Here is a 56,305-nt window from a genome sequence, read left to right as displayed (position 1 = left end):
TCTCGGCCATGTCGTGTTCGCCCCAGGTGATGAAGATCTTCGTGCCGAAGACCTTGTACGTGCCGTCGCCCTGCGGCTCGGCGCGCGTGCGCACCAGCGACAGGTCGCTGCCGGCCTGCGGCTCGGTCAGGTTCATCGTGCCGGTCCAGCGCCCCGAGATCAGGTTCGGGATGTAGGCCTGCTGCATCTCGTGGCTGCCGGCGGTCAGCAGCGCCTCGATGGCGCCATCGCTGAGCAGCGGGCACAGCGCGAAGCTGATGCTGGCGCTGTTGACCATCTCTCCGCAGGCCGCGCCGATCAGCTTGGGCAGGCCCTGGCCGCCGAACTCCACCGGGTGCTGCAGCCCCTGCCAGCCGCCTTCGGCGAACTGCTGGAAGGCCTGCTTGAAGCCGGGCGTGGCGCGCACCTGGCCGTCGGCGAACGACGAGGGGTCGAGGTCACCGACACGGTTCAGCGGCGCGACGACGTTCTCGTTGAAGCGCGCGCACTCCTCCAGCACGGCGGCAGCGGTGTCGAAGCCGGCGTCCTCGAATCCGGGCAGCGCGGCGACGGCGTCGAGGCCGGCGAGTTCCTTCATCACGAACAGCATGTCCTTGACCGGGGCACGGTACGTCATGGTTTTCGTCTCCAGATGGAAAAAAGGCGCCACGGAGGGCGCCTCGGGATCTTGTTGTTCTTCAGAGGGCGGCGACCAGCTCCGGCACCGCGGCGAACAGGTCCGCCTCCAGGCCGTAGTCGGCGACGCTGAAGATCGGGGCCTCGGGATCCTTGTTGATCGCGACGATGACCTTGCTGTCCTTCATGCCCGCCAGGTGCTGGATCGCGCCGCTGATGCCGGCGGCGATGTAGAGCTGCGGCGCGACGATCTTGCCGGTCTGGCCGACCTGCCAGTCGTTGGGCGCGTAGCCCGCGTCGACCGCAGCGCGGCTGGCGCCGAGCGCGGCACCCAGCTTGTCGGCCAGCGGCGTCAGCACCTCGTTGAACTTGTCGCTGGAGCCCAGCGCGCGGCCGCCGGAGACGATGATCTTGGCGGCCGTCAGCTCGGGGCGGTCGCTGGTGGCGATCTCGCTGCCGACGTAGACCGAGAGGCCGGCATCGGCCACGGCCGCGATCGACTCGACCGCGGCACTGCCGCCGGTCGCCGCCGCGGCGTCGAAGCCGGTCGTGCGCACGGTGATGACCTTGATCACGTCGGCGCTCTGCACGGTGGCGATGGCGTTGCCGGCGTAGATCGGGCGCTCGAAGGTGTCGGCGGAGACGATCTTCGTCGCGTCGCTGATCTGGGCGACGTCCAGCAGCGCGGCGACGCGCGGCGCGACGTTCTTGCCGCCGGCGGTGGCCGGGAACAGCACGTGGCTGTAGTCCTTGGCGATGGCGACGACCTGGGCGGCGAGGTTCTCGGCCAGGCCATGGGCCAGCGCCGCGCCGTCGGCGTGCAGCACCTTGGCGACACCGGCGATCTGCGCCGCGGCCTGGGCCGCCGCGCCGGCGTTCTCGCCGGCGACCAGCAGGTGCACGTCGCCGCCGCAGGCCAGCGCCGCGGTGACGGTGTTCAGGGTCGCGCCCTTGACGGTCGCGTTGTCGTGTTCGGCAATGACGAGGACAGCCATCTCAGATCACCTTCGCTTCGTTCTTCAGCTTGGCCACCAGCGTGGCGACGTCGGGCACCTTGACGCCAGCGCCGCGCTTGGGCGGCTCGGCGACCTTCAGCGTCTTCAGCCGCGGCGTCACGTCGACACCCAGGTCGGCCGGCTTGACGGTCTCCAGCGGCTTCTTCTTGGCCTTCATGATGTTCGGCAGCGTGACGTAACGCGGCTCGTTCAGGCGCAGGTCGGCGGTGACGACGGCCGGCAGCTTGAGGTCCACGGTCTCGGCGCCGCCGTCGATCTCGCGCGCCACCTTGGCGCGGCCGTCGGCGATCTCGATCTTGCTGGCGAAGGTCGCCTGCGGCAGGCCGGCCAGCGCGGCCAGCATCTGGCCGGTCTGGTTGGCGTCGTCGTCGATCGCCTGCTTGCCGACGATGACGAGGCCCGGCTGCTCCTTGTCGACCAGCGCCTTCAGCAGCTTGGCGACGGCAAGCGGCTGCAGCTCTTCGGTGGTCTCGACGAGGATCGCGCGGTCGGCGCCGATCGCCATCGCGGTGCGCAGCGTCTCCTGGCACTGCGTGACGCCGCAGGACACGACGACGATCTCGGTCGCGACGCCCTTCTCCTTCAGACGCACGGCCTCCTCGACGGCGATCTCGTCGAAGGGGTTCATGCTCATCTTGACGTTGGCGATGTCGACCCCGGTGCCGTCGCTCTTCACGCGGACCTTGACGTTGTAATCGACCACCCGCTTGACGGGGACCAGCACCTTCATGCCTCAGCTCCTGGGAGTTGACGTTGACGTTACCCGACGATTCTAGTGGGGGGTTCCCGAACGCATCGACCGGAGCCCCCAGAAATCGAACGATCGTTCTATTTTGGGCGAACCCCATCAGGGTGAACACTAGGATTCCCCCTGCCCCGAGGCCCGCGCCAGATTCAGGAACGCGTAAACGCCCGAGGGTAATGGCGGCCGTACCAGCCACGCGCGCCCTCGTGGTCCTGGCGAAGGAAGTGCGCCAGCCCCGGCACCGCCATCAGCAACAGGCCGCTGAAGGCAAAACCCGCCGCCAGCATCAGGTAGACCGTCGGCACCGCGACGACCCCCAGCAGCGCGCCGCCGAGCGCCGGCGCGAGTGCCGCCGCCAGATGGGCGATCGCCAGGTGCGCCGCACTCATGCGGGCGCGGTAGTCGTCGGGCATCGCCAGCATGCGGTGCGTCTGGCCGACCAACTGCGTCACCGACAGCGCCAGGCCGATGACGGCGAACAGCGCGACCAGCAGCGGCGCCCGCTCGCCCCAGCCGACGCCGGCGATCGCCGCAGCGCAGGCGAGCGTCGCGACGGCGAGCGCCCGCAGCCGCCCGACGCGTTCGATCAGCGCCGGCGCCAGCCCGGCGACACCGGCCAGCAACCCCAGCGACAGCGCCCCGCTGCAGGCCCCGAACCACGCCGCCGACAGCCCCAGCCCCTGGATGCGCAGCGGCAGCAGCAGCCCGGTGGCCGGCAGCAGGCACAGCATCATCAAGGCGCCGACCAGCGTCCACCAGCGGTCCAGCCGCACCTGCCACTTGGCACGCAGGCCGTCGGCCATCTCGTCGAACCAGCCGCGGCCGGGCGCAGCGCCGGCCGGCCGCACGGTCGAACCGACATTCCAGGCCGCGAGCGCCGCCACGCCGAACAGCAGCAGGTTCAGCAGCATCGCGGCCGGCAAGCCCGCGGCGGCCAGCACGACGCCGCCCACGCCCGGCCCGAGCAGCCCGCCGAGCGCCTGGGCGCCGCGACGCCAGCGGATCGCCGCCGGCAGTTCGTCCGCCGGCACCAGCTCGGGCAGGATGCTCGCCTCGGCCGGCCACAGCAGCGCCGTCGCCGCCACCGACAGCAGGCTGCAGAGGCAGATCAGCCGCAGGTCGTAGACGCCGGCCCCGCACAGCAGCGTGATGGCCAGAGCATCGAGCACCAGCACCAGCTTGCCCAGGCGGATCAGCCGCCGCTTGGGCCAGCGGTCGCCGGCCGGAGACAGCAGCGGCGTCGCCAGCAGCGCCGCCAGCGCGGTGACCGCGCCGTAGCGCGCCAGCGCGTCAGCACCACCTTCGCGGCTGATCCACCAGGCCAGCGCCAGATGCATGGCCGCGGCGGCCAGCAGCCCGAACAGCTCGCCCAGCATCAGCCGGCGCACCGGCACCGGAATCGAGCGCCAGGCGGCGGGCAGGGTCGGGAGCAGGCGTTCCGTCATGGCACTGCACTCTAGGCAGCGCGGCCGGCGTGCGTAAGCCACAGCAGCCGCCTCCGGCGCCGCATGCAGCGGCCGCTGTATCGACCCAGGCGACGGATCTCTGTATCGATCCAGAAGCGCTGCATCGGCGTATCGTCACGCCATGCCCGAACGCCCCACCCGCTACCGCAGCCTGGCCGAGGACCTGGCGCGTGCGCTGCACGAAGGACGCTACCCGCCGGGCTCGCAACTGCCGTCGGTGCGCCAGCTCTGCGCCGAACACGGCGCCAGCCTGGCGACCGTCACGCACGCGCTGCACGAGCTGGAGGACGCCGGGCTGATCGAGGCGCGCGCGCGGCGCGGCCACTTCGTGCGCGGCGCGGTGCGCGCGCCGGTGCCGGCCGGCGGCGAGGCGCTGGAACTCGAAGGCCGGCGCAAGCGCCTGATCGAGCTGGCGACGACACGGCCCGACAGCCTGTCGCTGAGCCATCTGGCGCTGCCGGCGGCGCTGCTGCCGCTGCCGGCGCTGCAGCGCCATCTGCAGCTGGCGCTGGCGGCCGACCGCACGCTGCTGGCGATCGGCAGCGTCTACGGCAGCGAGGCGCTGCGCCGGGCGCTGGCGCACCGCATGCTGCGCGCCGGCTGCGCGGTCGACGCCGAGGACGTCGTCGTCACGCACGGCGAAGGCGAGGCGCTGGAGCTCTGCCTGCGGCTGCTCACCCGCCCCGGCGACACCGTCGCGGTGCCCGAGCCGGCGTCGCCGCGCACGCTGGAACTCGTCGCCAGCCTGGGCCTGAAGCCGCTGGCGATCCCGGCGCCGCAGGACGGCGGCTTCTCGGTGCCGGCGCTGGCCTTCGCGCTGCAGCACCACGACGTGCGCTGCTGCATCGCCGAGCCCAGCTTCGACAGCGTGCGCGGCAGCCGCATGCCCCACGCGGCGCGCGAGCAGCTCGCCGCGCTGCTGCGCCAGCACCGCCTGCCGCTGATCGAGTGCGAGCTGATGGGCGAGCTGCAGCGCACCGGAGAGCGCCCGCGCCCGGTCAAGGCCTGGGACGACGACGACCGGGTGCTGTACTGCGCCAGCCTGGCCTGCGTCACCGGGCCGGGCATCAGCGTCGGCTGGGTGGCCAGCCGGCGCCACCGGCTGCAGCTGCGCGCCGCGCGCGCGGTGCACGGCGAGCTGCTGTCGCCGCTGACCGACGCCGCGCTGGCCGGCTTCCTGGCCGACCGCGGCTACGAGACCCATTTGCGCCGGCTGCGGCGAATTCTGGCGACGCAGACCGAGGCCTGGGTGGCGGCGGCGCGCCGCTGGCTGCCGCCCGGCACACGCGTCACGCCGGGCGAAGGGGGCTACGTGATCTGGGTCGAACTGCCGGCGGGCGCCGACAGCGCCGCGCTGCTGCCGCGGCTGCGCGAGCGCGGCTACGGCTTCGTGCCGGGGGCGGCATTCGGCAGCGGCGCGGCGCTGGCCGGCGGGCTGCGGCTGAGCACCGCCCATCCGCTGGACGCCGAGCGCGAGGAGGGGCTGCGACAACTCGGCGCGCTGCTCGGCGGCTGAGCGTCGGCTGTCGGACACGTCCGACAGCGCGGCACGCGGGTGCACCGACAGCCGGTCGCGCCCGAGCCCCACGCCGGCGGCACCGGCGCGAGGACACGATGCTGCTCACGAAAGCCGCCGGCTGCGGCCTTCGCCACGAGGAACAAGGAGAACGCATCGCATGAACACCATCCGAAACACGCTCGCCGCCACGATCACGGCCGTCGCCGCCCTCGTCGTCCTGCCGGGCTGCGCCGTCACGCGCGACCAGAGCACCGTCGGCGAATACATCGACGACAGCGCGATCACCACCGCCGTGAAGGCCAGGTTCGTCGAGGACAAGACCGTCGACGCCTCCGCCATCAGCGTCGAGACGCTGCGTGGCGAGGTGATGCTGTCGGGCTTCGCCAAGTCGGGCACGGAAAAGGAGCGTGCCGAGACGCTGGCGCGCAGCGTCAAGGGCGTCAAGCAGGTGAAGAACAAGCTCGAGGTGCGCGGCTGAACTTCGGCCTGCCGCCACGACGGGCGCCTTCGGGCGCCCTTTCTTTTGCCCGCGCCGGCCGCCCGGCGGCGCAGGCGGTACACTGCGCGCCCTTTACCGATCCTTCGACTGGCTCATGCTGCACGGGTCTGCCAGCCCGGGCGTTGCCGGTTCGGAGCTCACCCGCCTCCTCGCCCGTCTTGCCGACGGGCCGCCGGCCGAAGGGCGACCCGCCTTCGCCGAGCGACTGGGCCACTGGCTCGGATGGGCGGGCGCCATCTCGCTCGCTTCGGCGCTCTCCGCCGGACAGGCCGTGCCCGCCGCGGGCCGCACGGCCGGCAGCGAGGACGCGGACTTCCGGCGCGTGTGCGCGGCCCTGGAGGCGGCGATTGCCGCCGGGCCCGCCGAGCCGGCCACGAGCCCGGACGACTTCGGCCCGTTCCATCGCCACTGCCTGGGGCTCCAGCAGGGCATGCACGACGCCGTCGCCGCGCTGCGGCGGCGGCTGCGTGACGCCTTGTCGCGGCGCTCGGCAGCGCTGGCACGCGTCGCGGCGATCGACGCCGCGCTGGAGCCGGCGCTGGCGGCGCAGGAACGCCGCGTGCTGGCGCTGGTGCCGCAGCGGCTGATGGCGCATTTCGAGCGCCTGGGCCGCGAACACGGCGACGACGCGGGCTGGCTGGCCGCCTTCCGCGAGGATCTGGACGAGGTGATGCGGGCCGAACTGGCGCACCGGCTGCTGCCGGCGCAAGGCCTGCTGCAGACGCTGCACGATCACGAGGCGAGATGAACCGACTGCTTCCCCACGCGGCCTTCGCTGCCGGCATGCTGGCCCTGATCTGGGTCGGCGCCGGTTATGGCGCCTCCAACCCGCTGGCGCTGACGCTGGTGGCCCTGATCGCGGTCTTCTTCATCGTCGGCGCACTCGAACTGCGGCGCTTCGCCGCCGAGACCGAGGCGCTGAACGCCCAGCTCGGCGCGACGACGGCCGAGCCGCCGTCGCTGGCCGCCTGGCTGGACGGCGTGCCGGCAGGGCTGCGCGACACCGTGCGCCTGCGTGTCGAAGGCGAACGCGCCGCGCTGCCCGGCCCGGCGCTGGTGCCCTACCTCGCCGGCCTGCTGGTGCTGCTGGGCATGCTCGGCACCTTCCTCGGCATGGTCGTCACGCTGCAGGGCACCGGCCAGGCGCTGGAGCACGCCGCCGACGTCGAGGCGATCCGCGCCTCGCTGGCGGCGCCGGTGCGCGGCCTGGGGCTGGCGTTCGGCAGCTCGGTGGCCGGCGTCGCCGCGTCGGCGATGCTGGGGCTGATGTCGGCGCTGCTGCGACGCGAACGCCGCCGTGCCGGCCGCCGGCTCGACGCCGTGATCGCCGGCCCGCTGCGCGCCTTCTCGCGCACGCAGCAGCGCGAAGCCTCGCTGGCGCTGCTGCAGGCCCAGGCGCAATGGCTGCCGGCGCTTGCCGAGCGGCTTCAGGCGCTGGCGACGACGATCGAGGAACGCGGCCGCACGCTGGACGAGCGCCTGCTCGCCGGCCAGCAGCGTTTCCATGACGACGCCGGCCAGGCCTGGCGCGAGTTGTCGGCCACCGTCGCCACGACGCTGGCCGAGACCGCCGCCGCCAGTGCCCGGCAAGCCGCTGCGGCGGTCGAGCCGGCGGTTCAGTCGACGATGGCGGCGCTGGAGCGCCAGTCGGTGACGCTGAACGAGACGCTGCGAGGCCAGGTGCAGCAGCATCTGGCCGGCGTCGCCGAACGCCTGGACGCCACGGCCGAACGCCTGGCCGAACACGGCCGCGAGGCGCTGGACGCGCAGCAGGCGCGCCAGCAGGCCCAGCTCGACCGCCTGGGCGCGGCGCTGGAACGTTTCGGCGGCGACCTGCAGACACGCTCGGCGACGCTGCTCGACGGCCTGGACGCCCGGCTGCAGGCCGGCACCGAACGCTGGTCCGCCGCCTGGCAGCAGACGCTGGCAACCCAGCACGACGCCCAGGCCGCACTGGCCGCCGCCGGCCGCGAGACCGTCGCCGCGGCCGGCGAGGTGCTGCAGCGCCACGCCGCCACGCTGCAGGCCGAACTGGCCGCGGCCCGCGCTGCCGCCGACGAAACCGCCGCTGCCCGCGAAGCCGAACGCCGCGCAGCGATGGAGACCACGCTGCAGGCGCTGGCCGAGCGACTGGCCGACGAGACACGCCGTGCCGCCGCCGACGCCGCCGGCCACCAGCAGCGTGTCTGCGCCGCGCTGGACGCCGCCGCCGACGCCGTCTCGGCACGCACGCGCGAGCAGGCCGAGGCGACGATCGCCCAGATCGGCCGCCTGGTGCAGGCCGCTGGCGAGGCGCCGCGCGCCGCCGCCGAGGTCATCGCCGAGCTGCGCCAGGCGCTGTCGGACAGCCTGGTGCGCGACAACGCGGCGCTGGAAGAACGCAACCGCCTGCTGGGCACGCTGGGCGAACTGCTCGACACCGTGCAGCGCGCCGGGCACGAGCAGCGCGAGACCATCGCCTCGCTGGTCGAGAGCACCGGCACGCTGCTGGAAGACGCCGGCAAACGCTTCGCCGCCCAGGTCGAGAGCGAAGCCCAGGCGCTGCGCACGACCGCGGCCCAGGTCGAGGCCGGCGCCGGCGAACTCGCCGCGCTGGGCGAAGGTTTCGGCCAGGCGGTCGAGCTCTTCGCGCGCAGCAGCGAGCAGACGACGGCGCAGTTGCAGCGCATAGAGGCCGCGCTCGCCCAGGCCGGCGCGCGCAGCGACGAGCAGCTCGCCTACTACGTCGCCCAGGCGCGCGAGATCGTCGACCTGACGCTGGGCGCCCAGCAGCAGGCGGTGGCCGCGCTGCAGCGCCGCGCCGCCGAGGCCGGGGCATGACCGCCGACGACGAGATCGACGGCGACGCCGAACACGGCGCGCCGGTCTGGGCGGTTTTCGGCGACCTGATGTCGGGGCTGCTCGGCGCCTTCGTGCTGATCCTGGTCTGCGCCATCGGGCTGCAGCTGGACCTGGCCGAACGCCTGCGCGCCGAGGTGCAGCAGCGCCAGGCCGAGGCCCAGCGCCGCGAGGCGCTGGAGCACGCGCTGGCCGTCCCGCTGGCCGCCGGCCGCGTGACGCTGGCCGGCGGGCGCATCGGCATCAGCGGCAACGTGCTGTTCGCCTTCAACTCCGCCGAGCTGCAGCCCGAGGGACGCCAGTTGCTGAAGAGCCTGGCCGGCCCGCTGGCGGCCTATCTGTCGGCGCGCGACGAGGTGCTGATGGTCAGCGGCTTCACCGACGACCGGCAGGTGCGCGACGGCGGCCGGGCGCGTTTTGCTGACAACTGGGAGTTGTCGGCCCAGCGTGCGCTGACGGTGACACGCGCGCTGATCGAGGACGGCGTGCCGTCGTCGGCGGTGTTCGCCGCGGCCTTCGGCGCCGAGCAGCCGGTGGCCTCGAACGCCGACGCCGCCGGGCGCGCCTTGAACCGGCGTGTCGAGATCGCGCCGACGCCGCGGCGGGCGGCCGACACGGCTCGATGAACGCAGCGGCCGACGAAGACGTATTCGCGGCGCTGGCCGCGCGCCGCGCCGTGCCCGGCGCCGAGCCGGTCGCACTGGCCGTCGCCGAAGCGCTGGCGCGCCGTGCCGCGGCGGCCGAAGGCGAGACGCGACGGCTGCTGCTGGCGCAGTTGCAGCGGCGCATCGACGCCATTGCCAACGTGCCGCCTGCCGCGCCCGCCGCCGCATTGCCGCCGCCCTGGGCCGGCCTGTCGTCGCTGGTCGACCGCCTGGGCCGCGCCGAAGCGCCGCCGCCACGCCGCCAGGTGCGCGCGCCGGCGCCGCCGCTGCTGAAGACCGTCGCCGCGCTGCAGCCCACCGTCGGCCGGCTGAAGACCGAGCACCGCTTGCGCCAGGCGCGTGCCCAGGTACCCGAGAACGCCGGGCCGCTGCATTCGTCGCGTGTGGTCCACCGCATGCTGCAGACGCTGCACGCCGACGCGCCGGCCTATCTGCAGGCACTGAGCGCCAGCGTCGAGGCGCTGGCCGAGCTGGAGAGGGCGTTCGAAGCCGGCCTGCGGCCGGCGGGGCGCGAAGCGCGAGGCGAGAGACGCCGTCAGCGCTGATGGTGCCCGGAGCGGGGATCGAACCCGCATGCCCTCTTTCGAGAGGCGGCGGAGTTTAAGTCCGCTGCGTCTGCCAGTTTCGCCATCCGGGCGGCTGACCGGGTTCTCGATGGACAAAGGGCTCCACGAGGGAGCCCTTTGTCACACGGAATTCTGGAGGCGCGATCCGGAGTCGAACCGGACTAGACGGATTTGCAATCCGTTGCATAACCGCTTTGCTATCGCGCCGCAGGACAGAACACCCGGATTCTGCCCAAAAAGAAGGGAAGCCTGGGCTTCCCTTCGGATGTCTTGGAGCGGGAAACGAGGCTCGAACTCGCGACCTCAACCTTGGCAAGGTTGCGCTCTACCAACTGAGCTATTCCCGCTTTGCCCTTGACTTCCTGCATTGGCTGCAACGAATCAAGACCGACAGTATAGACCGATTTTTACGCGGTTGGCAAGACCTTTTCAGTGCGGCAGCGCATCGGAACCGACGACCGGCGCCACCGCCGCTTCCGGTGTGGCGTCCTTGGCCGCAACCTCGTCTTCCGGCAGCGGCTCGGGCACCTTCTCCAGCGCGATCTCGAGCACGCGGTCGATCCAGCGCACCGGCACGATCTCGAGGTTGTTCTTGGCGTTCTCCGGAATCTCCTGGAGATCCTTGACGTTCTCTTCCGGGATCAGCACCGTCTTGATGCCGCCGCGGTGCGCCGCGAGCAGCTTCTCCTTCAGGCCGCCGATCGCCGTGACCTCGCCGCGCAGCGTGATCTCGCCGGTCATCGCGACATCGGCCCGCACCGGGATGCCGGTGAGCGCCGAGACGAAAGCCGTCGTCATCGCCGCACCCGCGCTCGGCCCGTCCTTGGGCGTCGCGCCGTCGGGCACGTGGATGTGGATGTCGCGCTTCTCGAAGAGCTCGTCCTTGATGCCCAGGCGGCGGGCGCGCGAACGCACCACCGAACGCGCGGCCTCGACCGACTCCTTCATCACGTCGCCCAACTGGCCGGTGCGGATGATGTTGCCCTTGCCGGGCATCACCGCCGCCTCGATCGTCAGCAGATCGCCGCCGACCTCGGTCCAGGCGAGGCCGACGACCTGGCCGACCTGGTTCTGCTTCTCGGCGCGGCCGAAGTCGTACTTGCGCACGCCCAGGAAGTCGTTGAGGTTGTCCTCGGTGACGACGACCTTGCCCTCGTAGGTCTTGAGCTGGATGCCCTTGACCACCTTGCGGCAGATCTTGGAGATCTCGCGCTCGAGCGAACGCACGCCGGCTTCACGCGTGTAATAGCGGATGATGCCGCGCAGCGCCGACTCGGTGACTTCCATCTCGCCGTCGGCCACGCCGTTGTTCTTCTGCTGCTTGGGCAGCAGGTAGCGCTGGGCGATGTTGAGCTTCTCGTCCTCGGTGTAGCCGGCCAGGCGGATGACTTCCATCCGGTCGAGCAGCGCCGGCGGGATGTTCATCGAGTTGGAGGTGGCGACGAACATCACGTCGGACAGGTCGAAGTCGACCTCGACGTAGTGGTCGCTGAAGGTGTGGTTCTGCTCGGGGTCGAGCACTTCCAGCAGCGCCGACGACGGGTCGCCGCGGAAGTCCATGCCCAGCTTGTCGATCTCGTCGAGCAGGAACAGCGGGTTGCGCACCGCGACCTTGCTCAGGCTCTGCAGCACCTTGCCCGGCATCGAGCCGATGTAGGTGCGGCGGTGGCCGCGGATCTCGGCCTCGTCGCGCATGCCGCCCAGCGCCATGCGCACGAACTTGCGGCCGGTGGCGCGCGCCACGCTCTGGCCGAGCGAGGTCTTGCCGACGCCCGGGGGGCCCACGAGGCACAGGATCGGCGCCTTGACCTTGTCGACACGCTGCTGCACCGCGAGGTACTCGAGGATGCGGTCCTTGACCTTCTCCAGGCCGAAGTGGTCTTCGTTGAGCACCGTCTCGGCGTTCGCCAGGTCGTGCTTGATCTTGGACTTCTTCGCCCAGGGCAGGTTGACCAGCGTGTCGATGTAGTTGCGCACGACGGTCGCCTCGGCGGACATCGGCGACATCAGCTTGAGCTTCTTCAGCTCCGACTCGGCCTTCTTGCGCGCTTCCTTGGTCATGCGCGCGGCGGCGATCTTCTTCTCGAGTTCCTCGAGATCGGCGCCTTCTTCGCCGTCGCCGAGTTCCTTCTGGATCGCCTTGACCTGCTCGTTGAGGTAGTACTCGCGCTGGCTCTTCTCCATCTGCCGCTTGACGCGGCCGCGGATGCGCTTCTCGACCTGGAGGATGTCGACCTCGTGCTCGAGCAGCTCGAGCAGCTTCTCCAGCCGCTGCGCGGTGGCGAACAGGTCGAGCACGGCCTGCTTGGCCTCGAGCTTGAGCGGCAGGTGCGCGGCGATCGTGTCGGCCAGGCGGCCCGGATCGTCGATGCCGGCGATCGAGGTCAGGATCTCGGGCGGGATCTTCTTGTTGAGCTTGACGTACTGGTCGAACTGCTGCGTCACGGCGCGGCGCAGGGCCTCGATCTCGGGCGAGCTGTCGGCCGGCGCGGTGATCGGCGCGACGGTGCCGACGAAATGCTCGCCGGAGTCGGTGATCGTGACGGTGCGGGCGCGCTGCAGGCCTTCGACCAGCACCTTCACGGTGCCGTCGGGCAGCTTGAGCATCTGCAGGATGCTCGACACGCAGCCGATCTCGAACATGTCGTCGGCCTTGGGCTCGTCCTTGCCGGCGGCCTTCTGGGCGACGAGCATGATCTGCCGGCCCGACTCCATCGCCGCTTCCAGCGCCTTGATCGACTTCGGGCGCCCCACGAACAGCGGGATGACCATGTGCGGGAACACCACGACGTCACGCAGCGGCAGCAGCGGCAGCGTGATCGGGTCGCTCGGCAGGGTGGGATGTCCGGACATCGGTGTACCTCTCTTTCTCAGGCCCACGTGGGGCCCGAGAGGGCAAATGCAAGTGGCGGGCCGCCGCGTGCGGGCGCGGACCGGACGGGATCAGGCACTGGCCTTGGCCTGTTCCCGGTAGACCAGCAGCGGCTTGGCGCCGTCTTCGATGATGTGTTCATCGATCACGACCTTGGCCACGCCGTCCAGCGTCGGCAGGTCGAACATCGTGTCGATCAGCGCGTGCTCCATGATGGAACGCAGGCCGCGGGCGCCGGTCTTGCGTGCCAGCGCCTTGCGCGCGATGGCCGACAGCGCCGAAGGACGGATCTCGAGCTCGACACCGTCCATGCCGAAGAGCTTCTGGTACTGCTTGACGAGCGCGTTCTTCGGCTCGGTCAGGATCTGCACCATCGCGTCCTCGGTCAGTTCGCCCAGCGTGGCGACGACCGGCAGCCGGCCCACCAGCTCGGGGATCAGGCCGAACTTGATCAGATCCTCGGGCTCGACTTCGCGGAACAGGTCGGAGACCCGCTTCTCGCTCTTGCTGTGCACGGTGGCACCGAAGCCGATGCCCGACTTCTCGGTGCGGCCCTGGATGACCTTCTCGAGGCCGTCGAACGCGCCGCCGCAGATGAACAGGATGTTCGTCGTGTCGATCTGCAGGAAGTCCTGGTTCGGGTGCTTGCGCCCGCCTTGCGGCGGCACGCTGGCCATCGTGCCTTCAACCAGCTTCAGCAGCGCCTGCTGCACGCCTTCGCCCGACACGTCGCGCGTGATGCTCGGGTTGTCGGCCTTGCGGCTGATCTTGTCGATCTCGTCGATGTACACGATGCCGCGCTGCGCCCGCTCGACGTCGTAGTTGCAGTTCTGCAGCAGCTTCTGGATGATGTTCTCGACGTCCTCGCCGACGTAGCCGGCCTCGGTCAGCGTGGTCGCGTCGGCGATCACGAAGGGGACGTTGAGCAGCTTGGCCAGGGTCTGCGCCAGCAGCGTCTTGCCCGAGCCGGTGGGGCCGATCAGCAGGATGTTGCTCTTGGTGAGCTCGACCTCGTCCTTGCCACCGGCGCCCATGTGCTTCAGACGCTTGTAGTGGTTGTAGACCGCCACCGACAGCGTGCGCTTGGCGACGTCCTGGCCGATGACGTACTGGTCCAGGCTGGTTTTGATCTCGCTCGGGACGGGGAGGTCGGACTTCGCGGCCTTCGCCGCGCCGCCTTCGGCCGGAACCTCGTCACGGATGATGTCGTTGCAGAGCTCGATGCACTCGTCGCAGATGAACACCGAGGGCCCGGCAATGAGCTTCTTCACCTCGTGCTGGCTCTTGCCGCAGAAGGAGCAGTAAAGGACTTTCTCGCCGGAGGCGCCCTTCTTGTCGGCCATGTCTCGTCTTGCGCGGAGGGAAAAGGGATCCGAACCCCATCATAGACCAACTCCCGCCGCCCGCCGGGCGGCGAAAAGGAGGCCTTTTCAGGGGTTCGAGAAGGGGTCGGGAAACGCGTCAGCCGCGCTTTTCGAGGACCTGGTCGATCAGACCGTAGTCCTTGGCTTCGCCGGGCGAAAGCCACATGTCGCGCTCCATGTCGGCGGCGATCTTCTCGATCGACTGCCCGGTGCGCTCGGCATAGATGCGGTTGAGCTGCTCGCGCGTCTTGATGATCTCGCGGGCCTGGATCTCGATGTCGCTGGCCTGCCCCTGGGCGCCGCCCGAGGGCTGGTGGATCATCACCCGCGAGTTCGGCAGCGCGAAGCGCTTGCCCTTGGCGCCGGCCATCAGCAGGAAGCTGCCCATGCTGGCGGCCATGCCCATGCACAGCGTCGACACTTCGGGCTTGATGAAGTTCATCGTGTCGAAGATCGACAGGCCCGCGCTGACGCTGCCGCCCGGCGAGTTGATGTACAGCGAGATGTCCTTGTCCGGGTTCTCGGACTCCAGGAACAGCAGCTGAGCGCAGACGAGATTCGCGACCTGGTCATTGACAGGGCCGACGAGGAAGACGATCCGCTCGCGCAGCAGGCGGCTGTAGATGTCGTAGGCGCGTTCACCGCGCCCGGACTGCTCGATGACCATGGGCACCATGCCCAGGCCGGTCGTCTCGATCACGCTCATAAGGGGCTGTTTCCTCAGGCTGCCGACATCAGTTCGTCGAACGGTAGCACCTTGTCCGTGACCTTGGCCTTCGCCAGGATGAACTCGGTGACGTTGTTCTCGATGACCACGGCCTCGACCTCGGCCATGCGCTGGCGGTCGCCGAGGTACCAGCGCACCACTTCGGCGGGCTTCTCGTAGCTCTGGGCGAGCTCCTCGATGTGCGCACGCAGCTGGTCGGGCTGGGCCTGCAGGTTGTTGGCCTTCACCAGCTCGGCGACGACCAGACCCAGGCGCACGCGGCGCTCGGCCTGCGGGCGGAAGATCTCCTCGGGGATCGGCGCGTTCTCGGCGTCCTTGACGCCGCGCTGCTTGAGGTCGGCACGGGCACCAGCGACCAGACGCTGGAGCTCGTTGGCGACCAGCGCGTTGGGCAGCTCGAGCTCGGCCGCCTTGGCCAGCGCGTCCATCGCCGCGGCCTTGTTGCGCGAACGCACGCGGAACTTGACCTCGCGCTCGAGGTTCTTCTTGACGTCGGCGCGCAGCGCGTCGATCGTGCCTTCGGCGATGCCCAGCGACTTGGCGAACTCGTCATCGACGGTCGGCAGGTTCTGGACCTCGCACTTGGTCATCGTGACGAGGAAGTCGGCTTCCTTGCCGGCGACGTCCTGGCCGTGATAGTCGGCCGGGAACTGCAGCGGGAAGGTCTTGTTCTCGCCGACCTTCATGCCGCGCACGGCCTTGTCGAACTGCTCCAGCATCTGGCCTTCGCCGATGATGAACTGGAAGCCCTCGGCCTTGCCGCCGGCGAAGGGTTCGCCGTCGATCTTGCCTTCGAAGTCGATCGTCACGCGGTCGCCTTCGGTGGCGCCTTCGGCGGCCGGACGCTGGGCGAAGGTGCGGCGCTGCTTGCGCAGGATCTCGATCGTGCGGTCGATGGCTTCATCGGTGACGTCGGCGGCCACGCGCTCGACCTCGATCTCGGCCAGGTCGCCGAGCTTGACCTCGGGGTAGACCTCGAAGGTCGCCTCGAAGGCGATCTCGCCCTCGGCAGACTCTTCCTTCTGGGTGATGCGCGGCGCGCCGGCGACGCGCAGCTGCGCTTCGGCGGTGGCGTCGGCAAAGGCCTGGCCCACACGGTCGTTGACCACTTCGTACTGGACCGAGTAGCCGTAGCGCTGGGCGACGACCGACATCGGGACCTTGCCCGGACGGAAGCCGTCGGCCTTGACGGTGCGGGCGAGCTTGCGCAGGCGGGCCTCGACTTCGCTGTTGATCACGGTCGCCGGCAGCGTCAGCGTGATGCGGCGTTCCAGTTTTTCGAGGGTTTCGACGTTGACGGCCATGTGGGGCTCTCTAAGGCTTCAGTGAATGTCTGGTGCGCGGGGCCGGACTCGAACCGGCACGCCCGTGAAGGCGTCAGGACCTAAACCTGGTGCGTCTACCAATTTCGCCACCCGCGCGCTCAAAAACGTCGCCGCGCGACACCCCGCGGCGCGAATCCCGCGGGGGTCGTCGATCGCCGTTCCCGGATAACTCGATCGGTAAACCGCGCATTCTAGCCGGCACACGGAGCGCACCGGTGCCGGCCGCGGACGCGGGGCCGTTCAGCGCCCTTCTCCGCCTTCGCGGCGCACGCGAAACCAGGCCGCGTACATCGCCGGCAGCGCCAGCAGCGTCAGCACGGTGGCGAGCACCAGACCGCCCATGATCGACACCGCCATCGGCCCCCAGAAGATGCTGCGCGACAACGGGATCATCGCCAGCACCGCCGCGGCAGCGGTCAGCACGATCGGCCGGAAGCGCCGCACCGCGGCCTCGATGATCGCGTCCCAGGCCGGCACGCCGCGCGCCCGGTCGAGTTCGATCTGGTCGATCAGGATCACCGAGTTGCGCATGATCATGCCGGCCAGCGCGATGACGCCCAGCAGCGCGACGAAGCCGAAGGGCTGGCCCAGCAGCAGCAGCGCCGCCGCGGCCCCGGCGATGCCCAGCGGGCCGGTCAGGAAGACGAGCATCGAACGGGCGAAGCTGCGCAACTGCAGCATCAGCAGCGTGAAGATGATGAACAGCATCGCCGGCACGCCGGCGACGATCGAGCGCTGGCCCTTGCTGCTCTCGGCCACCGCACCCGCGGTCTCGATGCGGTAACCCTGCGGCATGCGCGCCTCGAGCGCCCGCATCGCCGGCTCGAGCTGGGCCGTCACGGTCGCACCCTGCACGCCATCGGCGACGTCGGCCTGCACCGTCGCCGCGTACTCGCGTCCCTGCCGGTGCAGGACGCCGGGCTCCCAGTCCAGGCGCACGCGCGCCACCTGCGTCAGCGGCACGGCGCGGCCGCTGGCCGTCTGCACGTAGGTGCTGGACAGGTCGGCAATGGTGTCGCGCTCGGATTCGGGCAGGCGCAGCACGACATCGACGAGCTTGTCGCCTTCGCGGTACTGGGCCACCGTGCTGCCCGACAGCAGGGTCTGCGAGGTCTGCGCGACGAGGCGGCTGGTGACGCCCAGCGCACGCGCCTTGTCCTGGTCGATCTCCAGGCGCAGCACCTTGATGGCCTCGTTCCAGTCGTCGTTGACGCCGCGCACATGGGCGTTGGAGCGCATCAGCGACTTGGCCTCGTCGGCCCAGCGGCGCACCTCGCGGGCGTCGGGCCCGAGCACGCGGAACTGCACCGGATAGGCCACCGGCGGGCCGTTGGGCAGCGCGGTGACGCGCGCACGGACCTCGGGAAACTCGGCCGCCAGCAGCGCCGGCAGCTCGCGCCGCAGCCCGTCGCGCTCGTCCTGATCCTTGGGCACGAGGATCATCTGGCTGACGTTGCTGTTCGGGAAGATCTGCTCCAGCGGCAGGTAGAAGCGCGGCACGCCGGAGCCCACCCAGGTGCTGACGCTGGCGATGCGCTCGTCGGCCAGCAGCCTGGCCTCGACGCGGCGCGCGACCTCGTCGCTGGCACGGATCGTCGCGCCCTCGGGCAGCCACAGGTCGACCAGCAGCTCGGGCCGTGCCGACTCCGGGAAGAACTGCTGCTGCACGCGCGTCATGCCGAACAGGCCGAGCGCGAACGAGGCGACGGTGATGCCGATCGTGATCCAGCGGTGCGCCACGCACCAGTCGACCGCGGCGCGGAAGCGGTTGTAGAACGGGGTGTCGAACAGCTCGTGCGGGCCCTCCCCCGGCCCGCCGGCATCACCGAGCTTGCTGCGCGTGTGCAGCAGCCAGGTGCCCAGGTAGGGCACGAAGTAGACCGAGACCAGCCACGAGACGAGCAGCGCGGCCGTCGTCACGGCGAAGATCGCGAAGGTGTACTCCCCGGTCTCCGACTTCGCGAGCCCGATCGGCAGGAAGCCGGCGGCGGTGATCAGCGTGCCGGTGAGCATCGGCATCGCCGTGATCTCGTAGGCGAAGGTCGCGGCGCGCAGCTTGTCGTAGCCCTCCTCGAGCTTTCGCACCATCATCTCGACGGCGATGATCGCGTCGTCGACCAGCAGGCCCAGCGCGATGATCAGCGCGCCCAGCGACACCTTGTGCAGGCCGATGCCCCAGAAGTGCATCACGACGAAGGTGATCGCCAGCACCAGCGGGATCGTGATCGCGACCACCATGCCCGGCCAGATGTCCACCCGCAGCGGCCGCGTGTGCAGCCCCAGGCTGAGGAAGCTGACGGCCAGCACGATCACCACGGCCTCCAGCAGCACGCCGACGAATTCGTTGACCGAGGCCGAGACGACCTTCGGCTGGTTCTGGATCTGCTCGAGCTCGATGCCCACCGGCAATCCGGCACGGAGCTCGGCCGTCGCCGCGGCGAGCGCCTTGCCCAGCGTGACGATGTCGCCGCCGGAGGCCATCGACACGCCCAGCGCCAGCACCGGGCGGCCCTGGTGGCGCACCATCGTCGTCGGCGGATCGACGTAGCCGCGGCGGATCTCGGCGATGTCCTGCAGCCGGATCGTGCTCGCGCGGCCGGTCTGCGGGTTGACCGCCCGGATCGGGAAACGCGCCAGTTCCTCGACCGAGCTGAACTGCCCCCCCACGCGCAGCTGGAGCTGCTCGGCGCCGGCCTGCAGCGTGCCCGCGCCTTCCATCGCGTTCTGCGCCCCGAGCTGGGCGACAACCTCGCCGGCGTCCAGGCCGAGCTCGGCCATGCGCTTGCGCGAGACCTCGACGAAGATGTTCTCCGGCTGGCTGCCGAAGATCTCGACCTTGGCGACGTCGGGCACGCTCAGCAGGCGCTGGCGCACGTCGTCGGCGAACTCGCGCAGCTCCTCCTGGCTGAAGCCGTCGGCCGACAGCGCGAAGATCGAGCCGTAGACGTCGCCGAAGTCGTCGTTGAAGACCGGGCCGACGACGCCTTCGGGCAGCGTCGAGCGCATGTCGCCGATGCGCTTGCGCACCTGGTACCAGGCGTCGCGCACCTCGGCCGGCGGCGAGTGTTCGGCCAGGAACAGCGTCGTCACCGACTCGCCGGGCTTGGTGTAGCTGCGGATGCGGTCGGCGTACGGCACCTCCTGCAGCGTGCGCTCGATCTTGTCGGTCACCTGCTCGGCCACCTGCTCGGCGCTGGCGCCCGGCCACCAGGCCTGCACGACCATCGCGCGGAAGGTGAACGGCGGGTCCTCGTCCTGGCCGAGCTGGAAGTACGCGGCGATGCCCAGCACCATCAGCACCACCAGCAGGTAGCGCGTCAGCGGCGCGTGCTCGAGCGCCCAGCGCGAGATGTTGAAACGCTCGCGGGCCGGGGCCGCCGCGGCGTCGTGGACCTGCGGTTCCATCAGCGCCCGGTGTCCTGGTACAGGCGCACCTTCTGGCCCGGGGCCAGCACGTGCACGCCGGCCGTGACGACGACCGCGCCAGAGGCCAGCCCGCCGACGACGACGACGCTGTTGCCGTCGCTGCCGCCGATCTCGATCGGCTGCGGCTTGACCGTCATCGTCGCGCGGTCGAGCACCCAGACCGAACTCCGGCCCTGGTGCTGGACGACGGCGGCCAGCGGCAGCGTCAGGACGCCGGCGACGCCGGGGCGCTCGATCAGCACCGTCGCGGTCTGCCCCAGCTGCACCGGGGCGCTGCCGAGATCGGCCTTGACGACGAAGGTGCGCGTCGCCGGGTCGGCGGCCGCGGCGACCTCGCGCACCGTGGCCGGCAGCGTGTCCTCGCGCCCCCACAGCCGCACGCGCACGACACCCGGGCGGCCGATCATCGAGCGCACACGCGCGACCTCGTTCTCGGGCACCGCGAAGACGGCGTCGCGCGGGCCGTCGTGCGCCAGACGCAGCACCGGCGTGCCGGCGGCGAGCACCGCACCCGGCTCGGCCACCACCGCAGTGACGACGCCGGCGGCCGGGGCGTGCAGGTCGCTGTAGGCCGCCTGGTTGGCCTGCACGCCGGCCTGGGCGCGGGCCTGCTCGAGCTGGGCCCGCGCGGCCTTCAGCGTGGTCTCGCGGCGGTCGAGTTCGGCAGCGCTGATGAAGCCCTGCTCGTACAGCTCGCGAAAGCGCCTGAAGTCGGCCTCGGCCATCTCGGCGTTGACCTGGGCCGAACGCACCGTGGCCAGCGACGCTGCCTGCGCGAGGCGCAGATCCTCGGGGTCGAGCTGGGCCAGCAGTTCGCCGGCGCCGACGTGGCGGCCGACCTCGGCCTGGCGGCGCACCAGCTTGCCGGCGACACGGAACCCCAGCGGCGACTCGGTGCGCGCCTGCACCTCGGAGGCGAACTCCTGGACCTCGCCCGAGCCGGACGGGGCCAGCACGATGGTGCGCACCGCGCGCACCGGGTCGGGCGCGGGCTCCTGCCGCGAGCAGGCGGAGAGAGCGACGGCCGCCAGCAGGGCCGCCACCGGGACGAACGGAAGAGAACGCATGCGCCGGCTTTAATGACTCACTGGTCATTAATGTAGTCCGGGCGTTTGTGCGCTGTCAACGTCCGGGACTCCGGCCGTGCCGCCACAATCGCGCCCCGTGAGCGTTGACCACTACGAGAACTTCCCCGTCGCCTCGGTGCTGTGCCCGCCGACGATCCGGCCCGCCGTCGTCGCCGTGTACCACTTTGCGCGCACCGCCGACGACATCGCCGACGAAGGCGACGCACCCGCGGCGCAGCGCCATGCCGATCTGGCCGCCTACCGCGCCGACCTCGAGGCCGTCGTGCGCGGCTGCGCACCGGGTGAACGCTGGGCAAGGGTGTTCGGGCCGCTGGCCGCGGCGCTGGAGCGCTACGCGCTGCCGCCGGTGTGGCTGCACCGGTTGCTCGACGCCTTCGAGCAGGACGTCGACAACCCGGTCTACGCGGACCGCCAGCAGATCCTCGCCTACTGCCGCCGCTCCGCCGACCCGGTGGGGCGGCTGCTGCTGCACCTGTACGGCGTGCGCGACGCCGAGTCCGAGCGGCGCAGCGACGCCGTCTGCACCGGGCTGCAGCTGGCCAACTTCTGGCAGGACCTCGGCGTCGACGCCGGGCGCCGCCGCGTCTACCTGCCGCAGGACGAGCTCGCCGCGGCCGGGCTGACAATGGACGACGTGCTGGCGCGCCGCGACAGCCCGGCACTGCGCCGCCTGGTGCGCGAGCTCTGCGCCTGGGCCGAGTCGCTGCTGCGCGAAGGCGCGCCGCTGGCGCTGGACGTGCCCGGGCGCGCCGGCTGGGAGCTGCGCCTGGTCGCGCAGGGCGGGCTGCGTGTTTTGGAGAAAATCGGCCGCATGGACCATGCGACGATGAGCGCGCGCCCGACGATCGGCGCCGCAGACCTGCCGGCGCTGCTGTGGCGCGCGGCGACGATGCGGCACGCCCGATGACCCCGGCCGAGTACGTGCAGAAGCGGGCCGCCGGCAGCGGCTCCTCGTTCTACTACGCGTTCCTGTTCCTGCCGCCGCCCGAGCGCGCCGCGATCACCGCCTTCTACGCCTTCTGCCGCGAGGTCGACGACGTCGTCGACGAGATGCAGGACCCGTCGGTCGCCGCGCGCAAGCTGCAGTGGTGGCGCGGCGAGGTCGACGCCGCGTTCGCCGGCGCGCCGACGCACCCGGTGACGCAGGCGCTGATGCCGCTGGCGGCGCGTTTTCGCATCGAGCCGGCGCACCTGCACGCGATCGTCGAAGGCTGCCAGGTCGATCTCGAGCAGACCCGCTTCCTGGACTTCCCGGCGCTGTCGCGCTACTGCCACCTGGTGGCCGGCGTCGTCGGCGAGGTTGCGGCCAACATCTTCGGCCGCAGCAGCGAGCAGACGGTGCGCTACGCCCACACGCTGGGCCGCGCGCTGCAGCTCACCAACATCATCCGCGACGTCGGCGACGACGCGCGCCGGGGCCGCATCTACCTGCCGGTGTCCGAACTGCAGCGTTTCGACGTCAAGGCGCACGAGATCCTCAAGCGCGAGTCGCCCTGGGGCTACAGCGAGCGCTTCACGGCGCTGATGCGCTTCCAGGCCGAGCGCGCGCACGCCACCTACGACGAGGCGCTGGCGCTGCTGCCCGAGGCCGACCGCGCGAAGCAGAAGACCGGGCTGATGATGGCCAACATCTACCGCGCGCTGCTGCGCGAGATCGAGGCCGGCGGCTTCCAGGTGCTGCACCAGCGCACCTCGCTGACGCCGCTGCGCAAGCTGTGGATCGCCGCACGCACGCACGTGCTGGCACGGTGACGGCGCGCGTCGCGGTCGTCGGCGCCGGCTGGGCCGGGCTGGCCGCCGCGGTCCGCCTCACGGCCGCCGGCCTGCAGCCGACCGTCTTCGAGATGGCGCCGCGCGGCGGTGGCCGGGCACGCAGCCTGGGCGACGGCGACGAGGGCCTGGACAACGGCCAGCACATCCTGATCGGCGCCTACTCGCGCACGCTGGCGCTGATGCGCGAGGTCGGCGCCGATCCGGGAACGCTGCTCGAACGCCGCCCGCTGGCGCTCACGCGCCCCGACGGCAGCGGCCTGGCGCTGCCGCCGGGCCCGCCGGCCCTCGCCTTCGTGCGCGCGGTGCTCGCCGCACGCGGCTGGACCTGGCGCGACAAGGCCTCGCTGCTGCGCACTGCCGCGGGCTGGGCCGCCGGCGGCTTCCGCTGCCCGCCCGGGGCGACCGTCGCCACGCTGTGCCGCGGCCTGGCCCCACGTGTGCGCACCGAGCTGATCGACCCGCTGTGCGTGGCCGCGCTGAACACCCCGGCGCACGAAGCCAGCGGCGAGGTGATGCTGCGCGTGCTGCGCGACGCGCTGTTCGGCGGCGCCGGTGCGGCCGACCTGCTGCTGCCGCGCCGCCCGCTGTCCGACCTGCTGCCCGATCCGGCCGCGGCCTGGCTGCGGGCACGCGGCGCCGAGCTGCGCTGCGCTCGGCGCGTGAGCTCGCTGTCAGCGGCCGCCGGCGGCTGGGTGATCGACGGCGAAACCTTCGACGCGGTGGTGCTGGCCGCCAGCGCCACCGAGGCGGCGCGCCTGACGGCCGCCTTGGCGCCGGCCTGGTCCGCCGAGGCGCGGTCGCTGCGTTACGAGCCGATCGTCACCGTCTACCTGGACGCTCCCGGCGGCACCCTGCCCTGCGTGATGACCACGCTGCGCGACGGCCCCGACGCGCCGGCCCAGTTCGCCTTCGATCACGGCCGGCTCGGCGGCAGGAGCGGGCGCTCGGCCTGGGTCGTCAGCGGAGCCCGCCCCTGGATCGACCGCGGGCTCGAGGCCTGCACCGCCGCCGTGCTCGAGCAAGCCCGGCCGATGCTGCCGGCGGCCACGGTGTGCCGCACGGTGGCCGACAAACGCGCGACCTTCCGCTGCACGCCCGGGCTGCGGCGTCCGACGGCCGCCATCGCGCCGCGGCTGTGGGCCGCCGGCGACTACGTGGCCGGGCCTTATCCCGCCACGCTCGAAGGCGCGGTGCGCGCCGGGGAGAACGCCGCTGCCGGCGTGCTGCACGAGCTCGACGCCCCGGACGGGCGCCATCCGGCCGCCTGACGCCGCCGCACGTCGAAAGCCGACATCGGCACGCACGAATCCGCCGCCGTGCCGGCGGCCCCGGCGCTCAACCAGCGACGCCGTGCGCGGCGCCGCTGCAACGAGTTTTCTCCTTCCGACAAGCAAATCGCCCTTCCGCGATGCAAAATCGGGACATCGTTTTCGGCCCCTCGCATTCATGAGTCTCAAGGATCAGCAGAGCCCCACCATCCAGGTGCTGGAGCGCACGTTCGCGCTGCTGGACATGCTGGCCGCCCACCCGGACCCGGTCTCGCTGAAGGAGATCAGCGAACGCACGGGGCTGCATCCGTCGACCGCGCACCGCATCCTCAACGACCTGACGATCGGCCGCCTGGTCGACCGGCCGCAGGCCGGCAGCTACCGGCTCGGGATGCGGCTGCTGGAGCTGGGCAACCTCGTGAAGGCCCGGCTGGACGTGCGCGATGCGGCACTCGGCCCGATGCGCGAGCTGCACAAGCTGACGCACCAGCCAGTCAACCTGTCGGTGCGCCAGGGCGACGAGATCGTCTACATCGAACGCACCTACAGCGAGCGCTCGGGCATGCAGGTGGTGCGTGCCGTCGGCGGCCGCGCACCGCTGCACCTGACCTCGGTCGGCAAGCTGTTCCTCGCGCACGAGGAGCCGCAGCGCGTGCGCGCCTACGCGACACGCACCGGCCTCACCGGGCACACGCGCAACAGCATCACCGACGTCGCGCGGCTGGAGCGCGAACTGGCCGCGGTGCGCGCGCAGGGCTGCGCCCGCGACGACGAGGAACTCGAGCTCGGCGTGCGCTGCATGGCCGCCGGCGTCTACGACGACCAGGGCAAGCTCGTGGCCGGGCTGTCGGTGTCGGCGCCGGCAGACCGGCTGGAAGAGAACTGGATGGAGAAGGTCCGCCTGACCGCGTCGCAGATCTCGGCGGCGCTGGGCTTCAGGGGCTGAAACCGGCGCGGACAGCGCCGCGCGCCTGCCCCTCGGCTACGGGCGCATGCCGGCGTCCAGCACCGGCGAGGCCTCGCTGTTGAGCCACTTGCGGATGCGCTCGGCGTCGCCGATTCGCGAGTACTTCCCGGCCGAATCCAGCAGCACCATGATGAGGTTGCGCCCGGCCAGCTGGGCCTGCATCACTAGGCAGCGGCCGGCCTCGGAGATGTAGCCGGTCTTCTGCAGGCCGATCTCCCAGCTCGGGTTGCGCACCAGGCCGTTGGTCGTGTGGAACTGCAGCTGGCGGCGGCCGACGGCGACGCTGGCGTCGGTGGACGTCGACAGCTCGCGCAGGATCGGATGCTGGTAGGCGGCCTTGACGAGCACCGCGAGATCACGCGCGCTCGACTGGTTGTTGCTCGACAGCCCGGTGGGCTCGACATAACGCGTGTCGTGCATGCCCAGCAGCTTGGCCTTGGCGTTCATCGCCTGGACGAAGGCCGAAAGCCCGCCCGGGTAGTGGCGCCCCAGCGCGTTGGCGGCACGGTTCTCGGAGGACATCAGCGCCAGGTGCAGCATCTCGCCGCGCGTCAGCTGGGTGCCGACCTGCAGGCGCGAGTGGCTGCCCTTCTCGGTGTCGACATCGTCCTGGGTGATCGTCAGCACCTCGTCGAGCGGCTGCTGGGCCTCGGTGACGAGCAGCCCCGTCATCAGCTTGGTGATCGAGGCGATCGGCAGCACCGCGCTCGAGTTCTTGCTGAGCAGGATCTGGTCGGTCTCCTGATCGACGACGAGCGCGACGCTGGACTTCAGGTCCAGCGGATCCTCGGTGCGGTGCAGGCCGTACATCTGGCCGAACGAGGCCTTGGCCGGCTCGACCGCGACGACGACCGACTTGCGCGGCGAGACCTTGGCGACGGTGCGCGCCGGGACGGCCTTGGCACTGCGCACCGGGCTCTTGCCGCGGGCCTTGGCCGCTGCCGTGCCGCGCGAAGCCGTGCTGCCGGCCTTCTTGCTGGTCTTGGTCTTGGCTTTCGCCTTGGACGACGCGGAGGTGGCGCTGGCTGCGAGCGCCGTCGACGGCGAAAGACCGCCGCCAGTGAGCGCCGCCGCCACGAATGCGACTGCCGCGAGCCGCTGAAAACTACCGAACCAGCCCACTGAATCGACCCCGGAGAGAATGCACCAAAGTGTAGTTCACCTGAAGAACATGCGCAAGATCAAGAACTTGCGCACGATTTCTCAAGTGGTCCATCGCAGGAGCCGTGCCAGGCCCCCGCGGTGCATCCGCCCGTCGGCCCGTCAGCTTTGCGCCGGCACCCGTTCGGCGTTGCTCTGCAGCTTGCTCAGCGCCGAGAGATAGGCCTTGGCCGACGCGACGACGATGTCCGGATCGGCCCCCACCCCGTTGACGATGCGCCCGCCGTGCTGGAGCCGAACGGTGACCTCGCCCTGGGATTCTGTGCTGCCCGAGGTGATGGCATTGACCGAATAGAGCACCATTTCGGCGCCACTGCAGACCTTCGACTCGATCGCCTTCAGCGTCGCATCGACCGGGCCGTTGCCGTCGCTCTCGACGCGGTGCTCGACGTCGCCTGCGGCGAAGGCGATCGTCGCGTGCGGGCGCTCGCCGGTCTCCGAGCGCTGCGCCAGCGACAGCAGGCGGTAGTGCTCCTGCACCGCGGTGACGCTCTCGTCACCGACCAGGGCGATGATGTCCTCGTCGAAGATCTCGCTCTTGCGGTCGGCGAGGTCCTTGAAGCGCGCGAAGGCGGCGTTGATCTCGGCTTCCGACGCCATCTCGATGCCGAGTTCCTGCAGGCGCTGCTTGAACGCGTTGCGGCCCGAGAGCTTGCCGAGCACGATCTTGTTGGCCGTCCAGCCCACGTCCTCGGCACGCATGATCTCGTAGGTGTCACGCGCCTTCAGCACGCCGTCCTGGTGGATGCCGCTGGCGTGCGCGAAGGCGTTGGCACCGACGATGGCCTTGTTCGGCTGGACGACGAAACCGGTGGTCTGGCTGACCATGCGCGAGGCCGGCACGATCTGGTGGGTGTCGATGCCGACCTCGAGCCCGAAGTGGTCGCGGCGCGTCTTCACCGCCATCACGACTTCTTCCAGGCTGCAGTTGCCGGCGCGTTCGCCCAGGCCGTTGATCGTGCATTCGATCTGGCGCGCGCCACCGATCTTCACGCCGGCCAGCGAGTTGGCGACCGCCATGCCGAGGTCGTTGTGGCAGTGCACCGACCAGATCGCCTTGTCGCTGTTGGGCACGCGCTCGCGCAGCATGCGGATGAAGTGGCCGTAGAGCTCGGGAATCGCGTAGCCGACGGTGTCGGGGATGTTGATCGTCGTCGCGCCTTCGGCGATGACGGTCTCGATGACGCGGCACAGGAACTCGGGGTCCGAGCGGTAGCCGTCTTCCGGGCTGAACTCGATGTCCTCGCAGACGTTGCGCGCGAAACGCACCGCCAGCCGCGCCTGCTCGAGCACCTGCTCGCGCGTCATGCGCAGCTTCTTCTCCATGTGCAGTTCGCTGGTGGCGATGAAGGTGTGGATGCGCGACCGTGCGGCCGGGCGCAGCGCCTCGGCGGCACGCGAGATGTCGCGGTCGTTGGCCCGCGCCAGCGAGCACACCGTCGACTCGCGCACCGCCTGGGCGATCGCGCGCACGGCCTCGAAGTCGCCGTTGCTCGACGCCGCGAAACCGGCCTCGATCACGTCGACACGCAGGCGCTCCAGCTGGCGGGCGATGCGCAGCTTCTCGTCGCGCGTCATCGAGGCGCCGGGCGACTGTTCGCCGTCGCGAAGCGTGGTGTCGAAGATGATGAGCTTGTCGGTCATGGTCGTGCCTTTGCGAGAGATTGGGGTCGCAAGCAGCTTGGAAGACGGAAATGAAAAACGGCCCGCTGCGTTGCGCTGGCGGGCCGTTGATCGGAAAAAGGACGGACGAAGACGATCAGCGCACCCGCGGTTGCGGTAGCGCTAGCAGGATGAAGGCGTGGATCGTCGTCACGCGACGAATGTAGCACAGCGCCGTGCTCACGGATGCAGGCCCTTCTCGTCGGGATCGTCGGTGGAGGTCGAGATCACGCTCGCCGGCTGGCCCTTGAAACGCCGCCAGGCGAACACCGCGTAACCCGACAGCCCGTAGAGCACGAAGATACCGAACAGCACGCGCGGCGGGTCCAGCGCGATCAGCGCGATCGCCAGCATCACCGCGACCAGCACGACGAAAGGCACGGTGCGCCGGCCACCGAGCGTCTTGAAGCTGTAGAACGGCGCGTTGGTCACCATCGACAGCCCGGCATACAGCGTGACGGCAAACGCCGTCCATTCGAGCCAGGGGATCGAGTAGACGTCGCGGAAGCCCGCGTCGTCGAAGACCCAGACCATGCCGATGACCAGCGCCGCCGCCGCCGGGCTGGGCAGCCCCTGGAAGAAACGCCGGTCGACGACGCCGATGTTGACGTTGAAGCGCGCCAGCCGCAGTGCGGCGCCGGCGACGTAGACGAAGGCCGGGATCCAGCCCAGCTTGCCCAGGTCCTTCAGCGCCCAGACGTAGACGATCAGCGCCGGCGCGGCGCCGAACGAGACCATGTCCGAGAGGCTGTCCATCTGCTCGCCGAAGGCGCTCTGCGTGCGCGTCATGCGCGCCACGCGGCCGTCCATCGCGTCGAGCACGGCCGCGACGAAGATCGCGATCGCGGCGGCCTCGAAGCGGCCGTTGATCGCCATCACGACGCCGTAGAAGCCGGAGAACAGCGCCGCCAGCGTGATCGCGTTGGGCAGCACGTAGAGGCCCCGGCGCGGCCGTCGCGCGGGGGCGGCGTCGGCCTCGGCGTCGTCGTCGCCGGGAACCTGGGTGTCGTCGGTCATCCGGTCGAGCATAAACGCGACCGGGGCCGCATGCGGCCCCGGGGACTTGCACTTCGGCCAGCGCCCCGCGTGTCTCGCACGCGGGGCTGCCGTTCAAGGCCGCGTCAGTTGCGCGACTTGTCGACCAGCTTGTTGGCCTTGATCCACGGCATCATCGCGCGAAGCTGCTCGCCGACGACCTCGATCGGGTGCTCGGCGGTCAGGCGACGGCGCGAGGTCAGCGTCGGGGCGCCGGCCTTGTTCTCGAGGATGAAGCTCTTCGCGTACTCGCCGGTCTGGATGTCCTTCAGGCACTGGCGCATGGCGTTCTTCGTGTCCTCGGTGACGACACGCGGGCCGGTGACGTACTCGCCGTACTCGGCGTTGTTCGAGATCGAGTAGTTCATGTTGCCGATGCCGCCTTCGTAGATCAGGTCGACGATCAGCTTCAGCTCGTGCAGGCACTCGAAGTACGCCATCTCGGGCGCGTAGCCGGCTTCCACCAGCGTCTCGAAGCCGGCCTTGATCAGCTCGACGGTGCCGCCGCACAGCACGGCCTGTTCGCCGAACAGGTCGGTCTCGGTCTCTTCGCGGAAGCTGGTCTCGATGATGCCGGCCTTGCCGCCGCCGTTGGCCGCGGCGTAGGACAGCGCCAGGTCGCGCGCCTTGCCCGACTTGTCGGCGTGCACGGCGATCAGGTGCGGCACGCCGCCGCCCTGCTTGTAGGTGTTGCGCACGGTGTGGCCCGGGGCCTTGGGCGCGACCATCCAGACATCGAGGTCGGCACGCGGCACGACCTGGTTGTAGTGCACGTTGAAGCCGTGCGCGAACGCGAGCGAGGCGCCTTCGCAGATGTTGGGCTCGACGTCGTTGGCGTAGACGCTGGCGATCTGCTCGTCGGGCAGCAGGATCATGACGACGTCGGCGGCCTTCACGGCCTCGGCGACCTCGGCGACCTTCAGGCCGGCGGCTTCGGCCTTGGCCCAGCTCGCGCCGCTGCGGCGCAGGCCGACGGTGACCTTGCAGCCGCTGTCGTTCAGGTTCTGGGCGTGGGCGTGGCCTTGCGAGCCGTAGCCGATGATGGTGACGTTCTTGCCCTTGATGAGGCTCAGGTCGGCGTCCTTGTCGTAATAGACCTTCATGGGGTTCTCCGTTCTCTAGTCAGACGCCCGGCCGCGATTGGCCGGGCAGGTTTCCGGGCGATGGGCGGCCACGGGGCCGCCGGGGCGCCGCCTCAGATGCGCAGGATTCTTTCGCCGCGGCCGATGCCGCTGGCACCGGTGCGCACGGTTTCCAGGATCGCCGCGCGGTCGATCGCGACGAGGAAGGCGTCGAGCTTGGACGAGTCGCCCGTCAGCTCGATCGTGTAGCTCTTCTCGGTGACGTCGATGATGCGGCCGCGGAAGATCTCCGCCATGCGCTTCATCTCCTCGCGCTCCTTGCCGACGGCGCGCACCTTGATGAGCATGAGCTCGCGCTCGACGAAGCTGCCTTCGGTCAGGTCGACGACCTTGACGACCTCGATCAGCCGGTTCAGGTGCTTGGTGATCTGCTCGATGACGTCGTCGCTGCCGGTGGTGACGATGGTCATGCGCGACATCGACGGGTCTTCGGTCGGCGCGACCGTCAGGCTCTCGATGTTGTAGCCGCGCGCCGAGAACAGCGCGACGACACGGGACAGGGCGCCGGCTTCGTTCTCGAGCAGCACCGCGATGATGTGTTTCATGGTCTCGTCCTTGCGCGGATCCACGAGCCTGCGGCGGTAACCGCCGGCCCTTCACCGCGCCGTTGGATCGTTGGGAAGATGCAGTCCGCAGGGGTTCGCGGCACCGGCCGCGGCGGCCGGCGGCGGCGCGGTAACGCCGTCGCCGCCGACGCGGCCCGTGCCGGTCACAGGTCTTCGGACTTGAGCTGCATCTCGCTGATGCCCTTGCCGGCGTGCACCATCGGCCACACGTTCTCGGTCGGGTCGGTGCGCACGTCGAGGAACACGGTGCGGTCCTTCAACCGCATCGCCTCCTTCAGCGCGCCTTCCACGTCAGCCGGCCGGTCGACACGCAGGCCGACGTGGCCGTAGGCCTCGGCCAGCTTGACGAAGTCGGGCAGCGCGTCCATGTAGCTGTGCGAGTAGCGGCCGCCGTAGATCAGCTCCTGCCACTGCCGCACCATGCCCAGGTAGCGGTTGTTCAGCGAGACGATCTTCACCGGCGTCTTGTACTGCAGGCAGGTCGACAGCTCCTGGATGCACATCTGGATCGAGCCTTCGCCGGTGATGCAGAAGACGTCGGACTCCGGCTTGGCGAGCTTGATGCCCATCGCGTACGGCAGGCCCACGCCCATCGTGCCCAGGCCGCCGGAGTTGATCCAGCGCCGCGGCTCCTCGAAGCCGTAGAACTGCGCCGCCCACATCTGGTGCTGGCCGACGTCGGAGGTGATGTAGGCATCGCGGCCGCGCGTCAGGCGGGCCAGCGTCTGCACCACCATCTGCGGCTTGATCACGTCATCGCTGGGCTCGTAGGCCAGGCACTCGCGCTTGCGCCACTCGTTGATCTGGCCCCACCAGGAGGAGATCGCCACGGTGTCCGGACGGGCGTGCGACTCCTTGATCTGGGCGATCAGCTCCTGCAGCACGTCCTTGACGTCGCCGACGATCGGGATGTCCACGCGCACGCGCTTGGAGATCGACGACGGGTCGATGTCGACGTGGATGATCTTGCGCTCGACCTGGGCGAAGTGCGCCGGGTTGCCGATGACGCGGTCGTCGAAGCGCGCACCGACGGCCAGCAGCACGTCGCAGTGCTGCATCGTCATGTTGGCTTCGTAGGTGCCGTGCATGCCGAGCATACCCAGGAACTTCGGGTCGCTGGCGGGAATCGCGCCCAGCCCCATCAGCGTGTTCGTCACCGGGAAGCCGAGCAGGTCGGCCAGCTGGCGCAGCTCGGCCGCGGCTTCGCCGAGCACGACGCCGCCGCCGGTGTAGATGTACGGGCGCTTGGCCTGCAGCAGCAGCTGCACGGCCTTGCGGATCTGGCCGCTGTGGCCCTTGCGCACCGGGTTGTACGAGCGCAGCTCGACGGTCTGCGGGTACTGGAACGGCGCGGTGTTCAGCGACACGTCCTTGGGCACGTCGATGACGACGGGGCCCGGGCGGCCGGTGCGCGCGATGTGGAAGGCCTTCTTGATCGTCGAGGCCAGCTCGCGCACGTCCTTGACGAGGAAGTTGTGCTTGACCACCGGGCGCGTGATGCCGACGGTGTCGCACTCCTGGAAGGCGTCCATCCCGATCGCGGCCGTCGGCACCTGACCGGTGATGATGACCATCGGGATCGAGTCCATGTAGGCCGTCGCGATGCCGGTCACGGCATTCGTGACGCCCGGGCCCGAGGTGACGAGGGCGACGCCGACGTTGCCGGTGGCGCGGGCATAGCCGTCGGCGGCATGCACCGCGGCCTGTTCGTGGCGTACCAGGACGTGCTGGATGCTGTCCTGCTTGTACAGCGCGTCGTAGATGTAGAGAACCGATCCGCCGGGATAGCCCCAGAGGTACTGGACCCCTTCGGCCTGCAGGCTGCGAACCAGGATTTCAGCGCCGTTGAGCACGGCGGGAGGAGAAGACGGTTGTGCCGAAGCGGCACGCTTGACTTCCGCGGCGGAGATGTCCATTTCCGAACCTTTGCGAATTTCTCTGACGAAAATCCATCGGTGCCCCTCCTCGCGCCCTCGTGAGGCGGATTCGGAACTGCGCGCGGTCTGGGAACTGCCGTCCGGGTCGGACGGCGAGCGAGACCAAAAGAGCGTTGTGCGACCGGGGATTATGCACCGGCGCCGGGCGTCGCCCCGCCAAGGTGCCCGCTGCGGGCCCCGCGTGCATAATGCGCCGCGCCCGAAACCGGGGTGCAGAACCCCGTCCGCGCGTTGGCTTCCGACAAAGAACTTTCCGATTTCCTCAAGAGCGTCGAGAGGCGCGCGTTCAAGCGCGCCGCCTTCGCCGTGCGCGACGAGGACGCGGCGCTGGACATCGTGCAGGACTCGATGATCCGCCTGGCCGAGAAGTACGCCGAGCGGCCCGCGGCGGAGTTCCCGATGCTCTTCCAGCGCATCCTGTCGAACGCGACGATGGACTGGTTCCGTCGCCAGAAGGTGCGCAACGCGGTCATCCAGAACCTCTCGGACTTCGAGGGCGAGGACGGGGACGGCGACTTCGACCTGCTCGAGACGCTGCAGGTCGTCGAGGACACCCTGGGCACCGAGAGTGCCGCCGAATCGGTGTCGCGGGACCAGATCTTGCGTCTCATCGAGCACGAAGTGGCCGGCCTGCCCGACCGTCAACGCGAAGCCTTCCTGCTGCGTTACTGGGAGGAGTTCGACGTGGCCGAGACCGCGGCGGCGATGGGCTGCTCCGAAGGCAGCGTCAAGACCCATTGTTCCCGTGCGGTCCACTCGCTGGCCAAGGCCCTCCGACTCAAGGGAATCGCGCCATGACCCAAACCAGCTTCACCGACGCGGACGTCCTGCGCGCGCGCTTCGCGGCGCGCATCGCCGCCAGCTTGACCGAGCGTGCCGACGAGCTTCCGCACGACCTGACCGAACGCCTGCGCGTGGCCCGCGAGCAGGCGCTGTCTCGTGCGCGCGCCGCGCGCCGCGAGTTCGCGGCCGAGTCCGTGGTGAGCGTTGCCGGCGGCGCCGCCGCCCGGAGCGGGCCGCCGTGGTGGCAGCGGCTGGCCATCGTGCTGCCGCTGGTGATGCTGGTCGCCGGTCTGGTGCTGATTCGCGAGCACGACCTGCGCGAGCAGATCATGGCCGCCGCCGACATCGACTCCGTGCTGCTCGCCGACGACCTCCCGCCGGACGCCTACTCCGACCCCGGATTCGCCGAGTTCCTGAAGACGCAGCAACCGTGACCTTCCGCCCGGCCGTCATCGCCGCCCTCGTGATCGCGGCCGTGTTCGCCACGGCCGCGCCGGCGCATGCGGCCGAGGCCGACCCGTCCTGGGCCCAGCTGTCGGCGGCGCAGCGGCGCGCGCTGGCACCGCTGCAGCAGGACTGGCCGAACATCGACTCGACCGGCAAGGAACGCTGGCTGAGCGTCGCCGCGCGTTTCCCCAAGATGAGCCAGGCCGAGCGCCAGCGCGTGCAGGAGCGCATGGCGGCGTGGACCCAGATGACGCCGTCGGAGCGTGCCCGCGCGCGGCTGCAGTTCCAGCAGGTGCGCCAGCTTTCGGCCGAGGACCGCCAGGCCCGCTGGGACGCCTACAGGGCGCTGCCCGACGACCAGCGCAAGCAGCTCGCCGAACGCGCCGTGCCGCCCAAACGCACGCCCTCGCGTGTGCGTGAAGGCGACGACGAGGACGGAAAGCCCAAGCGCAACATCGTCACGTCGCCGCGCCCGCCGTCGCCCAAACCCGTCGCGCCGGCCGTCATCCAGGCGGCCCCGGGGGCGACGACGACGCTGATCACCTCCCGCCCCTCCTCGCCTGCGCACCACCAGTCCGGGATGCCCAAGATCATCGCCACCGACGATTTCGTGAACCCGGTGACGATGCTGCCGCGCCGCGGCCCGCAGGGCGCTGCGGTACGCTCGCAGGCTGCCTCCGAACCGCGCTGACCCGTCTCGATGATCGTTCTGCCTCCCGCCGCGGGTGACCACCCGACCCCGGCGCTGATCCGCCGCCTCGCCTGTTTCGTCTACGAGGGCATCCTGCTCTTCGGTGTCGTGATGGCCGCCGGCCTCGTCTACTCGCTGGCCACCAACCAGCGCAGCGCGCTGCAGGGGCAGTTGGGGCTGCAGGTCTTCCTGTTCCTCGTCTTCGGCCTGTACTTCGTCTGGTTCTGGAGCCGCACCGGCCAGACGCTGGCGATGCAGACCTGGCACATCCGCCTCGTGCAGCGCGACGGCCAGCCGGTGAGCGTGGGCCGCGGCATCGTGCGCTACCTCGTCTGCTGGGTCTGGTTCCTGCCCTGGCTGGCGATCGCCCATTTCGCCGGCCTGCACAGCAACGGCCAGGTCTTCGGGCTGCTGACGCTGGGCATCGTCGTCTGGGCGGCCTTGTCGCGGCTGCACCCGGACCGCCAGTTCTGGCACGACGCGCTCTGCGGCACGCGGCTCGTCGCGTGGCGTGCCAAGTCCAAGGACTGAGCCCATGGATCCCGGCAGCCCGCCGCCGCGGGGCGGCCAGGCGAACCCGCACAAGGGACGCACCGGCCTGGACCGCATCCGGCGCGCCGCCGGCTATTCGGCCGCAGGCCTGTCGGCCGCCTTCCGCGGCGAGAGCGCGTTCCGCCAGGAGGTCTTCGCCGCGGCACTGCTGCTGCCGGCGGCGTTCTGGCTCGGGCGCGGCTGGGTCGAGGTCGCGCTGCTCGCCGGCAGCGTCGTGCTGGTGCTGATCGTCGAGCTGCTGAACTCCGCGATCGAAGCCGTCGTCGACCGTGTCGGCTTCGAGCTGCACGAGCTGTCCAAGCGGGCCAAGGACCTGGGCAGCGCGGCGGTGATGCTGTCGCTGCTGCTCGCCGGCGGCATCTGGCTGGGAGCGCTCTGGCAGCGTCTGGCCTGAGACAATCCGGGCCATGAACGACATCGCGCCCCCGCCCCCCTTCACCGTCTGCGTCTACTGCGGCTCGCGCCACGGCCGGCGCAGCGCCTACACCGAAGCCGCCCGCGTGCTCGGCCGCTCGATCGGCGAACGCGGCTGGCAGCTCGTCTACGGCGGCGGCAAGGTCGGCCTGATGGGCGAGGTCGCCGACGCGGTGCTGGCCGCCGGCGGCCGTGTCGTCGGCGTGATCCCCGAATCGCTGATGAAGCGCGAGGTCGGCCACCCGGGCCTCAGCGAACTGCACGTCGTGCCGACGATGCACAAGCGCAAGCAGATGATGGCCGAGCGCGCCGACGCCTTCGTCGCGCTGCCGGGCGGCATCGGCACGCTGGAGGAGCTGTTCGAGGTCTGGACCTGGCGCCAGCTGGGCTACCACGACCAGCCGATCGGCCTGCTCGACGTCGACGGCTTCTACGAGGGCCTGCTGGCCTTCATGCAACGCACCGTCGACGAAGGTTTCCTGTCGCAGGCGCAGCAATCGGTGTTGCAGGTCGAGACCGACCCGCTGGCGCTGCTGGACCGGCTGGCGGCGCTGGCGCAGCGCGCCGGCGGCCCCGACCACTTCGGCCGCATCTGAGCCCTTGAACGACAACGGGGCACTGCTCGCGCAGCGCCCCGTTGTTCTGGACAGCGCCCGGCCACGGCCGGGCCGACCTCAGACCGCCGACTCGTCGGTCTCGCCGGTGCGGATGCGCACCACCTGGTCGACCGAGGTGACGAAGATCTTGCCGTCGCCGATCTTGCCGGTCTTGGCGGCCTTGACGATGGCGTCGAGGCAGCGCTCGACGTCGGCGTCCTTGACGACGACCTCGATCTTCACCTTCGGCAGGAAGTCGACGACGTACTCGGCGCCGCGGTAGAGCTCGGTGTGGCCCTTCTGGCGGCCGAAACCCTTGACCTCGGTGACGGTCAGACCCGAGACGCCAACCTCGCCCAGTGCTTCGCGGACTTCTTCGAGCTTGAACGGCTTGATGACGGCGGTGATCTGCTTCATGCGGGGAACTCCGGGAAAAGACGATGGACTGACGGGAATTTAAGCACGGAACCTCGACGTGATGGGGTAACGCCAGTCGCGTCCGAAGGCCCGATGGGTGATGCGGATGCCGACCGGCGCCTGACGCCGCTTGTACTCGTTGATCTTGATGAGCCGGGTGACACGTTCGACGTCGGCACGCTCGAAGCCGGCGGCGACGATCTGCTCGACGCTCTGGTCGTCTTCCATGTAGCGCGCCAGGATCGCGTCGAGGACCTCGTAGGGCGGCAGGCTGTCCTGGTCGGTCTGGTCCGGGCGCAGCTCGGCCGACGGCGGGCGCGTGATGATGCGTTGCGGGATGACCTCGGCGCCTTGCGCGTTGCGCCAGTTCGCCAGGCGGTAGACCAGCGTCTTGGCGACGTCCTTGATGACCGCGAAGCCGCCGGCCATGTCGCCGTACAGCGTGCAGTAGCCGGTCGCCATCTCGCTCTTGTTGCCGGTGGTCAGCACGATCGCGCCGGTCTTGTTCGACAGCGCCATCAAGAGCGTGCCGCGGATGCGCGCCTGCAGGTTCTCCTCGGTCGTGTCCTCGGCCAGCCCGGCGAACTGCGGCGCCAGCGCGGTGCGGAAGGCGTCGAACATCGGCGCGATGTCGATCTCGTCGTAGCGCACGCCCAGGCGCGCGGCCATGTCGCGCGCGTCGATCCAGGAGATGTCGGCGGTGTAAGGCGACGGCATCATCACCGCGCGCACCTTGTCGGCGCCGAGCGCGTCGACGGCGACGGCCAGCACCAGCGCCGAGTCGATGCCGCCGGACAGGCCGATGATCGCGCCGGGGAAGCCGTTCTTGCCGAGGTAGTCGCGCACGCCGGTGACGAGCGCGTCCCAGGCCTGGCGGTCGAGGTCGGGTGCTTCGGCGACCGGACCGACGGGGCGAGCGTCGGCGTCGAAGTCGACGACCAGCAGTTCCTCGGCGAAGGTCGCGGCCCGCGCCCTCACCTCGCCCGCCGCGTCGAGCGCGAACGACGCGCCGTCGAACACGACCTCGTCCTGGCCGCCGACCAGATGCGAGAACAGCAGCGGCAGGCCGACGTCGCGCGCACGTTCGGCCATGCGGGCCTGGCGTTCCTCGGCCTTGCCGAGGTGGAACGGCGAGGCGTTGAGCACGCACAGCACCTGGGCGCCGGCGTCGCGCGCCAGGCGCGCGGGCTCGTCGAACCAGGCGTCCTCGCAGATGACGACGCCGAAACGCAGGCCTTCGCAATCGAAGACCAGCGGCGGCAGGCCGGCGTCGCGCCCGGAGGCGAAGTAGCGGCGTTCGTCGAAGACCTGGTAGTTGGGCAGTTCGCGCTTGCAGTAGGTGGCCTGCACGCGTCCCCCAGCCAGCAGCGAGGCCGCGTTGTAGCGCTGCTGCACGGTCACGGACTTGGTCCTAAGATCGCCGCGCTCGCCGAACTGGTGCGGGTGCCCGACGACCAGATGCAGCCCTTCGCAGTCCCGCAAAACATCGGCCAGCGCCGCCAGCGCGTCGGCGCAAGCCTGCATGAAGGCCGGGCGCAGCAGCAGGTCCTCGGGTGGGTAGCCGGTCAGCGCCAGCTCAGGGGCCAGCACCAGGCGCGCACCCTGCGCGTAGGCGCGGCGGGCGGCGTCTTCGAGGCGACGGGAGTTGCCGGCGAGATCACCGACGACGGCGTTGAACTGGGCCAGCGCGACCTTCATCGACGGCTCCGCTGAATGTCACGAGGGCTCACGGGACGGGATTATCACATCGGGGTCGAGGCCGACCCGGGACGGCTGGACGCGCGGGCCTGGAACACGCTGCTCGACATGCAGCCCGCACCGACACCCTTTCTGCGCCACGAGTACCTCGCGGCATTGCACGCGTCGGCCAGCGCGGTGCCGGCCACCGGCTGGACACCCCGTTTCCTGACGCTGCACGACGCGGCCGGCGAACTGGCCGGCGCCGCGCCGCTGTACCTGAAGACCCATTCCTGGGGCGAATACGTCTTCGACTGGGCCTGGGCCGACGCCTACCGCCGCCACGGGCTGCGCTACTACCCCAAGCTGCTCGGCGCGGTGCCGTTCACGCCGGTGCCCGGCACGCGGCTGATGGCGCGCGACGAGCCGGCACGCGAGGCGCTCGTCGCCACGATCCGAGAGTTCGCCGACGAAGCCGGGCTGTCCTCGGCCCACGTGCTCTACGTCGACGACGCCGACCGCGCGGCCTTCGAACGCGCCGGCTGGATGCTGCGCGAGAACCTGCAGTTCCACTGGACGCGCGACGAAGCCGACCCCGCGGCCGACTTCGACGCCCTGCTCGCCCGGCTGCAGCGCGACAAGCGCAAGAAGATCCAGCAGGAACGCCGCCGCGTCGCCGAACTCGGCATCGAGTTCAGCGTCCACGAGGGCGAGGCGATCGACACCGCGCTGTGGGACTTCTTCCATCGCTGCTACACGCTGACCTACGCGGCGCACCAGTCGACGCCTTACCTGACACGCGACTTCTTCGCCCGCATGCAGGCGACGATGGCGCGCCACTGGCTGGTGTTCGTCGGCCGCCGCGACGGCCGGCCGGTCGCGGCATCGCTGGTGGCGATCGACCGCGAACGCGGCGCCGCCTGGGGCCGCTACTGGGGCGCGGTCGAGCCGCTGCCCTTCGTGCACTTCGAGGCCTGCTACTACCAGCCGCTGGCCTGGTGCCTGGCCAATGGCTTCAGTCGCTTCGAAGGCGGCGCCCAGGGCGAGCACAAGATGGCCCGCGGGCTGCTGCCGGTGCGCACGAGCTCGGCGCACTGGCTGCGCGACGAACGTTTTGCCGGCGCGGTGGCCGAATTCCTCGCCCGCGAGGGCGAGGGCGTGGCGGCCTGGGAGGACGAGCTGCGCGAGCGCAGCCCGTTCAAACGCGGGGAACCCGAGGGCTGAGCCCGCGCGCAGGACGCTCAGGCGCCCGGGTGCTCCTTGGCCCAGTTGGCCATGCCGGTGCGCACTTCCTCGCGCGCCGACTCCGGGCCTTCCCAGCCCAGCACCTTGACCCACTTGCCTTCCTCGAGATCCTTGTAGTGCTCGAAGAAGTGCTGGATCGCCTTCAGGCGCGCCGGGTTCAGGTCTTCCGGCTTCTGCCAGGACGAGTACAGCGACAGGATCTTGGCCGTCGGCACGGCCAGCAGCTTGTTGTCGCCGCCGGCTTCATCGTCCATCTTCAGCACGCCGATCGGGCGGCAGGTGACGACCACGCCGGGGATCAGCGGCACCGGGGTGATGACGAGCACGTCCACCGGGTCGCCGTCGTCGGCCAGCGTGTTGGGCACGTAGCCGTAGTTGCACGGGTAGTGCATCGCCGTGCTCATGAAGCGGTCGACGAACAGCGCCCCCGAGTCGTGGTCGACCTCGTACTTGATCGGGTCGCCGTTCATCGGAATCTCGATGATGACGTTGAACTCGTCGGGCGCCTTGGCGCCGGGGGTCACGTTGTGCAGGCTCATGCAGCGGTCTCGGGCAGGAGGAGAAAGGAGAGGAGAGAGCGAGAGAAAGATCGGGGCGCGATTCTAGGCGCCACGCTTGCCCTCGCCTGACGCGCGACGGCCTTGACCCGGCTCAGGCAGGCACTCGGACATAGGAAAACCCCCAACCGAGCGTGATAGCCTTCACATAGCATGCCGCGCCAGCCGGCCCGAAGCGCCCGGGCGGCGTGCAGGAGATAGAGAGAAGAGACTAGGCCCGAACGAGAGGAAGGAGCTCTTTCCATGACGACGAGTTTGGCGCTGTACATAGCGCTGGGGTGCGGCCTGGTGGCCGTGCTCTACGGGTTCATCCAGCGGGGATGGATCCTCGCGCAGGACGCCGGCAATGCACGAATGCAGGAAATCGCCGGCGCCATCCAGCAAGGCGCTGCGGCGTACCTGGCGAGGCAATACAAGACAATTGCCATCGTCGGCGCGGTGCTCGCGATCCTGATCTTCTTCTTCCTCGGCGGCCTAACGGCCGCCGGGTTCGTTTTGGGGGCCGTACTTTCCGGTGCCTGCGGCTTCATCGGCATGAACGTCTCGGTGCGCGCCAACGTGCGCACCGCGCAGGCCGCCACCAAGGGCATCGGCCCGGCACTCGACGTCGCGTTCAAGGGCGGTGCGATCACCGGCATGCTCGTCGTCGGCCTGGGGCTGCTGGGCGTCGGCATCTTCTTCCTGCTGATCGGCGGCGTCGCCAACCCGGACAGCGCGACGCTCAAGCCGCTGCTCGGCCTGGCCTTCGGCTCGTCGCTGATCTCGATCTTCGCGCGCCTGGGCGGCGGCATCTTCACCAAGGGCGCCGACGTCGGCGCCGACCTGGTGGGCAAGGTCGAGGCCGGCATCCCCGAGGACGATCCGCGCAACCCGGCGGTGATCGCCGACAACGTCGGCGACAACGTCGGCGACTGCGCCGGCATGGCCGCCGACCTGTTCGAGACCTACGCCGTGACGCTGATCGCGACGATGGCGCTGGGCGCGCTGATGGTCGTCGGCAGCGGGGGCGCGGCGGTGGTCTATCCGCTGCTGCTCGGCGGCGTGTCGATCATCGCGTCGATCGTCGGCTGCGCCTTCGTCAAGGCCAGCCCCGGCATGAAGAACGTGATGCCGGCTCTGTACAAGGGCCTGATCGTCGCCGGCGTGCTGTCGCTGATCGCCTTCTACGTCGTCACGACGATGATGTTCCCCGCCGGCCTGACGCTGGCCGACGGCAGCGTCATCGGCACGACGGCGCTGTTCGGCACCTGCGTCGTCGGCCTGCTGCTGACGGCGGCGATGGTCTGGATCACCGAGTACTACACCGGCACCGACTACGCGCCGGTGAAGCACGTCGCGCAGTCCTGCACCACCGGCCACGCGACGAACATCATCGCCGGCATCGGCGTGTCGATGAAGTCGACGGCCTGGCCGGTGATCTTCGTCTGCCTGTCGATCCTGGCCGCCTACTGGCTGGCCGGCCTGTACGGCATCGCGATCGCCGCGACCTCCATGCTGAGCATGGCCGGGATCGTCGTCGCGCTCGACGCCTACGGCCCGATCACCGACAACGCCGGCGGCATTGCCGAGATGTCCGAACTGCCCGACAGCGTGCGCGACATCACCGACCCGCTGGACGCCGTCGGCAACACGACCAAGGCCGTCACCAAGGGCTACGCGATCGGCTCGGCCGGCCTCGCGGCGCTGGTGCTCTTCGCCGACTACACGCACTCGCTCGAGGCGCGCGGCATCATGGCCTCGTTCGACCTGAGCAACCCGAAGGTCATCGTCGGGCTGTTCCTCGGCGGCCTGATCCCCTACCTCTTCGGCGCGATGGCGATGGAGGCCGTGGGCCGCGCCGCGGGCTCGGTGGTGCAGGAAGTGCGCCGCCAGTTCCGCGACATCCCGGGCATCATGGAAGGCACGTCCAAGCCCGAGTACGGCAAGGCGGTCGACATGCTGACCGTCGCGGCGATCAAGGAGATGATGATCCCGTCGCTGCTGCCGGTCGCGGTGCCGGTCGTCGTCGGCATGGCGCTGGGCGCCGAGGCGCTGGGCGGCCTGCTGATGGGCACCATCGTCACCGGCCTGTTCGTCGCGATCTCGATGTGCACCGGCGGCGGTGCCTGGGACAACGCCAAGAAGTACATCGAGGACGGCAACCACGGCGGCAAGGGCAGCGATGCCCACAAGGCCGCGGTCACCGGCGACACCGTGGGCGACCCCTACAAGGACACCGCCGGCCCGGCCGTCAACCCGCTGATCAAGATCATCAACATCGTCGCGCTGCTGATCGTGCCGCTGCTGCCGATGGCCACCTCCCCGGCCAAGGCCACGCACGCCGAACCGGCACCGATCGTGCAGCCGGCCGAGACCGCGCCGGCGATGCCGGCCGCACCGACGGCCGAGCCCTCGGCCCCGGCGGCCTCGCAGTAAGCTCGCGGTCTTTCCCGCACGTGCCGGCGCCCTCGGGGCGCCGGCCTTTTCTCCGATGTCCGAGAAGCCTCCCGAGGTCGCCCCCGAGCTGCCGCGATTCCGCCCGATCCCGCGCCGGCGCCGGCTGCTGCTCGTCGCGCTGGCGATCGCGACCGCGATCACGGTCGTGTCGATGCTGCTGGACCCGCCCGGCCGCCCCGAACACCCGCGCGACACCCAGGTGCGCGAATGCCCGACCGGCCGCGGCGTCAACTGCGTCGGCGGCAAGGCCCAGGTGCTGCTGCTGGCCCCCGACGCGCCGAGCGCTGCCGCCTCCGCTGCACGCTGAGCCGCTGCGTGCTCCAGGTCACCGACACGCCGGCCGCAGCCGTGTGCAATGCCGGCATCACCCTGCCCGCCTCCCGATGACCGCCAAACGCACGCCCCGCACCGCCACCGTTCCCCAAGGCCGCACCCGCCGGCTGCTGCACTTCGGCCGCGCCGTCGGTGAACTGGCCGCGGGCGCGGCCGCCGAGGGCCTGTCGCGGCTGGCCCGCGGCCAGGTGCCCAAGGCCTCGGCGATGATGCTGACGCCGGCCAACGCGCGCCGGCTCGCCAACCGGCTGTCGCGGCTGCGCGGCGCGGCGATGAAGTTCGGCCAGCTGATGTCGATGGACGGCCACGGCGTGCTGCCGCCGCAGTTCACCGAGCTGCTGGGCTCGCTGCGCGACCAGGCCCACGTGATGCCGGCCTCGCAGCTCGCCGAGGTGCTGGAACAGGAGTACGGCGTCGGCTGGCACCGACGCTTCCGCCAGTTCAGCTTCGAGCCGGTCGCCGCGGCCTCGATCGGCCAGGTGCACCGCGCGACGACGCACGACGGCCGCGTGCTGGCGCTGAAGATCCAGTACCCCGGCGTGCGCGAGAGCATCGACAGCGACGTCGCCAACCTCGCGCTGCTGGCCAAGACGCCGGGCCTTGTGCCCGCCGGGCTGGACCCGGCCCCGCTGTTCGAACGTGTGCGCCGCGTGCTGCATCAGGAGACCGACTACGTCGCCGAGGCCCGCGCGCTGGCCGAGTACCGCGAGCGCCTCGGCGACGACGAGCTCTTCGTCGTGCCCGAGGTCGACGCCGAACACTCGACCGGGCGCATCCTGGCGACCAGCTTCCAGCCCGGCGACACGATCGACCACCTCGCGGCGCCGGGCGTGCCGCAGGCCCACCGCGACCGTGTCGCCGAGGCGCTGTGCCACCTGGTCGTGCGCGAGATCTTCGAGCTGCGCCTGGTGCAGACCGACCCGAACTTCGCCAACTACCTCTACGACCCCGAGACGCGGCGCGTCGCGCTGCTGGACTTCGGCGCGACGCAGACCGTGAGCCTGCAGCGTGTCGAGCACCTGCGCGCCCTGGGCCGCGCCATGCGCGACCAGGACGCCGACGCGATGACGCGCGCCGCGCGGCGCGCCGGCTTCATCGCCGAGACCGACCCGCCCGATCAGGCGCGCGGCGTCGTCAATCTGATCCTGACGATCGGCGAACCGCTGGCACACGACCGGCCGTTCGACTTCGCGCGCTCGGATCTCTTCAAGCGCAGCTTCGAGGCCGGGCGCGAGCAGTTCTTCGGTGACGGCTTCTCGCACGCGCCGCCGCCGGATCTGGTGTTCCTGCAGCGCAAGATGGTCGGCGTGTTCATGCTGTGCACGCGGCTGAAGGCGCGCGTGAACCTGGCGCGCCTGTTCGGCGCCCAGCTCTAGCTCAGGACAGCACGCGGCGGCGCATGCCCAGCCACTCGTTGGCGGCCAGCGCCCCCAGCACCAGCAGGCCGCCGGCGAGCACCGCCGAGTCGGGCGCCTCGCCGGCGCCCAGCCAGGCCCAGCTGACGCCGAAGATCACCTCCAGCAGCCCGAGCAGCGACATCTCGGCCGCCGGCAGCACGCGCGAGACGGCCACCGCGATCAGGCAGGGCACCGCGAGCTGCACCGAGCCCAGCAGGGCCAGCAGCCCCAGGTCATGGCCCGAGGCCTGGAAAGGCCAGGCCAGCGGCAGCGTCACCAGCGCCGACAGCGTCGCGCCGATCAGCACCGCCGGCAGCATGTCGGCCCCGGGGTCGTCGCGCCGCGATTGCAGCGTCGTCCAGTTGATCGCCGCGGCCACCGGCACCGCCAGCGCGACCAGCGTGCCGGCCAAGTGGCGCGCGTCGCCGGCATGCAGATGCTGGCCGTACATCCAGGCGATGCCGGCGCCGGCCACCGCGATCGCGCCCCAGGTGCGCGCCGGCAGCCGGTGCCCGAGGGCGAAACGCGCCAGCAGCGCCGTGAACAGCGGCCCCAGCGCCATCGTCACCAGCACGTTGGCCACCGTGGTCAGCGTCAGGCCGACCATGAAGGCCGTGTACATGACGCTCCAGCAGACGCCCGACAGCCACAGCGTGCGCCCGCCGTCGCGGATCGAGCGCCACAGCGGCACCGGCCCGCGCAGCCACGACAGCAGCGCGAGCAGCGCCAGCGCATTGAAGGCGCTGCGCCAGAACGTGACCTCGAAGCTGCGCGCCGCCTCCAGGTGGCGCGTGACGACGCCCGCGATGCTCCACATCAGCGTGGCGACGATCATCAGCAGCACGGCGTTGCGACGAGACACGGCAAAGAAACTCAAGAGGCTCGCGCAGCGAGCCGGGCAAAGACCTGACCAGAACCCCCCTCCCGGAGGGGGGCCGAGGGGGAGCCCACGGAACGGCGAACGCCGAAGAGCGTCCGGATCCGCAAGCGCCCGCGCTCAAGCGCCTTCGCGAGACGCACGCTTGCGATCGTGCTCCTTCAAATGGCGCTTACGGATCCGGATGCTCTTCGGGGTGATCTCGACCAGCTCGTCGTCCTCGATGAACTCGACCGCGTACTCCAGCGTCAGGTCGATCGGCGGCGTGATCTTGATCGCGTCTTCCTTGCCGCTGACACGGAAGTTGGTCAGCTGCTTGGTGCGCGTGGCGTTGACGACAAGGTCGTTGTCGCGGCTGTGGATGCCGACGATCATGCCTTCGTAGGTCGGGTCGCCCGGCTTGACGAACATGCGGCCGCGGTCGTCGAGCTTGCCCAGCGCGTAGGTGATGATCTCGCCGTCGTCCATGCTGATCAGCACGCCGTTCTTGCGCCCGGCGATCTCGCCCTTGTAGGCCTCGTAGCCGTCGAAGATGTTGCTGATCAGGCCGGTGCCGCGCGTCAGGTTCATGAACTCGTTGGAGAAGCCGATCAGGCCGCGCGCCGGGATGCGGTACTCCAGGCGCACGCGGCCGCGACCGTCGACTTCCATGTTCGCGAGTTCGCCCTTGCGCTCGCCCAGGGCCTGCATGACGCCGCCCTGGTGCTGGTCCTCGACGTCGACCGTCACCAGCTCGATCGGCTCCTGGCGCTCGCCGCCGTCGTCGTGGAAGACGACACGCGGCTTGCTGACCGCCAGCTCGTAGCCTTCGCGGCGCATGTTCTCCAGCAGGATCGTCAGGTGCAGCTCGCCGCGGCCCGAGACCTCGAAGATGCCGTCCTCGCCCGACTCCCTGACGCGCAGCGCGACGTTGCTCTGCAGTTCCTTCTGCAGGCGGTCCCAGATCTGGCGGCTGGTGACGTACTTGCCTTCGCGGCCGGCCAAGGGGCTGGTGTTGACGCAGAAGTTCATCGTCAGCGTCGGCTCGTCGACGCGCAGCATCGGCAGCGGCTGCGGGTTGGCCGGATCGGTGATGGTGACGCCGATGCCGAGGTCCTCGATGCCGTTGACGAGCACGATGTCGCCCGGGCCGGCCTCGTCGGCCATCACGCGGTTCAGGCCCTCGAAGGTCAGCACCTGGTTGATGCGGCCCTTGTAGGCGCGGCCGTCCGGGCCTTCCATCACCAGCACGTCCATCGCCGGCTTCAGCGTGCCGCTGTTGACGCGGCCGACGCCGATGCGGCCGACGAAGGTCGAGTAGTCCAGCGAGGAGATCTGCAGCTGCAGCGGCGCGGCCGGGTCACCTTCGTGCGGCGGCACGTGCTTCAGCACGGTCTCGAACAGCGGCGCCATGTTCGTGCCCCAGGCCTCGCCCGGGGCGCCTTCCTCCAGCGCCGCCCAGCCGTTCAGGCCCGAGGCGTAGACCACCGGGAAGTCGAGCTGGTCCTCGGTGGCGCCGAGCTTGTCGAACAGGTCGAACGCGGCGTTGATGACGTAGTCCGGGCGCGAGCCGGGCTTGTCGACCTTGTTGACGACGACGATGGGCTTCAGGCCCAGCGCCAGCGCCTTCTTGGTCACGAAGCGCGTCTGCGGCATCGGGCCTTCCTGGGCGTCGATCAGCAGCACGACGCCATCGACCATCGACAGCGCGCGCTCGACCTCGCCGCCGAAGTCGGCGTGCCCCGGGGTGTCGACGATGTTGATGTGCGTGCCCTGCCAGGTCACCGCGCAGTTCTTCGCGAGGATCGTGATGCCGCGCTCGCGTTCGATGTCGTTGCTGTCCATCACGCGTTCGGCGATCTTCTCGTTGTCACGGAAGGTGCCGCTCTGGCGAAGCAGCTGGTCGACGAGCGTGGTCTTGCCGTGGTCGACGTGGGCGATGATGGCGATGTTGCGGATCTGTCGGGTCATGTCGTGGCCTCGTGCCCGTGGGCGGTCTGGGGCGTGGAGGTGACGGTCTCGGGGATCGAGACCGGCGGGATGGGTTGGAGCTGCGCGGCCACCTCGACGGGGCTGAGCAGGCGGTCGGCGATCAGCTCCCCGCGGGTGATGTGCGCGCTGCCGAGGAAGGCGCGCGGGTCCGGGCCGTAGACGCGCACGGCGCTCGCGTCGGCCTGCGCGGTGCGGCGGCGCTGCCCGGACAGGAAGCGGCCGGCATCGTCGTCGGCCAGCCGCAGGGCGGGCCAGTCGGCGAGCAGGCAGTCGATCGGCCGGATCAGCGCGTCGCGCGCCGCCGGCGTAAGGGTCTCGAGCTCGGCGATCGTCACTGCGCCGTCCAGCGTCAGCGGGCCGCTGGCGGTGCGGCGCAGCGCCGCCAGGTGCGCGCCGCAGCCCAGCGCGCGGCCGATGTCCTCGGCCAGCGTGCGCACGTAGGTGCCCTTGGTGCAGAGCACGTCGAGCACCAGCGTCGGCGCGGCCCAGTCCAGCACCGCGAGCGAGCGGATCGTCACGCGGCGCGGCGTGCGCTCGACCTCGACGCCGGCACGCGCGTAGTCGTAGAGCGCGCGGCCCTCGTGCTTCAGCGCCGAGTGCATCGGCGGCAGCTGGTCGATCTCGCCGGTGAACCGCTCCAGCACGGCGGCGATCGCGGCACGGTCGCAGTCGACCGGGCGCTCTTCGAGCACCTCGCCTTCGAGGTCGCCGGTGCTCGTCGTGCGGCCCAGGTGCAGCGTCGCGGTGTAGCGCTTGTCGGCGTCCAGGCTGGCTTGCGAGAACTTGGTCGCGGCGCCGAAACACAACGGCAGCAGGCCGGTGGCCAGCGGGTCCAGCGTGCCGGTGTGGCCGCCCTTCTCCGCCCGCAGGATGCCCTTGGCCTTCTGCAGCGCGTCGTTGCTCGTCCAGCCGATCGGCTTGTCGAGCAGCAGCACGCCGTGCAGGGCACGGCGCGGCAGGCGGGGCGGACGGGCGTTGCGCATCGCGGCGGGCTCAGTCGTCCTTGGCCCGGGTGGCGTTGGCCTTGACGATCAGCGCCGACAGGTCGGCGGCGCGTTCGGTCGTGCGGTCGAAATGGAAGTGCAGCGTCGGCACGGTGTGGATCGCCAGGCGCTTGAACAGGCCGTTGCGCAGGAAGCCGGCGGCTTCGTTGAGCGCCGTGGCGCTGTCCTCGGCGCTGCCGACGAGCACCGAGAAATAGACCTGCGCGTGCGCGTAGTCGGGCGAGACCTCGACGCTGTTGAGCGTGACCATGCCGATGCGCGGGTCCTTCAGCTCGCGGATCAGCTCGGCCAGATCACGCTGGATCTGGTCGGCGACTCGGAAGCTGCGGTTGACGGGGGCCTTCTTGTGACGCATCGGGGTGCTCCTAAAAAAACGCGACCCCGCCAAGGCGGGGCCGCTCGAGATCAAGGTCGTGACGCTGCCGTCCGGCGCGAGGGCCGGGCGGCAGCCGGGGGACTCACAGGGTCCGGGCCACTTCCTTGACTTCGAAGACTTCGAGCTGGTCGCCTTCGCGGATGTCGTTGTAGTTCTTCAGCTTGATGCCGCACTCGAAGCCTTCCTTGACTTCGCGGACATCGTCCTTCAGACGCTTCAGCGACTCGATCTCGCCGGTGTAGACGACGACGTTGTCGCGCAGCAGGCGGAAGCGTGCGTTGCGGGTCACCTGGCCGGCGGTGATCATGCAGCCGGCCACGGTGCCGATCTTGCTGGCCACGAACACCTGGCGGATCTCGGCCATGCCGATGACTTCCTCGCGCTGCTCCGGCGCCAGCATGCCCGCCATCGCCGCCTTCACCTCGTCGACCGCGTCGTAGATGATGTTGTAGTAGCGGATGTCGACGCCGTTGCCCTCGGCCAGCTTGCGCGCGCCGGCATCGGCCCGCGTGTTGAAGCCGATGACCACCGCCTTCGAGGCGATCGCCAGGTTGACGTCGCTTTCGCTGATGCCACCGACCGCGGCGTGCACGATCTGCACCTTGACCTCGGCCGTCGACAGCTTCTGCAGGCTCTGCGCCAGCGCTTCCTGCGAACCCTGCACGTCGGCCTTGATGATCAGCGGCAGCGTCTGCGCGGCGTCGCCGAGCTGGTCGAACATGTTCTCCAGCTTCGCGGCCTGCTGGCGCGCCAGCTTGACGTCGCGGTACTTGCCCTGACGGAAGGTCGCGATCTCGCGCGCCCGGCGCTCGTCGGTCAGCACGATGAACTCGTCACCGGCCTGCGGCACCTCGGTCAGGCCCTGGATCTCGACCGGCATCGACGGACCGACGGACTCGGTGTTCTTGCCGTCCTCGTCGAGCATCGCGCGCACCCGGCCGTAGCTCGAGCCGGCGAGCACGACGTCGCCCTTCTTCAGCGTGCCGCTCTGCACCAGCACCGTGGCCACCGGGCCGCGGCCCTTGTCCAGGCGGGCTTCGATGACCAGGCCGCGGGCGGCGGCTTCCACCGGCGCCTTCAGCTCCAGCACCTCGGCCTGCAGCAGCACCTGCTCGAGCAGGTTGTCGATGCCCGTGCCGGCCTTGGCCGACACCGGAACGAACGGCGAGTCACCGCCGAAGTCCTCGGGCACCACGCCTTCGGCCACGAGCTCGCTCTTCACGCGCTCGATGTTGGCGTCCGGCTTGTCGATCTTGTTGAGCGCCACGACGATGGGCACCTCGGCCGCCTTGGCGTGCGAGATCGCTTCCTTGGTCTGCGGCATGACGCCGTCGTCGGCGGCCACGACCAGGATGACGATGTCGGTCGCCTTGGCGCCGCGGGCACGCATCGCGGTGAACGCCGCGTGGCCCGGGGTGTCGAGGAAGGTGACGACGCCGCGCGGCGTCTCGACGTGATACGCGCCGATGTGCTGCGTGATGCCGCCGGCTTCGCCCGCGGCGACACGCGCCCGGCGGATGTAGTCCAGCAGCGAGGTCTTGCCGTGGTCGACGTGGCCCATCACGGTGACGACCGGCGGACGCGGCAGCGCCTCGGCGGCATTGTGCGCGGCGGTCTCTTCCTCGGTGAAGGCTTCCGGATCGTCCAGCTTGGCGGCGAACGCCTTGTGGCCCATCTCCTCGACGAGGATCATGGCCGTTTCCTGGTCGAGCTGCTGGTTGATCGTGACCATCTGGCCCAGCTTCATCAGCTGCTTGATCAGCTCGCTGGCCTTGACGGACATCTTGTGCGCGAGGTCGGCGACGGAAATCGTCTCCGGCACATGCACTTCCTGGATCTGCTGCTCGGGCGGCGGCGTGAAGTTGGAGCCGCCGTCGCGGTCGCCGCGGCCACCGCGCACGCCGCCACGCGGCGCACGCCAGCCCGGACGCGCACCGCCGGCGTCGCCGCGCGTCTTCAGCGCGGCACGCTTCTTGGCGGCGTCGTCGGCCCAGCTCGAGGACAGCTTCTCGGACTTGACCTGCTTCTTGTCGCCCGGCTTGGCGGCCGTCGACGACGGCGCGGCACCCGGGGCGCCCGGCTTGGCGGCCGGCTTGTGGATCGTGCCCTTGATCGCTTCCTTGGCCGCTTCGGGCTTCGGCTCCTCGGGCTTCTTGGCGACCAGCGTCTTGCGCGGCTGGGCCATCATCGCCCGGATGGCGGCGGCCTCGGCCTCGGCGGCCTTGCGCTTGCGCTCGAGCTCGGCCTGACGCGCGGTGTCCTCGGCCGCCTTGTCGGCGGCCTTGACGACACGCAGCACCGGCTTCGGCGGCTCGGCGGGCTTGGCGGGCTCGACCGGCTTGGCGGCCTCGACGGGCTTCGCAGCCTCCGGGGCTGCGGCGGAGCCGGCGGGCTTGGCCGAATCGTTCTGGGCGCGGGCGGCAGCCTCGGCGGCGGCCTTGGCGGCCTCCTCGGCAGCGGCCTTGGCGGCGGCTTCGGCGGCAGCCTTCGCGGCGGCTTCGGCAGCCGCCTTGGCGGCGGCCTCGGCGGCCTCGCGAGCCAGGCGCTCCTGCTCCTCGCGGCGGCGGCGCTGTTCGGCGAGTTCCTCTTCCTGGCGGCGCAGGGCCTCGGCTTCGGCGCGCGCTTCTTCCTCGCGGCGCTGCAGGTCGAGTTCCTCGGCCGTCGGGCCGGCGGTCATCTCGCCGCCGGGGATGTCGTCACGCTTGACGAAGACACGCTTCTTGCGCACCTCGACCTGGATCGTGCGCGCCTTGCCGCTGGCATCGGCTTGCTTGATCTCGGTGGTCGACTTGCGGGTCAGGGTGATCTTCTTGCGCTCGGCGCCGCCAGTGCCGTGCGACGAACGCAGGAACTCGAGCAGACGCTCCTTGTCCGCATCGGTCAGCGCGTCGTCGGGCGACTTCTTGGCGACGCCGGCCGACTGCAGCTGCTCCAGCAGCGCCGCCGTCGGGCGGTTGAGCTGGAGGGCGAACTGGGCGACGGTGGTCACGGCCATTGGGCGGTATTCCTCGGTTTTTTGCAGCGGGCGCGAGCGTTCAACGGTCTGTCGTTCAGGCAGTGAACCAATGCTCGCGCGCCTTCATGATCAGAGCGCGCGCCTGCGTCTCGTCGACGCCGGTCATCTCGACCAGTTCATCGACGGCCAGGTCGGCCAAGTCGTCGCGGGTGTTGACGCCGCCGTCGGACAGCTTGCCGATCAGCTCGGGCGTCAGGCCCTCGAGGTCACGCAGATCCTGCGACACCTCCTCGACCTTCTCCTCGCGTTCGATCTCCATCGTCAGCAGCGCGTCCTTGGCACGGGTACGCAGCTCTTGAACGGTGTCCTCGTCGAAGGCCTCGATCTCGAGCATCTCCTGCAGCGGCACGTAGGCCACTTCCTCGAGGCTCGTGAAGCCTTCGGCGATGAGGATGTCGGCGACTTCCTCGTCGACGTCGAGCTTCTCGACGAAGATCTTGCGCACCGACTCGGTCTCGGTGGCCTGCTTGGCCTGCGATTCCTCGGCGGTCATGATGTTGATGCGCCAGCCGGTCAGCTCCGACGCCAGACGCACGTTCTGGCCGCCGCGGCCGATCGCGATCGCGAGGTTCTCCTCGTCGACGACGACGTCCATCGCGTGGCGCTCCTCGTCGACGACGATGCTCTGCACGTTGGCCGGGGCCAGCGCGCCGATGACGAACTGCGCCGGGTCTTCGGACCACAGCACGATGTCCACGCGCTCGCCGGCGAGTTCGGTCGTCACGCCGTTGACGCGCGAGCCGCGCACGCCGACGCAGGTGCCGATCGGGTCGACGCGGCGGTCATGGCTGACGACGGCGATCTTGGCGCGGCTGCCCGGGTCGCGGGCGCAGCTCTTGATCTCCAGCAGGCCCTGCTCAATCTCGGGCACTTCCTGGCCGAAGAGCTCGACCATGAAGCCTGGCGCGCTGCGCGACAGCATGATCTGCGGGCCGCGCTGCGTCGGGTCGACGCCGAGGATGAAGGCCCGCACGCGGTCGCCCGAGCGCAGGTTTTCCTTCGGGATCATCTCGCTGCGCTTCAGGCGCCCTTCGACACGGCCGGACTCGACGATGATGTCGCCCTTGTCCAGACGCTTGACGGTGCCGACGAAGATCTTGTCGCCACGCGCCAGGAAGTCGTTGAGCAGTTGCTCGCGCTCGGCGTCGCGGATCTTCTGCAGGATGACCTGCTTGGCCGCCTGGGCGCCGATGCGGCCGATCGGCACCGAATCGACCGACTCCTCGATGTAGTCGTCGACCTCGATGTCGGCAATCTGCTCCTGGGCCTCGAACAGCAGCACCTCGGCATCGGCGTTCTGCAACCCGGCCTCGTTGGGCACGACGTGCCAGCGGCGGAAGGTTTCGTATTCGCCGGTCTCACGGTCGACCGCCACGCGGATGTCGACCTCGCCGCCGTGCAGCTTCTTCGTGGCCGAGGCCAGTGCGGCCTCGACCGCGCCGAAGACGACGTCGCGATCGACCGTCTTCTCGCGCGAGATGGCGTCCACCAGCATCAGCATTTCGCGATTCATCGCTCCAGACCTCCGTCTACCCCCGGCTCAGTACCGGCCTTGCGGCCGCGCCGGCCTTTGAAATCAACAACCGGGACGAGCCGGGCTTCGCGCACCTCGTCGAGCGAGAACGCCAGCACCTGCTCGGCCTTGCCGTCCTGGAAGACGAGGTTCCAGCCCTCGCCCTCCCCTTTGCCCAGAAGACCCTTCCAATGCTTGCGGCCCTGGAACGGCTGCCGCAGCGTGAGTTCGATCTCCTGGCCCGAAAAACGCTCGTAGTCGGCGGCACGGCGCAGCGGCCGGTCCAGCCCGGGCGACGAAACCTCCAGGCGCTCGTAGTCGACGTTCTCGACCTCGAGCACGTACTGGAGTTGTCGCGTGACCGCCTCGCAGTCCTCGACCGTGACGAATTCGCCTTCGACCGGATAGGCGTGGCCGGGGACGCGGTCGATCGTGACACGCAGCAGCCCGCGACCGGCGCGCTCGACCTCGACCAGGTCGTAGCTCAACCCGGTGACCGTGCGCTCGATCGTGTCGCGCCAGCTGGTGCGACGTTCGTCGCCCGCGGCGCCTGCCTTGTCTGCCGTGTCCGTTCCGCTCAAAAGTGCCCCGTGTCCTGTACCGGTTGCCCGCCCATCGCCGCCCGGTTTCCCGGCGTCGGCGTCGCCCCCGGGGCCGCCGAGGCGTCTTGCCTGCCGCCTGCATGTGATCCGGGGCCGACGGCGGCATCTGCGATGGGCATCCGATGCCCGGCAAACACGACCACGACCCCAGGCAAAGGCGTTCGAGCAAAAAAAATGGGCTGGAAGAATCCGCCCACGCCAGCTTTTCCCGGGAAAACGGCATTATAGCCACGGGCCAAACCCTGAGCAAGGGCAGAACATCGGCCGCGCCAAGATGCCAAAATCCACGCCTTCCCCAAGAACGGAGTCAACATGGGTTTCCTTGCCGGCAAGCGCCTGCTCATCACCGGCCTCATCTCGAACCGCTCGATCGCCTACGGCGTCGCCAGGGCCTGCCGCGCCCAAGGGGCCGAACTCGCCTTCAGCTATGTCGGCGAACGCTTCCGCGACCGCATCACCGAATTCGCGCGCGAGTTCGACTCGGAGCTCGTCTTCGAATGCGACGTCGGCGACGACGCGCAGATCGAGGCGATGTTCAAGCAGTTGGCCGAGCACTGGCCGCAGTTCGACGGCTTCGTGCACTCGATCGGCTTCGCGCCGCGCGAGGCGATCGGCGGCGACTTCCTCGAGGGGCTGTCGCGCGAGGCCTTCCGCATCGCCCACGACATCTCGGCCTACAGCTTCCCGGCACTGGCCAAGGCCGCGCTGCCGATGCTCAAGCCGAATGCCGCGCTGCTGACGATGAGCTATCTGGGCGCGATCCGCGCGGTGCCGAACTACAACACGATGGGCCTGGCCAAGGCCTCGCTGGAAGCCAGCGTGCGCTACCTGGCAGCCAGCCTGGGCCCGCGCGGCATCCGCGTCAACGGCATCTCCGCCGGCCCGATCAAGACGCTGGCGGCCAGCGGCGTGAAGGACTTCGGCAAGCTGCTGTCCATCGTCGCCAGCAGCAACCCGCTGCAGCGCAACGTGACGATCGAGGAGGTCGGCAACGTCGCGGCCTTCCTGCTGTCGGACCTGGCCTCGGGCGTGACCGCCGAGATCACCTACGTCGACGGCGGCTTCAGCGAGGCGGTGGTCCGCAACGAGGAGTGAGCTCGCGCCGCGGCCGGGCCGCGGCAGCTCCTGAAAATAGACAGCCGGGTGGCGCGAGCCCCCGGCTGTTTTTGCGTCCGCGCGTTGCCGCCTGCGCACCGCCCTCGCGGGCGGCCGGCGTCAGGCCTCCTCGCGCACGCAGTCGACGTAGTAGCGCTTGCGGCCGTCGTCCGTGGTGTCCTCCACGAGACCGTGGACGTCGGTGGCGAAGCCCGGGAACGCGGCGTTGAACTCGCGCGTGAAACGCAGGTAGTCGACGATGCGCTTGTTGAAGCGCTCGCCCGGGATCAGCAGCGGGATGCCCGGCGGGTACGGCGTCAGCAGCGAGGTCGCGATGCGCCCTTCCAGGTCGTCGATGGCGACGCGTTCGGTGCGGCGATGCGCGATGTAGGCGAAGGCGTCGGTCGGCTTCATCGCCGGCACGATCTCCGAGACGTACATCTCGGTCGTCAGGCGGGCGATGTCGCCCTTGGCGTACTGCTCGTGGATCGCCTGGCACAGGTCGCGCAGCCCCATGCGCTCGTAGCGCGGATGCGCGGCGCAGAACTCGGGCAGCACGCGCCACATCGGCGCGTTGCGGTCGTAGTCGTCCTTGAACTGCTGCAGCGCGGTCAGCAGCGTGTTCCAGCGGCCCTTGGTGATGCCGATCGTGAACATGATGAAGAACGAGTAGAGCCCGGTCTTCTCGACGACGACGCCGTGTTCGGCGAGGAACTTGGTGACGATGGACGCCGGGATGCCGGTCTCGGCGAAGCGGCCCGACAGGTCCAGCCCCGGCGTGATCAGCGTGCACTTGATCGGGTCCAGCATGTTGAACCCGTCGGCCAGCGCGCCGAAGCCGTGCCACTCGGCGTCGGCCTCCAGGATCCACTGCGCGCTCCGGCCGATGCCGTCGTCGGCCAGCTCGTCCGGGCCCCAGACCTTGAACCACCAGTCGCCGTCGCCGAACTCGCCCTCGACCTTGCGCATCGCGCGGCGGAAGTCCAGCGACTCGACGATGCTCTCCTCGACGAGCGCCGGGCCGCCGGGCGCCTCCATCATCGCCGCGGCGACGTCGCAGCTGGCGATGATCGCGTACTGCGGCGAGGTGCTGGTGTGCATCAGGTAGGCCTCGTTGAAGAGGTGGCGGTCGAGCTTGCGCTCGGTCGCGTCCTGCACCAGCACCTGGCTGGCCTGGCTGATGCCGGCCAGCAGCTTGTGCGTCGACTGCGTCGCGAAGACCAGCTGGTCCTTCGGCCGCGCGCGCTTCTTGCCCATCGAGTGGAACGGGCCGTAGAAACGGTGGAAGGCGGCGTGCGGCAGCCAGGCCTCGTCGAAGTGCAGCGCGTCGACATAGCCGTCGAGCGCGTGCTTGATCGTCTCGGTGTTGTAGAGCACGCCGTCGTAGGTGCTCTGCGTCAGCGTCAGGATGCGCGGCTTGACCGTCTTCGGGTCGACGCCGGCGAGCAGCGGGTTGGCGGCGATCTTGCGTTCGATCGCCTCGCGCGAGAACTCGCTCTCGGGGATCGGTCCGATGATGCCGTAGTGGTTGCGCGTCGGCGTCAGGAACACGGGCACCGCCCCGGTCATGATGATCGAGTGCAGGATCGACTTGTGGCAGTTGCGGTCGACGACGACCACGTCGCCCGGCGCCACCATGTGGTGCCAGACCATCTTGTTGCTGGTGCTGGTGCCGTTGGTGACGAAGAAGCAGTGGTCGGCGTTGAAGATGCGCGCCGCGTTGCGCTCCGACGCGGCCACCGGGCCGGTGTGGTCGAGCAGCTGGCCGAGCTCCTCGACGGCGTTGCAGACGTCGGCGCGCAGCATGTTCTCGCCGAAGAACTGGTGGAACATCTGGCCCACCGGGCTCTTCAGGAAGGCCACGCCGCCGGAGTGCCCCGGGCAGTGCCAGGAGTACGAGCCGTCCTGGGCGTAGTCCATCAGCGCCTTGAAGAACGGCGGCGCCAGGCCGTCGAGGTAGCTGCGGGCCTCGCGGATGATGTGCCGGGCGACGAACTCCGGCGTGTCCTCGAACATGTGGATGAAGCCGTGAAGCTCGCGCAGCACGTCGTTCGGGATGTGCTG

Annotated in this window: 48 protein-coding genes and 4 tRNA genes (2 of these 52 cut by a window edge); 21 read left to right on the top strand and 31 right to left on the bottom strand. The window is 70.2% G+C overall.

Annotated elements, in window-relative coordinates:
* The 4 genes from G5B56_RS03340 to G5B56_RS03325 form a co-directional block, all read right to left on the bottom strand.
* On the bottom strand, nt 1-616 hold the beginning of the coding sequence (locus G5B56_RS03340; RefSeq protein ID WP_164962312.1) for an acyl-CoA dehydrogenase. The gene continues 1,160 nt to the left of window position 1, outside the view; only the first 616 of its 1,776 coding nucleotides appear in the window; its start codon is at nt 614-616; the stop codon falls past the left edge of the window.
* Between the two features lie 61 nt (nt 617-677).
* Nucleotides 678-1,610: an electron transfer flavoprotein subunit alpha/FixB family protein gene (locus G5B56_RS03335; RefSeq protein ID WP_164962311.1), complete on the bottom strand. Its 933-nt coding sequence runs from the start codon at nt 1,608-1,610 to the stop codon at nt 678-680.
* Between the two features lies 1 nt (nt 1,611).
* The gene (locus tag G5B56_RS03330; RefSeq protein ID WP_009859020.1) at nt 1,612-2,361 is read right to left on the bottom strand and encodes an electron transfer flavoprotein subunit beta/FixA family protein; all 750 of its coding nucleotides are present in this window, start codon (nt 2,359-2,361) and stop codon (nt 1,612-1,614) included.
* A 164-nt stretch (nt 2,362-2,525) separates the two neighbouring features.
* On the bottom strand, nt 2,526-3,821 hold the full coding sequence (locus G5B56_RS03325) for an MFS transporter (protein WP_164962310.1): 1,296 nt from the start codon (nt 3,819-3,821) through the stop codon (nt 2,526-2,528).
* A 142-nt stretch (nt 3,822-3,963) separates the two neighbouring features.
* On the opposite strand from G5B56_RS03325, the gene G5B56_RS03320 reads away from it, so the two are divergent.
* The 6 genes from G5B56_RS03320 to G5B56_RS03295 all read left to right on the top strand — a co-directional run bounded on the left by G5B56_RS03320 (nt 3,964) and on the right by G5B56_RS03295 (nt 9,908).
* Nucleotides 3,964-5,358 carry a PLP-dependent aminotransferase family protein gene (locus G5B56_RS03320; RefSeq protein WP_164962309.1) on the top strand — a complete coding sequence of 465 codons (1,395 nt, stop codon included), beginning with the start codon at nt 3,964-3,966 and terminating at the stop codon, nt 5,356-5,358.
* 160 nt (nt 5,359-5,518) lie between these two features.
* Complete coding sequence (locus G5B56_RS03315) at nt 5,519-5,839, top strand: BON domain-containing protein (protein ID WP_009859023.1); 321 nt, start codon at nt 5,519-5,521, stop codon at nt 5,837-5,839.
* Between the two features lie 115 nt (nt 5,840-5,954).
* On the top strand, nt 5,955-6,608 hold the full coding sequence (locus G5B56_RS03310; protein WP_029718323.1) for a DUF3348 family protein: 654 nt from the start codon (nt 5,955-5,957) through the stop codon (nt 6,606-6,608).
* Nucleotides 6,605-8,680 (top strand): DUF802 domain-containing protein, encoded by a 2,076-nt coding sequence (locus tag G5B56_RS03305; RefSeq protein ID WP_164962308.1) that lies wholly within the window; start codon nt 6,605-6,607, stop codon nt 8,678-8,680. The genes G5B56_RS03310 and G5B56_RS03305 overlap by 4 nt, the downstream gene beginning before the upstream one ends.
* A complete protein-coding gene (locus tag G5B56_RS03300; protein WP_009859026.1) occupies nt 8,677-9,324 on the top strand; it encodes an OmpA family protein in 648 nt (215 codons plus the stop codon). The genes G5B56_RS03305 and G5B56_RS03300 overlap by 4 nt, the downstream gene beginning before the upstream one ends.
* Nucleotides 9,321-9,908: a DUF2894 domain-containing protein gene (locus tag G5B56_RS03295; protein WP_009859027.1), complete on the top strand. Its 588-nt coding sequence runs from the start codon at nt 9,321-9,323 to the stop codon at nt 9,906-9,908. The genes G5B56_RS03300 and G5B56_RS03295 overlap by 4 nt, the downstream gene beginning before the upstream one ends.
* On the opposite strand, the gene G5B56_RS03290 is transcribed toward G5B56_RS03295, so the two are convergent.
* The 10 genes from G5B56_RS03290 to G5B56_RS03245 all read right to left on the bottom strand — a co-directional run bounded on the left by G5B56_RS03290 (nt 9,909) and on the right by G5B56_RS03245 (nt 20,710).
* Nucleotides 9,909-10,000 (bottom strand) — tRNA-Leu (locus G5B56_RS03290). It abuts the gene before it with no gap.
* Nucleotides 10,001-10,062: 62 nt separating this feature from the next.
* Nucleotides 10,063-10,136: transfer RNA gene (locus G5B56_RS03285), tRNA-Cys, on the bottom strand.
* 64 nt (nt 10,137-10,200) lie between these two features.
* Nucleotides 10,201-10,276 (bottom strand) — tRNA-Gly (locus tag G5B56_RS03280).
* 82 nt (nt 10,277-10,358) lie between these two features.
* Complete coding sequence (gene lon / locus G5B56_RS03275) at nt 10,359-12,782, bottom strand: endopeptidase La (RefSeq protein WP_009859028.1); 2,424 nt, start codon at nt 12,780-12,782, stop codon at nt 10,359-10,361.
* Nucleotides 12,783-12,872: 90 nt separating this feature from the next.
* On the bottom strand, nt 12,873-14,144 hold the full coding sequence (gene clpX / locus G5B56_RS03270; RefSeq protein ID WP_009859029.1) for an ATP-dependent Clp protease ATP-binding subunit ClpX: 1,272 nt from the start codon (nt 14,142-14,144) through the stop codon (nt 12,873-12,875).
* Between the two features lie 118 nt (nt 14,145-14,262).
* The gene (clpP, locus tag G5B56_RS03265) at nt 14,263-14,871 is read right to left on the bottom strand and encodes an ATP-dependent Clp endopeptidase proteolytic subunit ClpP (RefSeq protein ID WP_009859030.1); all 609 of its coding nucleotides are present in this window, start codon (nt 14,869-14,871) and stop codon (nt 14,263-14,265) included.
* 14 nt (nt 14,872-14,885) lie between these two features.
* Nucleotides 14,886-16,196 carry a trigger factor gene (gene tig, locus G5B56_RS03260; RefSeq protein WP_164962307.1) on the bottom strand — a complete coding sequence of 437 codons (1,311 nt, stop codon included), beginning with the start codon at nt 16,194-16,196 and terminating at the stop codon, nt 14,886-14,888.
* A gap of 30 nt (nt 16,197-16,226) precedes the next feature.
* Nucleotides 16,227-16,313: transfer RNA gene (locus G5B56_RS03255), tRNA-Leu, on the bottom strand.
* A 144-nt stretch (nt 16,314-16,457) separates the two neighbouring features.
* Nucleotides 16,458-19,622: an efflux RND transporter permease subunit gene (locus G5B56_RS03250; protein WP_164962306.1), complete on the bottom strand. Its 3,165-nt coding sequence runs from the start codon at nt 19,620-19,622 to the stop codon at nt 16,458-16,460.
* Entirely contained in the window at nt 19,622-20,710 is a 1,089-nt protein-coding gene (locus G5B56_RS03245; RefSeq protein ID WP_164962305.1) for an efflux RND transporter periplasmic adaptor subunit, read from the bottom strand. Before G5B56_RS03245 ends, G5B56_RS03250 begins: the two co-directional genes overlap by 1 nt.
* A 97-nt stretch (nt 20,711-20,807) precedes the next feature.
* Here G5B56_RS03245 and hpnC point away from each other — a divergent pair, with 97 nt between their 5' ends.
* The 4 genes from hpnC (at nt 20,808) to G5B56_RS03225 (ending at nt 24,718) form a co-directional block, all read left to right on the top strand.
* Nucleotides 20,808-21,638 carry a squalene synthase HpnC gene (gene hpnC, locus G5B56_RS03240; RefSeq protein WP_164962304.1) on the top strand — a complete coding sequence of 277 codons (831 nt, stop codon included), beginning with the start codon at nt 20,808-20,810 and terminating at the stop codon, nt 21,636-21,638.
* Nucleotides 21,635-22,483 carry a presqualene diphosphate synthase HpnD gene (hpnD, locus tag G5B56_RS03235; protein ID WP_009859035.1) on the top strand — a complete coding sequence of 283 codons (849 nt, stop codon included), beginning with the start codon at nt 21,635-21,637 and terminating at the stop codon, nt 22,481-22,483. Before hpnC ends, hpnD begins: the two co-directional genes overlap by 4 nt.
* On the top strand, nt 22,480-23,772 hold the full coding sequence (gene hpnE / locus G5B56_RS03230) for a hydroxysqualene dehydroxylase HpnE (protein WP_164962303.1): 1,293 nt from the start codon (nt 22,480-22,482) through the stop codon (nt 23,770-23,772). The genes hpnD and hpnE overlap by 4 nt, the downstream gene beginning before the upstream one ends.
* A gap of 178 nt (nt 23,773-23,950) precedes the next feature.
* Nucleotides 23,951-24,718, top strand: coding sequence for an IclR family transcriptional regulator (locus tag G5B56_RS03225; protein WP_029718322.1), 768 nt, complete (start codon nt 23,951-23,953; stop codon nt 24,716-24,718).
* A 36-nt stretch (nt 24,719-24,754) separates the two neighbouring features.
* On the opposite strand, the gene pbpG is transcribed toward G5B56_RS03225, so the two are convergent.
* From pbpG to G5B56_RS03195, 6 genes are all read right to left on the bottom strand, one after another.
* A complete protein-coding gene (gene pbpG, locus G5B56_RS03220) occupies nt 24,755-25,816 on the bottom strand; it encodes a D-alanyl-D-alanine endopeptidase (protein WP_164962302.1) in 1,062 nt (353 codons plus the stop codon).
* A 186-nt stretch (nt 25,817-26,002) separates the two neighbouring features.
* A complete protein-coding gene (locus tag G5B56_RS03215; RefSeq protein ID WP_164962301.1) occupies nt 26,003-27,544 on the bottom strand; it encodes a 2-isopropylmalate synthase in 1,542 nt (513 codons plus the stop codon).
* Between the two features lie 198 nt (nt 27,545-27,742).
* Nucleotides 27,743-28,579, bottom strand: a complete 837-nt coding sequence (locus G5B56_RS03210) for a phosphatidylcholine/phosphatidylserine synthase (RefSeq protein WP_009859040.1) — start codon at nt 28,577-28,579, stop codon at nt 27,743-27,745.
* 104 nt (nt 28,580-28,683) lie between these two features.
* A complete protein-coding gene (ilvC, locus tag G5B56_RS03205) occupies nt 28,684-29,700 on the bottom strand; it encodes a ketol-acid reductoisomerase (RefSeq protein ID WP_164962300.1) in 1,017 nt (338 codons plus the stop codon).
* A gap of 92 nt (nt 29,701-29,792) precedes the next feature.
* Nucleotides 29,793-30,284, bottom strand: coding sequence for an acetolactate synthase small subunit (gene ilvN, locus G5B56_RS03200; RefSeq protein WP_009859042.1), 492 nt, complete (start codon nt 30,282-30,284; stop codon nt 29,793-29,795).
* Between the two features lie 164 nt (nt 30,285-30,448).
* A complete protein-coding gene (locus G5B56_RS03195; RefSeq protein ID WP_029718321.1) occupies nt 30,449-32,221 on the bottom strand; it encodes an acetolactate synthase 3 catalytic subunit in 1,773 nt (590 codons plus the stop codon).
* A 252-nt stretch (nt 32,222-32,473) separates the two neighbouring features.
* Here G5B56_RS03195 and G5B56_RS03190 point away from each other — a divergent pair, with 252 nt between their 5' ends.
* From G5B56_RS03190 to G5B56_RS03165, 6 genes are read left to right on the top strand one after another with little or no spacing between them, the layout of a single operon-like run.
* The gene (locus tag G5B56_RS03190) at nt 32,474-33,040 is read left to right on the top strand and encodes an RNA polymerase sigma factor (RefSeq protein ID WP_009859044.1); all 567 of its coding nucleotides are present in this window, start codon (nt 32,474-32,476) and stop codon (nt 33,038-33,040) included.
* On the top strand, nt 33,037-33,459 hold the full coding sequence (locus tag G5B56_RS03185) for a DUF3619 family protein (RefSeq protein WP_164962299.1): 423 nt from the start codon (nt 33,037-33,039) through the stop codon (nt 33,457-33,459). Before G5B56_RS03190 ends, G5B56_RS03185 begins: the two co-directional genes overlap by 4 nt.
* Entirely contained in the window at nt 33,456-34,163 is a 708-nt protein-coding gene (locus G5B56_RS03180; RefSeq protein WP_009859046.1) for a DUF3106 domain-containing protein, read from the top strand. Before G5B56_RS03185 ends, G5B56_RS03180 begins: the two co-directional genes overlap by 4 nt.
* Nucleotides 34,164-34,172: 9 nt before the next feature.
* The gene (locus G5B56_RS03175; RefSeq protein ID WP_009859047.1) at nt 34,173-34,694 is read left to right on the top strand and encodes an RDD family protein; all 522 of its coding nucleotides are present in this window, start codon (nt 34,173-34,175) and stop codon (nt 34,692-34,694) included.
* 4 nt (nt 34,695-34,698) lie between these two features.
* Entirely contained in the window at nt 34,699-35,109 is a 411-nt protein-coding gene (locus G5B56_RS03170) for a diacylglycerol kinase (RefSeq protein ID WP_164962298.1), read from the top strand.
* A 13-nt stretch (nt 35,110-35,122) separates the two neighbouring features.
* Nucleotides 35,123-35,725, top strand: a complete 603-nt coding sequence (locus G5B56_RS03165) for a TIGR00730 family Rossman fold protein (protein WP_164962297.1) — start codon at nt 35,123-35,125, stop codon at nt 35,723-35,725.
* A gap of 78 nt (nt 35,726-35,803) precedes the next feature.
* Here G5B56_RS03165 and G5B56_RS03160 read toward each other — a convergent pair whose 3' ends face one another.
* Both G5B56_RS03160 and G5B56_RS03155 read right to left on the bottom strand, forming a co-directional pair.
* Nucleotides 35,804-36,142: a P-II family nitrogen regulator gene (locus G5B56_RS03160; RefSeq protein ID WP_009859050.1), complete on the bottom strand. Its 339-nt coding sequence runs from the start codon at nt 36,140-36,142 to the stop codon at nt 35,804-35,806.
* A gap of 39 nt (nt 36,143-36,181) precedes the next feature.
* Complete coding sequence (locus G5B56_RS03155) at nt 36,182-37,840, bottom strand: NAD+ synthase (RefSeq protein ID WP_009859051.1); 1,659 nt, start codon at nt 37,838-37,840, stop codon at nt 36,182-36,184.
* A 15-nt stretch (nt 37,841-37,855) separates the two neighbouring features.
* Here G5B56_RS03155 and G5B56_RS03150 point away from each other — a divergent pair, with 15 nt between their 5' ends.
* Complete coding sequence (locus G5B56_RS03150; protein ID WP_164962296.1) at nt 37,856-39,043, top strand: GNAT family N-acetyltransferase; 1,188 nt, start codon at nt 37,856-37,858, stop codon at nt 39,041-39,043.
* A gap of 17 nt (nt 39,044-39,060) precedes the next feature.
* Here G5B56_RS03150 and ppa read toward each other — a convergent pair whose 3' ends face one another.
* Nucleotides 39,061-39,603 carry an inorganic diphosphatase gene (ppa, locus tag G5B56_RS03145; protein ID WP_009859053.1) on the bottom strand — a complete coding sequence of 181 codons (543 nt, stop codon included), beginning with the start codon at nt 39,601-39,603 and terminating at the stop codon, nt 39,061-39,063.
* A 261-nt stretch (nt 39,604-39,864) separates the two neighbouring features.
* Between ppa and G5B56_RS03140 the strand changes: the two genes are divergently transcribed.
* The 3 genes from G5B56_RS03140 to G5B56_RS03130 all read left to right on the top strand — a co-directional run bounded on the left by G5B56_RS03140 (nt 39,865) and on the right by G5B56_RS03130 (nt 43,766).
* Nucleotides 39,865-42,036 carry a sodium-translocating pyrophosphatase gene (locus G5B56_RS03140; protein WP_029718319.1) on the top strand — a complete coding sequence of 724 codons (2,172 nt, stop codon included), beginning with the start codon at nt 39,865-39,867 and terminating at the stop codon, nt 42,034-42,036.
* A 55-nt stretch (nt 42,037-42,091) separates the two neighbouring features.
* Nucleotides 42,092-42,364, top strand: coding sequence for a hypothetical protein (locus tag G5B56_RS03135; RefSeq protein WP_009859055.1), 273 nt, complete (start codon nt 42,092-42,094; stop codon nt 42,362-42,364).
* A 76-nt stretch (nt 42,365-42,440) separates the two neighbouring features.
* Nucleotides 42,441-43,766, top strand: a complete 1,326-nt coding sequence (locus G5B56_RS03130) for an AarF/ABC1/UbiB kinase family protein (protein WP_164962295.1) — start codon at nt 42,441-42,443, stop codon at nt 43,764-43,766.
* A 1-nt stretch (nt 43,767) separates the two neighbouring features.
* Here the strand turns inward: G5B56_RS03130 and G5B56_RS03125 are convergent, their stop codons facing one another.
* The 7 genes from G5B56_RS03125 to rimP all read right to left on the bottom strand — a co-directional run bounded on the left by G5B56_RS03125 (nt 43,768) and on the right by rimP (nt 53,125).
* Complete coding sequence (locus tag G5B56_RS03125; RefSeq protein ID WP_009859057.1) at nt 43,768-44,649, bottom strand: DMT family transporter; 882 nt, start codon at nt 44,647-44,649, stop codon at nt 43,768-43,770.
* Between the two features lie 135 nt (nt 44,650-44,784).
* Nucleotides 44,785-46,614, bottom strand: coding sequence for a translational GTPase TypA (gene typA, locus G5B56_RS03120; RefSeq protein WP_164962294.1), 1,830 nt, complete (start codon nt 46,612-46,614; stop codon nt 44,785-44,787).
* Complete coding sequence (truB, locus tag G5B56_RS03115) at nt 46,611-47,618, bottom strand: tRNA pseudouridine(55) synthase TruB (protein ID WP_164962293.1); 1,008 nt, start codon at nt 47,616-47,618, stop codon at nt 46,611-46,613. Before truB ends, typA begins: the two co-directional genes overlap by 4 nt.
* Before the next feature lie 10 nt (nt 47,619-47,628).
* Nucleotides 47,629-47,994 (bottom strand): 30S ribosome-binding factor RbfA, encoded by a 366-nt coding sequence (rbfA, locus tag G5B56_RS03110; protein ID WP_009859060.1) that lies wholly within the window; start codon nt 47,992-47,994, stop codon nt 47,629-47,631.
* A gap of 103 nt (nt 47,995-48,097) precedes the next feature.
* The gene (gene infB / locus G5B56_RS03105; RefSeq protein ID WP_164962292.1) at nt 48,098-51,010 is read right to left on the bottom strand and encodes a translation initiation factor IF-2; all 2,913 of its coding nucleotides are present in this window, start codon (nt 51,008-51,010) and stop codon (nt 48,098-48,100) included.
* Nucleotides 51,011-51,065: 55 nt separating this feature from the next.
* The gene (nusA, locus tag G5B56_RS03100) at nt 51,066-52,544 is read right to left on the bottom strand and encodes a transcription termination factor NusA (RefSeq protein ID WP_164962291.1); all 1,479 of its coding nucleotides are present in this window, start codon (nt 52,542-52,544) and stop codon (nt 51,066-51,068) included.
* Nucleotides 52,541-53,125 (bottom strand): ribosome maturation factor RimP, encoded by a 585-nt coding sequence (rimP, locus tag G5B56_RS03095; protein ID WP_009859063.1) that lies wholly within the window; start codon nt 53,123-53,125, stop codon nt 52,541-52,543. Before rimP ends, nusA begins: the two co-directional genes overlap by 4 nt.
* Before the next feature lie 333 nt (nt 53,126-53,458).
* Here rimP and fabI point away from each other — a divergent pair, with 333 nt between their 5' ends.
* Nucleotides 53,459-54,241 carry an enoyl-ACP reductase FabI gene (fabI, locus tag G5B56_RS03090; protein WP_009859064.1) on the top strand — a complete coding sequence of 261 codons (783 nt, stop codon included), beginning with the start codon at nt 53,459-53,461 and terminating at the stop codon, nt 54,239-54,241.
* 120 nt (nt 54,242-54,361) lie between these two features.
* Here fabI and G5B56_RS03085 read toward each other — a convergent pair whose 3' ends face one another.
* On the bottom strand, nt 54,362-56,305 hold the 3' portion of the coding sequence (locus G5B56_RS03085) for an arginine/lysine/ornithine decarboxylase (protein WP_206023472.1). 324 nt of this gene lie beyond the right edge of the window; the window shows 1,944 of its 2,268 coding nt (coding positions 325-2,268); its start codon lies beyond the right edge, outside the window; the stop codon is at nt 54,362-54,364.

This window comes from Rubrivivax sp. JA1026, from assembly GCF_011065555.1.
Lineage (GTDB): Bacteria > Pseudomonadota > Gammaproteobacteria > Burkholderiales > Burkholderiaceae_C > Rubrivivax > Rubrivivax benzoatilyticus.
The sequence above is the reverse complement of the archived record's forward strand: the minus strand, read 5'-3'. Positions and strand labels throughout refer to the sequence as shown.

What these genes read in the sequence shown, in the direction of transcription:
- G5B56_RS03310 (WP_029718323.1), top strand. Translation starts at nt 5,955, where the DNA reads ATGCTGCACGGGTCTGCCAGCCCGGGCGTTGCCGGTTCGGAGCTCACC.
- ilvC (WP_164962300.1), bottom strand. Translation starts at nt 29,700, where the DNA reads ATGAAGGTCTATTACGACAAGGACGCCGACCTGAGCCTCATCAAGGGC.
- G5B56_RS03225 (WP_029718322.1), top strand. Translation starts at nt 23,951, where the DNA reads ATGAGTCTCAAGGATCAGCAGAGCCCCACCATCCAGGTGCTGGAGCGC.
- typA (WP_164962294.1), bottom strand. Translation starts at nt 46,614, where the DNA reads ATGACCCGACAGATCCGCAACATCGCCATCATCGCCCACGTCGACCAC.
- G5B56_RS03150 (WP_164962296.1), top strand. Translation starts at nt 37,856, where the DNA reads ATGTCACGAGGGCTCACGGGACGGGATTATCACATCGGGGTCGAGGCC.
- G5B56_RS03330 (WP_009859020.1), bottom strand. Translation starts at nt 2,361, where the DNA reads ATGAAGGTGCTGGTCCCCGTCAAGCGGGTGGTCGATTACAACGTCAAG.
- G5B56_RS03155 (WP_009859051.1), bottom strand. Translation starts at nt 37,840, where the DNA reads ATGAAGGTCGCGCTGGCCCAGTTCAACGCCGTCGTCGGTGATCTCGCC.
- G5B56_RS03250 (WP_164962306.1), bottom strand. Translation starts at nt 19,622, where the DNA reads ATGGAACCGCAGGTCCACGACGCCGCGGCGGCCCCGGCCCGCGAGCGT.
- infB (WP_164962292.1), bottom strand. Translation starts at nt 51,010, where the DNA reads ATGGCCGTGACCACCGTCGCCCAGTTCGCCCTCCAGCTCAACCGCCCG.
- G5B56_RS03185 (WP_164962299.1), top strand. Translation starts at nt 33,037, where the DNA reads ATGACCCAAACCAGCTTCACCGACGCGGACGTCCTGCGCGCGCGCTTC.
- G5B56_RS03195 (WP_029718321.1), bottom strand. Translation starts at nt 32,221, where the DNA reads ATGGACATCTCCGCCGCGGAAGTCAAGCGTGCCGCTTCGGCACAACCG.
- clpP (WP_009859030.1), bottom strand. Translation starts at nt 14,871, where the DNA reads ATGAGCGTGATCGAGACGACCGGCCTGGGCATGGTGCCCATGGTCATC.
- clpX (WP_009859029.1), bottom strand. Translation starts at nt 14,144, where the DNA reads ATGGCCGACAAGAAGGGCGCCTCCGGCGAGAAAGTCCTTTACTGCTCC.
- ilvN (WP_009859042.1), bottom strand. Translation starts at nt 30,284, where the DNA reads ATGAAACACATCATCGCGGTGCTGCTCGAGAACGAAGCCGGCGCCCTG.
- G5B56_RS03130 (WP_164962295.1), top strand. Translation starts at nt 42,441, where the DNA reads ATGACCGCCAAACGCACGCCCCGCACCGCCACCGTTCCCCAAGGCCGC.
- G5B56_RS03160 (WP_009859050.1), bottom strand. Translation starts at nt 36,142, where the DNA reads ATGAAGCAGATCACCGCCGTCATCAAGCCGTTCAAGCTCGAAGAAGTC.
- tig (WP_164962307.1), bottom strand. Translation starts at nt 16,196, where the DNA reads ATGGCCGTCAACGTCGAAACCCTCGAAAAACTGGAACGCCGCATCACG.
- nusA (WP_164962291.1), bottom strand. Translation starts at nt 52,544, where the DNA reads ATGAATCGCGAAATGCTGATGCTGGTGGACGCCATCTCGCGCGAGAAG.
- G5B56_RS03245 (WP_164962305.1), bottom strand. Translation starts at nt 20,710, where the DNA reads ATGCGTTCTCTTCCGTTCGTCCCGGTGGCGGCCCTGCTGGCGGCCGTC.
- fabI (WP_009859064.1), top strand. Translation starts at nt 53,459, where the DNA reads ATGGGTTTCCTTGCCGGCAAGCGCCTGCTCATCACCGGCCTCATCTCG.
- G5B56_RS03300 (WP_009859026.1), top strand. Translation starts at nt 8,677, where the DNA reads ATGACCGCCGACGACGAGATCGACGGCGACGCCGAACACGGCGCGCCG.
- G5B56_RS03170 (WP_164962298.1), top strand. Translation starts at nt 34,699, where the DNA reads ATGGATCCCGGCAGCCCGCCGCCGCGGGGCGGCCAGGCGAACCCGCAC.
- rbfA (WP_009859060.1), bottom strand. Translation starts at nt 47,994, where the DNA reads ATGCGTCACAAGAAGGCCCCCGTCAACCGCAGCTTCCGAGTCGCCGAC.
- G5B56_RS03175 (WP_009859047.1), top strand. Translation starts at nt 34,173, where the DNA reads ATGATCGTTCTGCCTCCCGCCGCGGGTGACCACCCGACCCCGGCGCTG.
- G5B56_RS03135 (WP_009859055.1), top strand. Translation starts at nt 42,092, where the DNA reads ATGTCCGAGAAGCCTCCCGAGGTCGCCCCCGAGCTGCCGCGATTCCGC.
- G5B56_RS03140 (WP_029718319.1), top strand. Translation starts at nt 39,865, where the DNA reads ATGACGACGAGTTTGGCGCTGTACATAGCGCTGGGGTGCGGCCTGGTG.
- G5B56_RS03295 (WP_009859027.1), top strand. Translation starts at nt 9,321, where the DNA reads ATGAACGCAGCGGCCGACGAAGACGTATTCGCGGCGCTGGCCGCGCGC.
- hpnD (WP_009859035.1), top strand. Translation starts at nt 21,635, where the DNA reads ATGACCCCGGCCGAGTACGTGCAGAAGCGGGCCGCCGGCAGCGGCTCC.
- G5B56_RS03215 (WP_164962301.1), bottom strand. Translation starts at nt 27,544, where the DNA reads ATGACCGACAAGCTCATCATCTTCGACACCACGCTTCGCGACGGCGAA.
- G5B56_RS03305 (WP_164962308.1), top strand. Translation starts at nt 6,605, where the DNA reads ATGAACCGACTGCTTCCCCACGCGGCCTTCGCTGCCGGCATGCTGGCC.
- G5B56_RS03320 (WP_164962309.1), top strand. Translation starts at nt 3,964, where the DNA reads ATGCCCGAACGCCCCACCCGCTACCGCAGCCTGGCCGAGGACCTGGCG.
- G5B56_RS03335 (WP_164962311.1), bottom strand. Translation starts at nt 1,610, where the DNA reads ATGGCTGTCCTCGTCATTGCCGAACACGACAACGCGACCGTCAAGGGC.
- lon (WP_009859028.1), bottom strand. Translation starts at nt 12,782, where the DNA reads ATGTCCGGACATCCCACCCTGCCGAGCGACCCGATCACGCTGCCGCTG.
- ppa (WP_009859053.1), bottom strand. Translation starts at nt 39,603, where the DNA reads ATGAGCCTGCACAACGTGACCCCCGGCGCCAAGGCGCCCGACGAGTTC.
- G5B56_RS03325 (WP_164962310.1), bottom strand. Translation starts at nt 3,821, where the DNA reads ATGACGGAACGCCTGCTCCCGACCCTGCCCGCCGCCTGGCGCTCGATT.
- G5B56_RS03165 (WP_164962297.1), top strand. Translation starts at nt 35,123, where the DNA reads ATGAACGACATCGCGCCCCCGCCCCCCTTCACCGTCTGCGTCTACTGC.
- G5B56_RS03315 (WP_009859023.1), top strand. Translation starts at nt 5,519, where the DNA reads ATGAACACCATCCGAAACACGCTCGCCGCCACGATCACGGCCGTCGCC.
- G5B56_RS03210 (WP_009859040.1), bottom strand. Translation starts at nt 28,579, where the DNA reads ATGACCGACGACACCCAGGTTCCCGGCGACGACGACGCCGAGGCCGAC.
- truB (WP_164962293.1), bottom strand. Translation starts at nt 47,618, where the DNA reads ATGCGCAACGCCCGTCCGCCCCGCCTGCCGCGCCGTGCCCTGCACGGC.